Here is a 57,350-nt window from a genome sequence, read left to right on the forward strand (position 1 = left end):
CGGCCTTTCAGCCACCCGACTGCTCAGCTCGTTACAGCCTATTGCAATGACGTTTCCCCCTCAGGATACGAAAGGTTTACCAGAAGAGCTGTACCATAATCTGTCCGGGCATGAGCGTCGCCGCCTGCCGCCCACTCAGCCAGAACCAATCAAAGGCTCTCCGCAGGATCTCTATCTGAATCTTATTCGGGCCAAACGTTCCGCTGAAATGTACGGCGCCGTTGCTAAGGTCTGCTGATCACCCCTCATCTTCATTTCCGTTATTTTTCAGTCAATTAAGAAAATTTCTCGTGGCATATCACAAAGTACTAAATTTCGTGACAAGCGTCATATGCCAAACAATTGAATGCCGCTTTACCGACGCTCTTCACTAAGATTTAACATTATAGGGGTGTGATTCGTTGATTGAATCCTTTGGGTGAAGGTGTACAGCCGTCATTGCTGTTCGACTTCTGAGTATCCACATACAGGAAGATTGCGCTATGAATATTGCAGACTCAGTTATTCTCATTACTGCTGCAGGCTGCCCACTAGGAAAAGCAGCATCGTTCCATTTCGCCTCATTAGGTGCACGGATAGCCTTGGTCGATACAGATAGTGAACGACTACACATGAACCATCAGGAATGCTTGGCCCGCGGCAGTGAATGCTATGCGCTTTGCCTGTCCGACAATAAAGAAGCCACGATTGCCAGCGCCATTGATGCGGTACACGAACAGTACGGAAAAATTGATGTGCTGATCAACTGCTGGCTGGGTGTCGATATTCCCATGCTCCTGACCCAGACCTCAGTGGAAGAATTTTGCCAGCTGATGACAGAAGGCACCTCTGCATTTCTTTCCTTTGGCAAACAAACCGCAAACTATATGCGTGAACATCATCAGTCTGGGGTGATTATCAATTTAGCCGCTTGCCGGCCTGAAAACCCCATCCCTTTAAGCAGCAGCTCCAAAGCCATGCTGGCGGGTTTTACACAAAGTTGGTCGAAAGAACTGGCGCAATACAAAATTCGTGTCGGGGGTGTTTTCCCGCTGATTTTTGATGAGCGGCATGACTTACCCCCCAGCACCCTGCTCAGTCTGCCGATGCAGTATGAAATTGCCCGTAGCGCGGAGTACATCGTCTCAAACGACTATTTCAACGGCAGAATGATTGAAGCGGAAGTGGTCTGAACCCTGACACCTCAGCGAGCTCCCCCCTTGTCCTCGCAATCATTCACGTCATTGGCAGTCATCTGTCGGACGGCATTAAAAAACCCGCCAGCTGGCGGGTTTTTGTTTTACTCAACCGGTAGACTATCAAGCCTTAGCCGCAACCTTCTTGCTTTTTGCTGCCGGCATCACTTTGGTGACTTCAGCAGGCTTTTGATCTGCATTTTTCTTGATTACAGTCGTGCCTTCAAAGGTTTCCCCTTCGACATACGCCTTTCCGTAATAAGAAGCCAGAAGCACCTCTTTCAGCTCGCTAATCAGCGGATAACGCGGGTTCGCGCCGGTGCACTGATCATCAAAGGCTTCAACGGCCAGTTCATCCAGTTTTGCCAGGAAGTCAGATTCTGATACGCCTGCCGCCTGAATGGACTTAGGAATATCCAAATCATCTTTCAGCGCATCCAGCCAGCTCAGCAAGCGCTCAATTTTCTGTGCAGTACGGTCACCGGGCTGAGAAAGGCCCAGGTGATCGGCCACTTCGGCATAACGACGACGCGCTTGCGGGCGGTCGTACTGAGAGAAAGCCGTCTGCTTGGTTGGATTGTCGTTGGCGTTATAACGCACCACATTCGCTATCAGCAAGGCGTTTGCCAGACCATGCGGAATATGGAACTCTGCGCCGATCTTGTGCGCCATAGAGTGACACACGCCCAGGAAGGCATTGGCAAATGCAATACCGGCGATGGTTGCCGCGTTATGAACTTTCTCACGGGCAATCGGGTCTTTCGCACCGTTGGCATAACTGGAAGGCAGGTATTGCTTGAGCAGTTGCAGTGCCTGCAATGCCTGGCCATCTGAATACTCGTTTGCCAACACAGAAACATAGGCTTCCAACGCATGGGTCACCGCGTCATAGCCACCGAAAGCCGTCAGTGATTTGGGCATGTTCATCACCAGATTGGCATCGACGATTGCCATCTGTGGTGTCAGTTCATAATCAGCCAGCGGGTATTTCGCGCCTGTCTCGTCATCAGTAACAACCGCAAACGGCGTCACTTCAGAGCCCGTACCGGATGTGGTAGTAATACACACCAACTCCGCTTTTTTACCCATTTTCGGGAATTTGTAGATACGTTTACGGATATCCATAAAGCGCATCGCCAGCTCTTCAAAGTGGGTTTCCGGATGTTCATACATCACCCACATGATTTTCGCGGCGTCCATCGGTGAACCACCACCCAGCGCAATGATCACATCAGGCTGGAAGCTCTTCATTGCTTCCGCACCTTTTTTGACTATGGTGAGCGTTGGATCGGCTTCCACATCGTAGAAAGCATGGACATCAATGCCCTGTGCTTTGAGCAATGTCATCACTTCATCAGCATAGCCGTTATTAAACAGGAAGCGGTCGGTCACCAGAAAGGCACGTTTCTTATCTTCCAGATCCGTCAGCGCCACAGGCAGGCTGCCACGGCGGAAGTAGATGGACTTAGGCAATTTGTGCCACAGCATGTTTTCAGCTCGCTTCGCCACTGTTTTCTTGTTGATCAAGTGCTTAGGCCCTACGTTTTCAGAGATAGAGTTCCCCCCCCATGAACCGCAGCCTAAAGTCAAAGATGGCGCGATGTTGAAGTTGTACAGATCACCAATCCCGCCATGAGTCGTCGGGATATTCACCAGAATTCGCGCGGTTTTCAGCTTGTCACCAAAATACTTAATGCGATCTTCATTGATATCCTGATTGGTGTATAAGCCCGAGGTGTGACCAATACCGCCAAGATCAACCATCTGGCAAGCCATCTCTACTGCATCTTCGAAGGTTTTGGCACGGAACATCCCCAGGGTTGGCGACAGTTTCTCATGAGCAAACTCTTCATCAATCGTGATGGCCTCACCTTCACCAATCAGCACTTTAGTATCTGCAGGCACTGACACCCCGGCCATTTCAGCAATTTTTGTTGCGGGCTGGCCGACGATGTCGGCATTCAGGTTCCCTTCAATCAAAATCACTTTGCGGACTTTATCGGCTTCTTCTTTGCTCAGGACATAGCCTTTGTGGCTGGCAAAACGCGCCTTCACTTCGTCATAGATTTCATCCATCACGATCACGGCCTGCTCTGAGGCACACACCACGCCATTATCAAATGTCTTCGACATCAGCACAGAGGCCACAGCACGTTTTACATCGGCCGTTTCATCAATCACCACAGGCACGTTACCGGCGCCGACGCCAATGGCCGGTTTGCCTGACGAGTAAGCCGCTTTCACCATGCCCGGACCGCCGGTGGCCAGAATCAGGTTCAGATCCGGGTGCTTCATCAGAGCGTTAGACAGCTCAACCGAAGGCTGATCAATCCAACCGATAATATCTTTCGGCGCGCCAGCCGCGACGGCTGCGTCCAACACCAGCTTCGCCGCTGCATTGGTGGATGCTTTCGCCCGTGGGTGCGGAGAGAAAATAATACCGTTCCGGGTTTTGAGTGAAATCAGGGATTTGAAGATCGCTGTTGAGGTTGGGTTTGTCGTGGGCACAATGCCGCAGATGATACCGACAGGCTCTGCGATGGTGATGGTGCCGAACTCGTCATTCTCTTCCAGAATGCCGCAGGTCTTTTCGTCTTTGTATTTGTTGTAAATAAATTCAGAGGCAAAGTGGTTTTTGATCACCTTGTCTTCAACGATCCCCATGCCGGACTCTTGTACGGCTTGCTGGGCCAGAGGAATACGAGCATTGTTTGCCGCCAGAGAGGCGGCACGGAAAATCTTGTCTACTTGCTCCTGCGAGTAGGTGGCAAATATCTTCTGTGCGGCTTTTACACGGGCAACCATTGCATCGAGTTCTGCCAAATTCGTTACAGGCATAGTCAAACTCCTAACTTTAAGATTGAAAACTTTTTAGTAAGGATACGTCTCTGATTCCTTGCCATGAGAGCGCTTCACGCCAATTGAGCACACTTAGTAAATTGCTTTCAAAACTGATTTTATGACTTCATTGCCAGGTGAGACTTGATCTGGATCATGCTAAACGCACACATCAACACGATGTCACAAGCCAGAAAAAAGCAATCAAGTCAATTATTTAAAAAGCAACTCAATTGAAATCATTCACAAAACAAATGTTTACACACTCGCCACCATGAAAATAAATTTCACACCGGTAATTTTATTTCACAACGAAAGAACAGAGTTAGCTCCCGCAAACGGCTACGGGCAAATACCCCGTTATGGGTAGTATTCACACCACATAAAGCCTAATCCAGTAAGGCTCAGAACGACAATGTCACTGTATGACTTTTTTACTGCCAATAAGCAACATCGAGCATAAATCTAGTAGAGAAAGCAGGAATAACAAAGAAAAACAGTGAAATAGAAGCAGTCAAGCTTGTTTTCTCCTGCTGCTGTCAACTGAGTCAGCGCTTACCGGCAGCAGGCGCACATCGCGCGGAAATGGCTCTGGCAAAGGCCGCGACTCTTAAGTATGCTTTATTTTTCAATCGCTCAGATGTTATTTATGTCCGACTCAACACTCAAAGAAAAACTCTACATCACCATCTTTGGCACCCACACCCCGGCGGGCAAAGCATTTGATATCACACTCATTCTGACCATACTGGCATCGATCATTGTACTGATGCTCGGGTCTGTCAGCCCGATCAGCCAGGAGTGGGGGCAGCTGTTCTACCGGATGGAATGGGGATTTACACTGATCTTTACGCTTGAGTATCTGCTCAGGCTGTACTGCTCTCCCAAGCCGGCCGCGTATGCCCGGAGTTTTTATGGCCTTGTCGATTTGCTGGCTATTTTACCCACCTATCTGGTGTTTTTTTTCCCGGCCGCCCATTACCTGATGGTCATCCGGTTACTGCGAGTCATGCGTATATTTCGGGTACTAAAGCTGGTTCGCTATCTGCAAGATTCTAATTTGCTGCTGAGATCCTTATTACAATCCAGCCGCAAGATTTTTATCTTTTTCACGACGGTCGCGATCCTGGTTACTGTATTTGGTTCACTGATGTTTGTGATTGAAGGACCAGAACATGGCTTTACCAGCATTCCTTACAGCATTTACTGGGCCATCGTGACCTTAACAACTGTAGGCTACGGCGATCTGGTGCCTCAGACAGATCTCGGCAAAACACTCGCCTCTTTCACGATGCTGCTGGGTTACTCCATTATTGCCATCCCCACTGGTATTATCACGGCAGAAATTGGCCACCAGAGTCAGTTACACCGAAGCCTGGTGAAATGCATGAACTGCTCACGCTCAGGGCATGAACCCGACGCCATCTTCTGTAAACACTGCGGCAGCGAACTTGCACATCCGGATGACAGGGTCGTCTCTGCACCTGTCTCAAAATGATCTCAGAATAACGAAGCCGGATCAGCACGCACAAAAAAGCCCTCTTGCGAGGGCTTTCTCATTCAGTTTTACCATGATCCGATAAACGGTTATTTACGGCGCCAGGTCGTACCTTGCGGACCATCTTCAAGAATGATACCCATTGCAGTCAAGGTATCACGGGCGGCATCTGCAGCTGCCCAGTCTTTGGCAGCACGGGCATCCAGGCGTTGTTGGATAAGAGCTTCAATTTCGGCCACATCATCTGCCTTGGCACTGCTTTGCAAGAAGGTTTCTGGATCCTGCGCCAGCAGTCCCAGTACTTCGCCCAGTGCACGCAACTGAGCACCGAGCGCTGAGGCCGCCTGCAGATCTTCACCTTTCAGGCGGTTAATCTCACGCGCCATATCAAACATCACAGAGTAGGCTTCCGGTGTATTAAAATCGTCATCCATGGCCGTGGTAAAGCGTGCGACAAAGGCTTCACCACCCTGTGCGGCAACGTCCGTATCCAAGCCACGCAGTGCCGTATACAGACGCTCCAGCGCGGAACGCGCTTGCTTCAAGTTCTCTTCGCTGTAATTAAGCTGGCTGCGATAATGGCCTGACATCAGGAAATAACGAACCGTTTCAGCATCGTAATGACCTAAAACGTCACGAATGGTGAAGAAATTACCCAGTGATTTGGACATTTTCTCCCGATCAACCATGACCATACCGCTGTGCATCCAGGTATTCACATACTGGGTATCATGGGCACAGCAGGATTGTGCAATTTCATTTTCGTGATGCGGAAACTGAAGATCAGAGCCGCCGCCGTGAATATCAAAATGATCGCCCAGAATGGCAGAGTTCATCGCAGAACATTCTATGTGCCAGCCCGGACGGCCAGGACCCCATGGCGATTCCCAGGTCGGCTCACCCGGCTTGGACATTTTCCACAGTACAAAATCCAGCGGGCTGCGTTTTGCTGTTTCAATGTCGACACGTGCACCGGCTTGCAGCTGCTCCAGATCCTGGCCAGACAGCTTACCGTATTCGTCAAACTTACTGACTTCAAACATCACATCGCCGTTGTCTGCCACGTACGCGAAACCGCGTTCGATCAGACGCTCACACAGTGCAATGATTTCCGGAATAAACTGAGTTGCACGCGGCTCAATATCCGGACGCGCCATGCCTAAAGCATCAAAATCGGCGTACATTTCACCGATCAGGCGCTCAGTCAAAGTCTCGCAACTTTCACCGTTTTCTGCTGCGCGTTTGATAATTTTATCATCAATATCCGTGATATTACGGACAAACGTCAAATCATAACCGCTGTATCGCAAATAGCGTGAGACCACATCGAATGCAACAAAGGTGCGTCCATGGCCGATGTGACATAAATCGTAAATCGTAACCCCGCAGACGTACATGCCTATTTTACCAGGCACTATGGGTTTAAATTCCTCTTTTTGTCTAGTCAGTGAGTTATAGATCTTTAACATGTCTGATAATTACTCATTTCAGGGGTTACGATTCAAAGGGCTGATTATACCCAAGTCGCCTCAAGATGCTAGGTTCAGCGAGATTTGCATGCTTTGCTGGCGCGGTCGCGATTTTACCAATCCCAACCCTCTTCTATAGTTATAGAATTAACCCGGTTCACCTGTATAAACTGTATTGACGCTTTGCCTTAGTTCGTTAGAATTCAGGGTTTAATGCAATACACTCCAGTTAAGGATAAGCTCATGGTAACGCTTCACACCACTTTCGGTGATATTAAAATCCAGCTCAACACAGAAAAAGCCCCAGAAACCAGTGCGAACTTCCTGCAGTACTGTCGTGACGGTTTTTACAATGGCACACTGTTTCACCGTGTGATTGACGGCTTCATGATTCAGGGTGGCGGTATGGCCTCCGGCATGGTTGAGAAAGAAACCCGTGCGCCAATCAAAAATGAAGCGAACAATGGTCTGAGTAACAAAACTGGCAGCATCGCGATGGCCCGTACCATGGAGCCACATTCAGCAAGTTCTCAATTCTTCATCAACGTCAATGATAACAACTTCCTCGATTTCAAATCTGAAACGCCGGATGGTTGGGGATACTGCGTATTTGGTGAAGTGGTTGAAGGAATGGATATCGTCAACAAGATCAAAGCGGTCGCAACAGGTAACTGGGGCTACGTGCACCAGGACGTGCCGGTTGAAGAAGTTGCCATCAATTCTGTGACCATCGAAGAATAATTTCCTGCCAAGGTGGCCGCTCACACCGGCCACCTGTCTCAATACTTATGACCATATGTTTTATAGCTGATTTGCACCTGAGTGCGGATCGCCCTGATATTACCAATTGTTTTCTGCACTTTATGTCAACTGAGGCAACCCAGTGCGACACACTCTATGTGTTGGGTGATCTGTTTGAAATGTGGATTGGTGATGATGATGACAATCCCTTCCATCGCCAGATCAAACGTGCATTTAAAGCACTGACGGATTCTGGTGTGCCCTGTTTTTTCATCCACGGCAACCGTGATTTCCTGATCGGCAAGCAATTCAGCCGCGAAACGGGCGTGAAGTTATTACCAGAACACACAGTGATTGACCTGTTCGGTACGCCAACGTTAATTTTGCATGGTGACACCTTGTGTACCCTGGATGAAAGCTATCAGCGTTACCGAAAAAAAGTCCATAACCCATTTATTCAGTGGCTATTTTTACGCTTACCTCTGGCATGGCGCCAGGCTGTCGGCCGCAAGATGCGCTCTGGCAGCAGTAGCAACAATCAAATGAAGTCCTATGACATCATGGATGTGACGCCGCAAGCTGTGATTGACTTGATGTCAGAACACAAGGTGAGCCATATGATCCACGGCCATACCCATCGTCCGGCTGTTCATGATTTAACCATTGATGGTCAGCATGCCACGCGAACCGTACTGGGAGACTGGTATGATCAGGGCTCCGTTTTGCTCTGCACACCTGCAGGCTGTCAGCTTCAATCGCGCAGCTTCAGAGTGGCAGAACAAAATCAGTGACACATACTCAAACCCACGCATAACCCGGTGATTCATAACCAGAGACTGAATTCGGCTCAGCACCGGGCATTACTTTTACTTATCAACCCTATCTTTTGGGCTTAAGATCACAAGCCGCGCAATTTCTCAGCGAAAGGTCACAGCCAGTGGAAAATTCTACTGCTAATGTTACGCAACAGTGATAATTATTAGTAATATACCGGTTCACACCTGTCATGCGGACTATTCACCAAAGAGAATCACTGGCAATGCAAGCCCTCGCCAACACAACGATAACCATAAACAGTGCTGATATCATGTATTCTTATCTTGCCCGGCAGCCCGTTTTAGATCGCGACAAAACGACTATTGGCTACGAATTGCTCTTTCGCGATGGGCCCAAAAATTGTTTCCCGGATGTGCCACCTGAAGAAGCAACGAACCGCTTATTACTGAACAATTTCTTCTCTAACGGTTCCAACGATGTCTGCAGTGGCAAGCTCGCCTTTGTCAATTTTCCTGAACAAAGCCTGCTGAAAGGCACACCACTTCTTTTTCCGTCCCATAGTTTTGTGATTGAAGTCCTGGAAAGCTGCACCCCCTCTGACACACTTCTGGATACGGTCAGAGATCTTCATCAGCGGGGTTACCAGATAGCACTGGACGATTTTAATCCGAGTGTGGAATGGAACCGATTTCTGCCTTTCGTTCACATCATCAAGTTTGATTTACAGCTGACACCGATTGATAAAGCGCGATTCTTTATCCGCCGTCACAAAGACAAACCCATTCAGTTTCTGGCTGAAAAAGTGGAAACCTACGCCGAATTCACAGAAGCCAAAGCGGCGGGCTTCCATCTGTTTCAGGGATATTTCTTCAGCAAACCGGAAATGATGCAGCAAAAGACGCTCAGCCCTTCCGCGCTGACCACACTGCGGCTCTACCAGCAAATCTGCCAGGATGTCGTGAACTTTGATGAGGCGGAAGAAATTATTGCGACTGATTTGTCCTTGTCGTACAAATTATTACGCCATGTGAATGCCATCACCTCAAACCGTGCTGTGCCCATTTCTTCGTTCAAACAGGCACTCATTTATCTGGGAGAAGAAAGACTTCGCCGCTTTATCAGTTTTGTCGCAACCTCACACGTGACCCGTGACAAGCCGCCATCACTCTACTGCCTGTCTTTACAACGGGCTCACTTGTGTGAACTGCTGGCCGCTGATATTTCCCCGAAATTAAATGGCAACCGTGCATTCCTGACAGGGCTTTTCTCGATGCTGGATTCGCTGCTTGATCAGCCGCTTGATGTGTTAATCCCTATGTTGCCGCTTGATATCAGTATTCAGGACGCCTTGATTCACCGCAGCGGAAAACTGGGATATCTGCTGTCGCTGGTCTGCGCCTACGATCATGCAGACTGGGACCAGGTGGATACCATGTGCATGAAACTGGGTCTGGAGAGTGAACATGTTGCGCACCGCTATCTGGAATCTTTAGAATGGGTTACCAGCATAGAAGAACTGCAATAAATGATGACGAACACACAATTATGTCCTTGTGGCAGCCAGCAAGCTTTATCCGGCTGCTGCCAGCCAGTCCACCAGCATCCGTCGAAGGCCCACCATCCAGAGCAGCTCATGCGCGCCCGATACAGCGCGCATGTTCTGGGACTGGTGGATTTTGTCGTCGCAACTTACCATCCCAGCTGTCAGGCCGAGCAATACAGGGATGCCATCGCTGATTCCGTCAATAGTGACTGGCTCGGACTTGAGGTCGTCAGCAGCCAGGTTACCAGCGAGAATGAAGGCTATGTTGAATTCAAAGCCTTTTACCGTGATGGTGACCAAGAGTACTGCCTGCACGAAAAGTCACGCTTTTTACGTGAAATGGTCGACAACAGTCCGCAATGGTTCTATATCGACGGGGAATATCCGAAAGCGACTGAACCACAGAAAGTCGGCAGGAATGACCCCTGCCCGTGTGGTAGCGGCAAGAAATTTAAAAAGTGCTGTATGTAAGCCGCTCTCCCTGCGGCCTTGAGCAGGAAGAAATTTCTAAAATGTACTAATTAACTATTGCAAAACCGCCTGAGCTTAGTTAGTGTGATTAGCAAGTCCACAGTCAATAATGATTTAGACAGAGTACATAATTATGCGTATCCAACTGGTAAACCTACACCACCATCATCATCCTGATTAGTCTTTCAGGAGGATACGCCTCACTCTGGAAGACGACAAATCGCCTCTTCCAGCGGTCGCTACATATAAGCAGCATTCAGACCCCCGGAAGAGTAATCTTCCGGGGGTTTTTCGTTTTAGCACTGAATTTTAAAGATAAATTAAGCATATAGGGAATGTCATCATGCAAACACAACGACTACGCATTGCTATCCAGAAGAAAGGACGACTGAGCACTGAATGTAAAGATCTCCTAAAACGCTGCGGTGTGAAGTTTAATCTGATCGGTGAGCGCCTTGTCGTTCACTGTGAAAATATGCCTATCGACCTGCTGCTGGTGCGTGATGACGACATTCCCGGTCTGATCATGGATGGTGTCGTCGATTTGGGCTTCATCGGTGAAAATGAACTGGAAGAAGTCGGACTAGAGCGGGCAGCGCGAAATGAACCAAGCAACTACACCATGCTGCGCCGCCTGGACTTTGGTGGCTGCCGCCTGTCGATTGCGATTGACAAAGACGAAGCATATAACGGCCCGCAGGATCTGCAAGGCAAACGCATTGCCACCACCTATCCTCAGCTGGTGAAGCGCTATATGTCAGAACAGGGCGTGACATTCAGTACCTGTATGCTGAATGGCTCTGTTGAAGTTGCCCCTCGTGCCGGCCTGGCCGATGCCATCTGTGACCTGGTTTCCACCGGTGCGACTCTCGAAGCCAACGGTCTGAAAGAAGTCGAAGTGATCCTGCAGTCCAAAGCGGTACTGATTCAGCGTTCTGGTGATTTCAGCGCTGATAAACAAGCATTGATCGAGCGTCTGTTAACCCGTATGCAAGGTGTGATTCAGGCCAAAGAGTCAAAATACATCATGCTGCACGCACCGACTGAATGCCTGGAACAAGTGACAGCTTTACTGCCTGGCGCAGAAGACCCGACCGTTCTGCCGCTGTCTCACGACAAGAGCCGGGTTGCCGTTCACCTGGTCAGCTCAGAAAATCTGTTCTGGGAAACCATGGAACAACTCAAAGCGCTGGGCGCCAGCTCAATTCTCGTTCTGCCCATTGAGAAAATGATGGAGTAAAGACCATGAAAACGGTTGTATGGCAATCTCTGAGTGAACAGCAGCGTGAATCGTTACTGCAACGTCCGGCCATCACAGCAGGCGAGAATGTAACGGCCATTGTGAAAGACATCATTACCGATGTTCGTCAACGTGGCGATGAAGCCTTGCTGGAACTGGCAGAAAAATTCGATAAAGTCCGTCCGGAATCCATCGCAGTCACACAGGAAGAAATTCAGGCCGCCGCTGACAGACTGTCAGAGGACATGAAGCAGGCGCTGCAGCAGGCTTATGCCAACATCGCCAAGTTCCACAAAGCGCAAAAAGCCAAACCGCTGCAGGTTGAAACACAACCCGGGGTGATCTGTGAGCAGGTCACCCGGCCCATTAATGCCGTTGGTCTTTACATTCCGGGCGGCAGTGCACCCTTGCCATCGACTGTATTGATGCTGGGCGTACCGGCACAAATTGCCGGATGCCGGCGTGTGGTGCTTTGTTCGCCCCCGCCGATTGCCGATGAGATTCTGTATGTCGCTCAACTGTGCGGTATTACCGATGTTTACAATATCGGTGGGGCGCAGGCAGTCGCCGCCATGGCGTACGGTACCGAATCTGTGTCCAGAGTCGATAAAATTTTCGGCCCGGGGAATGCATTTGTTACCGAGGCCAAACGTCAGGTAAGCAACGATTTCAACGGCGCTGCCATCGACATGCCTGCCGGTCCGTCTGAAGTCATGGTGATAGCCGACAGCAGCGCCGACCCGGATTTTATTGCAGCAGATTTGCTCAGCCAGGCAGAGCACGGACCTGACTCACAGGTTGTGCTGGTCACCCCAGAGCCAAGTATCGCCGACCGAGTCGCTGACGCCATTGCCAGTCAGCTCAGCAGTCTGTCCCGGGCCGATATCGCCCGTCAGGCGCTCGGCTCAAGTCTGATGATCATTGCTGACAGCATCACTCAGTGTGTCTCTATTTCAAATCACTACGGGCCTGAGCACCTGATTGTTCAAACCCGTAACCCACGTGATTTAGTGCCCCTGCTGGATAATGCTGGCTCCATTTTCCTGGGTCGCTGGTCACCGGAATCCGTTGGCGATTATGCCTCTGGGACCAACCACGTCCTGCCGACTTACGGCTATACCAAAACCTACTCCAGCCTGGGCCTGGCCGACTTTACCAAACGGATGACGGTACAGGAACTCAGTGCCGACGGTCTGCTGGAACTGGCGCCGACCGTGGAAACCATGGCAACCGCCGAAGGTTTGGACGCACACCGCCGTGCTGTCAGCATCCGGGTAGAAAAAATTAAACAATCACGCGCATCGACGTTGAAAGAGGCTTAAGATGAACCCTGAATTACTGGCTCGTAAAACCATTCGCGACCTCACGCCGTACCAGTCAGCACGCCGCCTGGGTGGCAGTGGTGACATCTGGCTGAATGCCAACGAGTCGCCGTTCGTCAATGAATTCAAGATTCAGTGTGACCGCCTGAACCGCTACAGTACCTGCCAGCCAGAAGCGCTGATTCAGGCCTATGCCGATTATGCGCGTGTCGATAAATCTCAGGTACTGACCTCCCGTGGGGCTGACGAAGGGATTGAGCTGCTGGTTCGTACTTTCTGCGAGCCGAAGCAAGACAGCATTCTTTACTGCCCGCCAACTTACGGCATGTACAGCATCAGCGCCGAAACCTTTGATGTAGGTGTGAAGCAGGTGCCACTGACCGCTGACTGGCAGCTGGATTTACCTTCGATTGCTGAAAATCTCGACGGCGTGAAACTGGTGTTTGTCTGCAGCCCGAACAACCCGACCGGCAACCTCATCCGCCGGGAAGACATCATCAGCCTGCTGAACATGACGCAGGACAAAGCCCTGGTGGTGATGGACGAAGCCTATATTGATTTCTGTCCGGAAGCTTCGACCGTTGATTTACTGGCACAATTTCCGAACCTGGTGATCCTGCGCACCCTGTCCAAAGCCTTTGCGCTGGCTGGTCTGCGCTGTGGTTTTACGCTGGCGAACGCTGTGGTGATAGATTTGCTGCTAAAAGTCATTGCGCCTTACCCGGTGCCTGTTCCTGTGGCCGATATTGCCGTTCAGGCCCTGTCGCCCGCCGGTCTGGCCAGAACCAAATTCCAGGTGCTCGACCTGAGCGCCAACCGTGCTTACCTGCAGGCAGGACTGAGTATGTTACCCGGCGTGACGGTCTACGACGGCTATGGGAACTATCTGCTGGTGCGTTTTCCCGACGGGGACGCCTTGTTCAAAGCCCTGTGGGACAACGGCATTATTTTACGCCGCTCGCCGATCGAAAACTGTATCCGTATCAGTATCGGCAGCCGGGATGAGTGCGAGAAGACCCTGGCCTTCATCCGCACTCAGCTGGAAAAGATTTCGTAATTTGGAAGGATTCTATTGTGAGCAAGGAAAAAATTCTCTTTATTGATCGCGACGGCACGCTGATTGCCGAACCGCCGGTAGACTTTCAGGTCGATCGGCTGGACAAACTTGAGCTTGAGCCATTCGTCATCCCTGCCCTGCTAAAACTGCAGGATGCCGGCTACAATCTGGTCATGGTGACCAATCAGGACGGGCTGGGCACAGACAGCTACCCGCAGGCGGACTTTGACGCCCCACACAATATGATGATGGCCATTTTCGAGTCTCAGGGCGTTCGCTTTGATGAGGTGCTAATCTGTCCGCACTTTGAACACGACAACTGCAGTTGCCGCAAGCCAAAGCTTGGCCTGGTTAAAGACTACCTGCAACAGGGCCGGGTCGATTTTGCCACCTCTGCGGTGATCGGCGATCGTCAGACCGATCTGCAGCTGGCCAGTAACATGGCAATCCGGGGGATTCAGTACCAGCGTGAAAACCTGGGCTGGGCGCAAATTGTGGCCGACCTGACCACTCGCCCACGCATTGCTGAAGTAGTCCGCAAAACCAAAGAAACCGATATCAGAGTGAAGGTTAATCTGGATCAGTCCGGTGGAAACGTGATTGAGACCGGTCTGGGCTTTTTCGATCACATGCTGGATCAGATTGCGACCCACGGTGGGTTCCAGCTCATCCTGACCGTCGATGGCGACCTGCACATTGATGATCACCACAGTGTGGAAGATACCGCGCTGGCTCTGGGTCAGGCGCTGAAAGAAGCGCTGGGCGACAAGCGCGGTATTGGCCGCTTTGGTTTCAGCCTGCCCATGGACGAGTGTCTGGCCCAGTGTGCGCTGGACCTGTCCGGCCGCCCCTACCTGAAATTCGATGCCAAGTTCAGCCGTGAGAATGTCGGTGATCTGTCAACGGAAATGGTCCCGCACTTCTTCCGTTCTCTGACCGATACCCTGGCCTGCACGCTGCACCTTTCTTCCGATGGCAACAATGATCACCACATCGTTGAAAGCCTGTTTAAAGCCTTTGGCCGTACTTTACGCCAGGCGATTAAAGTGGAAGGCAACGAGCTGCCAAGCAGTAAAGGGGTGCTGTAATGACTGATTCAACACAAAAAGTCGTCATCATTGATACAGGATGCGCCAACGTTTCGTCCGTACGATTTGCCATTGAACGTTTGGGTTATCAAGTGACTGTCAGCCGGGATCCCGACATTGTGCTGGCGGCGGATAAACTCTTTCTGCCCGGTGTGGGTACCGCCAGCGAGGCCATGAAGAACCTGGCCGAGCGCGATCTCATCTCACTGGTCAGCCAGGTTGACAAGCCACTGCTGGGGATCTGTTTAGGCATGCAACTGCTGGGTGACTACTCAGAAGAGCAAGGCCAGAATGGTACGGAACAAGTGCCGTGCCTGAAACTCTGTCCGGCACCGGTGCAGAAAATGCGCACCGGTGAGCTGCCCTTACCGCACATGGGATGGAATACCATTACTCCGGAAGCCGGCCACCCTTTGTTCAACGACATTCCGGACGGCAGCTATTTTTACTTCGTTCACAGCTACGCCATGCCGGCATTCAATACCGAACAAGGCAGAACCATAGCCAGCTGTGAATACGGCCAGCCCTTTACTGCCGCAGTGCAAAGCGGTAATTACTACGGGGTGCAGTTCCACCCTGAGCGGTCCGGCAAAGCCGGTGCGCAACTGATTCAAAACTTTCTCAATATGTAAGACGACAAGGACTGGTTATGATTATTCCCGCACTCGATTTAATAGATGGTCAGGTCGTCCGCCTGTTTCAGGGCGATTACGGTCAGGTGACCGAGTATAAAGTCAATCCCGCAGAGCAGTTCGCCCTGTATCATCAGGCTGGCGCCGATTGGTTGCACCTGGTGGATCTGACTGGCGCGAAAGACACTTCAGCACGTCAGCTCGATTTAATTCGTACCCTGCTTGCCAGCACACCAGCCAATATCCAGATTGGTGGCGGTGTTCGCAGTGAGCAAGATGTGGCTGATTTGCTGGATGCCGGCGCGCAGCGTGTTGTGATTGGTTCAACCGCAGTAAAACAACCGGAAGTCGTTAAAGCCTGGATGGAAAAGTACGGCCCGGAGCGTATCGTACTGGCGCTGGACGTCAACATTGATGACAACGGCCAGCGCAAGGTGGCCGTCTCCGGCTGGCAGGAAGATTCAGGTATCACCATTGAAGCCCTGATTGAAGACTTCCGCACTGTGGGACTCAAGCATGTGCTGTGCACAGATATCTCTCGCGACGGCACGCTGGCGGGCTCAAACGTCAGTTTGTATCGCGACCTTTGTGCGCAGTACCCGGATGTTCAGTTCCAGTCATCCGGCGGCATCGGCTCACTGGATGACATTGCCGCGCTGAAAGGCACAGGCGTTGCCGGTGTGATTGTCGGCCGTGCCCTGCTGGACGGGAAATTTACCGCAGAACAGGCATTTGCCTGCTGGAACGCGTGATAAGGAGCCTGAGATGTTAGCAAAACGCATTATTCCCTGCCTGGATGTCCGTGACGGCCAGGTCGTTAAGGGCGTTCAGTTCCGTAATCACGAAATCATCGGTGACATCGTGCCGCTGGCAAAGCGCTATGCAGAAGAAGGGGCTGATGAGCTGGTTTTTTACGATATCACAGCGTCCAGCGACGGCCGTGTGGTAGACAAAAGCTGGGTCGAACGCGTCGCTGAAGTCATCGACATTCCGTTCTGTGTCGCCGGCGGGATTAAATCTGCCGACGATGCCCGGCAAATTCTGCAATTTGGCGCCGATAAGATTTCTATCAACTCACCGGCGCTTGCCAACCCTGCGCTGATCACTGAGCTGGCTGATAAATTCGGCGTGCAGTGTATTGTAGTGGGGATCGATTCTTACTTTGATGCCAAAACCGGCCAGTATCAGGTGTACCAGTTTACCGGTGATGAAAGCCGCACTCAGGTCACCCAATGGCAAACCGCGGACTGGATTGAGGAAGTGCAGCACCGCGGTGCCGGTGAAATCGTGCTGAACATGATGAATCAGGATGGTGTTCGCCAGGGCTATGATCTGACTCAGCTCAATCTGGTGCGCGACCTTTGCAAAGTGCCGCTTATTGCCTCCGGCGGTGCCGGTGAAATGGCACATTTTGCCGATGCCTTTAATCTCGCCAGAGTCGACGGCGCGCTGGCCGCTTCTGTTTTCCACAAACAGATCATTCATATTGGCGAACTCAAGCAATACCTTAAACAACAACAGGTGGAGATCCGACTATGAGCCTGAACAATGAAATTAATTGGGACAAGGTCGACGGTCTGGTCCCTGCCGTAGTACAGGACAGCCGCAGTGGCCAGGTGTTGATGCTGGGCTACATGAATGATGAAGCCCTGAGCAAAACGCTGGATACCCGCCAGGTGACCTTCTGGTCACGCAGCAAACAACGGCTTTGGACCAAAGGTGAAACATCCGGCAATGTGCTGCAACTCAAGCAGATTCAGCTCGACTGCGACCAAGACACCCTGCTGGTCAGCGCCGAGCCTGTTGGTCCCACCTGCCATCTTGGCACCACCACCTGCTTTGATAAAGGCACGACCGATAGCGGTGACACTGCCACCGCCCCTGATCTGGTGTTTCTTCACCGACTGGAGCAAGTGCTGGCAGCCCGTAAAGGTGCTGATCCTGAGTCCTCTTACACCGCCAGCCTTTACGCGCGCGGCACCAAGCGGATTTCGCAGAAGGTGGGCGAAGAAGGCGTTGAAGTCGCGCTTGCGGCAACGGCGGGTGACAAAGAAGAGGTAATTTCTGAATCCGCTGACCTGATGTATCACCTGATCGTGCTGCTGCAAGATCAGGGACTGAGCCTGTCTGATGTGATTGCCAAACTGCAGGAAAGGCACAAAGGCTAAAGCCTGAGACAAACTCCATTAAAAAAGGAAGCTTCAACCGCTTCCTTTTTTGTTTTCATTACGCTGGCTTTATCAGGCGCTTTTCGCGGCCTGACGAGCTTGCTCCATCGCTTCTTTATAATGCTTCCGGCAAACCGATACGTATCTGTCGTTACCACCGATTTCAACCTGATCCCCATCAGCAATCGCTTTACCCGAGGCATCATGGCGGATCACCATGTTCGCTTTTCGGCCGCAGTGACAAACGGTTTTCAGTTCGACCAGTTTATCGGCCCAAGCCAGCAGATACTGACTGCCTTCGAACAGCTCGCCACGAAAATCGGTACGTAAACCATAGCAAAGCACAGGAATATCCAGTTTATCGACCACTTCAGTAAGCTGGTGAACCTGCGCCTTTGTCAGAAACTGGCATTCATCCATTAACACGCAATCAACGCGCGACAAGCTGTTCATCTCAGACAGCTTGTCCCACAGATTATCTTCCGGACGATACAGTTCGGCTTCTTCAGACAAGCCAATTCGCGAACTGACCTTGCCCTGACCAAACCGGTTATCAATCGCCGCGGTAAAAATGACCGGCGACATCCCGCGTTCACGATAATTAAATGACGACTGCAACAGCGTCGTCGACTTCCCGGCATTCATCGCCGAGTAATAAAAATACATTTGCGCCATCAGGCTTTCCGCATCACTCTGAATGTCGCAAGATGCTACCGAAGAAGCATGCGAATTGGAAGTCTGGCTCCCCGCTTCATGCGGTAAAGCCTTTTTGCGGTGACTTCCTGTACACCGAGATAAAAAAACCGGCTCAGTGCATACCAAGCCGGCTCAATGCCATTTTACGGCAGGGATCTTATTTAAACTGCGCTCATGCGCCTTTCAGCGGACGTTTAGCAATCCAGCCAAGGCAGACACAAACCAGTAAGAATGCAACCGTTGCGGCCACGAAAGAGACCGCCAGAGAATTGGTCATCCCTAACACGGTAAAACCTACCGCAGCGACGAGTGCCACAGATAATGCGTAAGGCAACTGTGTTGACACATGATCAATGTGATTACAGCGCGCGCCCGTTGAAGAGAGTATGGTGGTGTCTGAAATCGGCGAGCAGTGATCACCAAACACAGAACCCGCCAGTACCGCGCCAAGCATAGGCAGAATCAGGCTGATTTCAGTGGCTGCTGCCAGATCACCCGCAATCGGCAGCATGATCCCAAACGTGCCCCAGGACGTACCGGTTGAGAAAGCCATAATACCGGCCAGCAGGAACAAAATCACAGGCAACCAGACAGGGTTAATATTGCCCTGAACCAGAGTCGACAGGAATTTACCTGTTGCCATATCGCTGATAATGCTGCCGATTGTCCAGGCGAAGAACAAAATCAGAATGGCACCAAACATAGATTTCGCACCAATCCATATAGCATGCAGAATCTGCTTGACCGGAATGGCCTGACGTCCAACAGCAACCAGTGCCGAGAATAACCCCAACAGGCCACCGTAACACAAAGAGGCACCAACATTGGTAGACTCAAATGCGCCGAGAATAGAAAAAGCTTTAACGTCCGCCTGCAAACTCTGATAGCCGGTGAAAATCATGAAGAATAATGTCGCGGCAACCAGCACCAGAATCGGAATAATGAGATCGCCGACTTTGCCATTCTCGCTTTCTTCAATCTCGAGTTCATCATTCAAATCTTTGGCTTCAGCGTGAATTTCTTCTTTGTCGAAACCGCGAGCATGACTTGCCTGAACTTCATGCTTCTTCATCAGACCTACATCTAATTGGAACCAGGCGACAACGAATACCATCAGCAGTGCAAACACAGCGTAAAAATTCATGGGTGCCAATTGTATAAAGGCACTTAACGCAGAATATTCAGTCACACCATGTGAAATCAGAATACCACCCACCACAGTAATGATATATGCGCCCCAGCTTGAAGCCGGCATCAGTACACACATAGGTGCAGCAGTGGAGTCCAGAATATAAGCCAGTTTTGAGCGGGAAACATAAAATCGGTCGGTGACCGGCCGGGAGATCGAGCCAACCGCCAGGCTGTTGAAATAATCATCGACAAAAATAAACACGCCAAGAAAAGCCGCTAAAAGTTTCGCACCGCGTTTGCTTTTAATCTTAGTCTGCGCCCAGAGTGCGAAGGCTCGCGTACCACCAGAGAGCGTCAGTAATGCTGTGGTCATGCCTAATAAAAGCAAGAAAGCAACAATACTCATATTCCAGGTATTGATGCTGCCACCATCGATAAACAGCCCTTCAACTTTCTCTCTTAAATAAGAAACCGTATGAGACAGACTGAAATCCGTCAGCAATAACGCCCCGATCAAAATGCCGATGCCCAGCGAGAGAAGCACTCGTCGCGTGAGAATAGCAAGGCTCAACGCCACCAGGGGCGGTAAAATGGAAATGGAAGACTGGGAAAAATCTACTAGGTTCATGATCTCTACTACAACCGATCGTGGTTGGAGATCTACTGTTAAACACGGTACCGGTGTCAGCCGTGATGGGAAGCGATATAGGAAAGAAGCTGCAGCCTCTCCCGACCCCACAGTAGCGCTCCATAGTTAATTGTAAGTTACTATGGCAGTGTTATCCCTTTCGGTGACAACCCCAGCAAGGTGATTTGACAGATCCGCCTTACTTCGGCATTAGCTCCTTTCACTGACGTTCTTCGGGGTCACCTCCCGCCAGTTACTGATAGATAATGCACCTCTACCCTTAGTCAAGGAATCGCGTATTCTACTTTTTGTTATCTGATTTGCAACCACAGAAAGCCAATATCTGCTACTTTGGATTAATACGACTGCACTAATCTTCTGTATTTACTTACATTTACCCCAAAAACACTCTGTAAATTAATATGAAATTATTAGCATTGCAGCCAGTTAAAATATTCGTACTTTACCATTTTATTAACAAGCAAAAAAACGAATGTGATCGCCATTCATTGCTCCAAGATAAAGCTCAAGTATAAAAAACCGTCTGATTAATAATGTAAGTTGACGATTTTATTTGGCAGTTGGGTTTAAAAAGTATTATTATTGCAGATATAAAGTGACTCATTAATAATTAGTATAACGCCAACAGGAAATTTGAAATGTCTGATGCAATGAAAGCGCTATTAAACCTTCGTAGTCTTCGTGCTCTTGCTCGCGAATATTCACTGGAGCAACTGAAAGAAGCCCTGGAAAAACTTCAGACCGTGGTTGACGAACGTGAAGAATCAGAAGCGGAAGAAATCGCGAAAGAAAAAGAGCGCGAAGAAAAACTGAAGCAATACCGAGATATGCTACTGGCTGATGGTATTGATCCAGAAGAGCTGATGGCTAACATTGGTAAAGCAAAAACTAAGCGTGCAGCACGTCCGCCTAAATACAAGTTCATCGATGAAAACGGTGAAGAGAAAACCTGGACCGGCCAAGGCCGTACGCCAAGTGCACTTAAAAAAGCACTGGAAGAAGGTAAATCTCTGGACGACTTCAAACTTTGATCACCCAAGCTTGATCGTCCATGAACCAAAAAGCCCGGCATTGATGCCGGGCTTTTTATTATTCGCAATAAATCGTCAATGTCGTTTTTTTGTTCAGCTCACTTTGCGGTTAACGAATACTATCTGCCAGCGTACTGACGGCTAATGCAAAATAATGCGATCGGTTCCATTTTAATAATGTTTGATAATTCCCGTACACTAAATATGCTCTGCCATGATTATCATCAGGTTGCACCAGCCATGCGTTGACATCCACCTTAGGGAGCGCAGCTCCGTTCAAACGGCGCACCCCCAGTTGCTGCCACTCTGACAGCGTTTTCATTTTTTGGGATTCAACACCTTTCAGGTTATCACCCAACCCTTCCGGAAGCCGCACCTGGCGTCCCCATGTGTATTGATCATCCCAACCTGATTTTTTCAGGTAATTTGCCGCGGAAGCAAAGACATCATCTTCCGTTTTCCAGATATCGACTTTATCATCGCCATTGCCATCAACCGCGAAGGTCAGATACGAGGTTGGCATAAACTGTGGTTGGCCCATCGCACCAGCCCACGAACCTTTCATATCTGCAGCCGTAATATGGCCTTGCTGTAAAATGGTTAAAGCCGCCATGACCTGCTCACGGAAAAAGGCTTCACGGCGCCCTTCATAAGCAAGTGTTGTCAGCGCCTCAATCACATTATACGAGCCGGTTAAACGGCCAAAGTTACTTTCCACGCCCCACAATGCCACGATGAATCTCGGCTGAACGCCATACTCACGCCCAATGCGATCCAGTGTTTGCTTGTGTTGCTGATAATACTGATTCGCCTGTTCAATTTTCCACTGAGGAACGGCTCTGGGTAAATATTCATCCAGTGTTAATTTCTTTTCTGGCTGATTTTTATCAGCTTTAACAGCACGTTCAATAAATTTGACATCGGCGAAAGCGGATTCAAGAATCGCATCATCTATCCCCTTCTCACGTGCTTCTTGTTTCAACCCGGAAACATAATTATCAAAACTTTCATCAGCCGACACTATCGGCGATGCAAGGCCCAGTCCTAAGGACACAAAGACAGCTACCCATTGCTTACGCATATCCACCCTTTTATCGTCATGTATTATTTTCTGACTTTCTTGCTTTGTATTCGTCTAGAAGGTTAGTCACTGGTGGCGGGATTTGCAGGTAATATCCCTGGGACGAGAGCTGCTCCCGTACCTTATTGATATCCGCCAATGCTAACTTCCTCTCATGACTCAGTTTTAGCACCATTACAAACTGAGGTGTACCAAAAGTGCTCAATAAAGCTTCAGGTACATCTGAAAAATCATCTTTGGTCTTGATATATAAATAGGTGTTTTCTTTTTTAGGACTTTTATAAATTGCACAAAACATGAGCTGACCTGCAGGTTACCAATCACCATTATCTGACCACAAAAAGCAGAAAACATTCCAGCCCAAATCGAGATCCGGGTTCCTCTGCGTTCTGCCATCACCATTGTGGCTATCATTTAAACTTTATACCGAACTCTGACAAGGAGAACTTGCTGAGACCTGCCTGGGAATATAACATGCTATAACCTATGTGATAACGTACCTGAGCGCGAAATTGTCCGCGGAAGATGAATAAGCCATGACAAAAACGGCAGAATTAAAAGGGGGCAGTTATACGCTCTCATCTTTACACTTAGCTGACGGCGGCTTAGAACAGGCAATCAGTTTCCTGAAAGACAAAGTGGAGCAGGCACCGGCATTCTTTGCCCATGCACCTCTGGTGATTGATGTCAGTCAGGCTGGCAGAGCGCTTGATTTTGAACAACTCCGGCAAGGCATTCAGGATGCAGGTATGATCCCGGTCGGGATCAGCGGCTGCAAGCCTTCCCACCTGCAGGCGCAGGCAAAATCAGCTGGTTTTGCCATCATGAATGCGGCCAAGCAGGCCCGCGCCACCAGCCCGGTGATGGAGCCGGCAAAAGTGATTCGTACACCGATAAGATCAGGGCAGCAAATTTATGCCAAAAATTGCGATCTCGTCGTATTGAATCATGTCAGCGCAGGTGCTGAAATTATTGCTGATGGATGTATTCATATATACGGGTGTTTACGTGGCCGGGCCATTGCCGGCGCCAGCGGTGAAACCCAGGCTCAGATTTTCTGCCATAATTTACAGTCAGAGTTAATTTCTATTGCTGGTAATTATTGGCTAAGCGACAAAATTCAAGACGCTTTTTGGGGAAAAAGTGTCGCTATCTCTCTGACTGACAACAATTTAAATATAGAGCATCTGGCTGTATAACTTTGAAAAGGAATAATACAGATGGCACGAATTATCGTAGTGACCTCAGGTAAAGGTGGGGTAGGTAAAACGACCTCCAGTGCGGCCATTGCGTCCGGCCTGGCCTTAAAAGGTAAAAAAACGGCCGTCATTGATTTCGATATCGGTCTGCGAAATCTGGATCTGATCATGGGCTGTGAACGCCGTGTTGTTTATGATTTCGTGAATGTGATCAATGGCGAGGCAAAACTGAATCAAGCACTGATTAAAGACAAACGAGTCGATAACCTGTTCGTATTGCCGGCTTCGCAAACTCGTGACAAAGATGCCCTGAGTAAAGAAGGGGTCGAAAAAGTCTTGTCTGAACTGGATGCGCTGGGTTTCGACTTCATCATCTGTGACTCACCGGCAGGCATCGAAACTGGCGCGCTGATGGCGTTATACTTTGCAGATGAAGCCATCGTCACCACCAACCCGGAAGTGGCTTCTGTACGTGACTCAGACCGTATTCTTGGCATTCTCGACTCTAAATCCCGCCGAGCTGAAAACAGTGAATCACCGGTGAAGCAACATTTGTTGCTGACTCGCTACAATCCTTCTCGTGTCGTTCATGGTGATATGCTCAGCGTTGCTGATGTTGAAGAAATTCTGCATATTCCATTACTCGGTGTTATCCCTGAGAGTCAGTCTGTGCTGAATGCATCCAACAAAGGTGAACCTGTGATTCTGGACGCCGATTCAGATGCAGGCCAGGCATACCAAGACACTGTTGCGCGCTTACTGGGTGAAGATCGCCCGTTCCGATTCTTAGAGGAAGAGAAAAAAGGCTTCCTGAAACGTATATTTGGAGGCTAACCACACTATGGCTTTGCTAGAGTTCTTCCGCCCCAAAAAACAGTCGACCGCGAGTGTGGCGAAAGAAAGGCTGCAGATCATTGTTGCTGAACGTCGCTCCGCGAGTATGGGTAATCCGAGTTACCTTCCCCAGCTCAAACAGGATATTCTGGAGGTTATCCGCCGTTATGTCGATGTCTCACCTGAGCATGTGACGGTACACCTGGACCAGAAAGAAGAAGACCTGTCGGTGCTGGAACTCAATGTCACCCTGCCCGACGAGAAATAAAAAAATCCCCGGTTCGCCGGGGATTTTTTTTTCAGGTGCTCACTTCATCTGCTGACGTGCAGGCGCTAAACCTGAACCAAAGGCAGTACCCGGTGGGCAAACAGTGCTTTTCGCCAGGTCGAGAGCATTTCAGGCAGCTCATCTTCAGGACAGCCCTTCTTCCATGCCCAGCTCAGTAACTGATTAATTTGTTTTTTCGAAGCAAGAAACTCAGTCGCCAGCCCTGTTTCCTTAGCCACAGCATTCACTTCATCTTTGATGCGTTTAACCATTTGTTTATAGCCAGGCATTTCCATCAGGCGAAATAAGGGCTGCGGATAATCCAGCTGGCTCATTTTTTCAACCTCTTTCACAATGGAAATCAAACGGTTGCCATGTCTTTGAATTTCACGCTCATCAAATCCTTCCTGAGCCATCACCGCTTTTGAAGTGATTTCATAACGGGCAACTTTCCAAAGATGTAGCTCTTTAAGCACAAAGTTAAGCGCCAGATCGCGCTTTCTCGCTTCCTGAAGACGCCAGGAAGCCAGCTTCTGTAAAATAGCCAATTGTTTCGGGGACAACTGCCAGGCATTCTTGATGTCGACGTAAACTTGCTCCGGATCAGGAACACGACTGCGTTTCACCAGCATGGTTTCACACTCCTGATGAAGCGCATCCATCCACCCTTTCGCTTCCACTTTTGCCAGTAACTGCTGATACAGAGGCAACAGATAAAAGACATCAGCGGCAGCATAGTCGAGCTGCTTATCACTCAGTGGACGAGCAAGCCAATTGGTTCTGGCTTCGCCTTTTTCCAGCTCAATCCCCAGATATTCCTGTACTAATGCACCAAAACCGGTCGACAAGCCATGACCGATGAAGGCCGCCATAATCTGAGTATCCAACATAGGTGCCGGCATGCAGCCTGCAGCAGACTGGAATACTTCCAAATCTTCACCACAGGCGTGCAGCACTTTTACCACACCAGGATCTTTCATTAACGCCCAGAGCGGCGACATATCTGTCAGCATGAGCGGATCAATCAAAGACAGAAGTTCACCGTCATAAAGCTGGATCAGCCCCAACTGAGCAAACAGAGTTCGCGTACGAACAAATTCGGTATCCAGCATGACTGCCTGCTGCTGACTTGCCTGCTGACAAACCTCAGCCAGTCTGTCATTCGTAGTTATAATCTCAAATTTCAAAACTCACCTTTTTCAGCATTACAAGCAGACACCAGCCTGCTTCCTTTGTGCCTGAACGCCATTCTCTGAGAAATACTGACAACTGGCACAAAACAAAGTGCCGGCTATTGAAGCCGGCACTGAACTTGAAACAAGTTTATCCTAAATTTCAGGATTATGCTTGCGCTGTCTCTTTCTGCGCGACCTGATCTGACTCTTCCCGCAATGCCCGGCGCAGAATTTTCCCGACATTGGTTTTCGGCAGCTCATCTCTGAATTCCACCACTTTCGGCACTTTATAACCGGTCAGGTACTGACGGCAATGCGACAACAGCTCTTCGCGGGTCAGACTAGGATCGCGTTTCACGACACAAATCTTCACCACCTCACCTGAGGCTTCATCCGGCTGACCAATTGCCGCCACTTCCAGCACTTTGCTATGCAGGGCAACGACATCTTCAACTTCATTGGGATAAACGTTGAAGCCGGAGACCAGAATCATGTCTTTCTTACGATCAACGATATGTAAGAAACCGTCATCGTCAAAACGCACAATATCGCCAGTCGATAACCAGCCGTCTTCCGTCAGCACTTCACGTGTTGCTTCAGGACGCTGCCAGTACCCTTTCATGACCTGTGGCCCCTTCACCTGAAGTTCGCCGGTTTGATCCATCGCCAGCACGTGACCTTCTTCATCCACAATCCGGATATCTGTTGAAGACACCGGCAGGCCAATCGAGCCATTATAGTCCGTCAGATCATGCGGATAAGCGGCAACCAGAGGTGAACATTCCGTCAGACCGTAACCTTCCAGCAGATAGTTCTTTGTCGTTGCCAGCCATTTTTCTGCAACAGCACGTTGCACAGCCATCCCGCCGCCGACAGAAAGGTGGAGTCGGCTGAAGTCCAGCTCCAGGAAATCTTCATTATTGAGCAGCGCATTGAACAGTGTGTTGACACCCGTCAGCGCTGTAAACGGATAACGCTTGAGCTCTTTGACAAAAGCAGGAATATCCCTTGGATTGGTGATCAGCAGGTTCTGTCCGCCCATTTCGATGAAAAGCAGGCAGTTCACGGTCAGAGCAAAAACGTGATACAGCGGAAGCGCAGTGACCACCAGCTCTCGGCCGTCATGCAAAATGGGACCGTAGGCAGCTTTCGCCTGCAGCACATTGGCAATCATATTTCTGTGCGTCAGCACTGCGCCTTTCGCGACACCGGTTGTCCCTCCGGTGTATTGCAAAAATGAGATATCCTCTCCTGACATGAAAGGTTTCACGTATTGCATTCTGCGCCCGCGCTTGAGCGCATGGTTCAGTGAGGTGGCATGCGGCAGGTGGTATTTAGGGACCATCTTTTTAATGTGCTTCACCACAAAATTAACCAGTGTGCCTTTAGGCCGGGAAAGCTGATCTCCCAGACTGGTTAAAATGACATGTTCAACACGGGTTTTGTCGACGATTTTCTCCAGCGTGTGGGCGAAATTCGACACAATTACAATGGCTTTCGCACCAGAGTCATTGAGCTGATGCTCCAGTTCACGGGGTGTGTAGAGCGGGTTGACATTCACCACCACACAACCCGCACGGAGTATACCGAACAGTGCGATAGGATACTGAAGCAGGTTTGGCATCATGACGGCGACCCGATCGCCCTTTTCAAGCTTCAGGTCATTTTGCAGATAGGCCGCAAATGCACGACTGCGTTCTTCCAGTTTTCTGAAAGTCATCACCTGGCCCATATTGATAAAGGCCGTTTGATCGGAATATTTCTGGACGGACTGTTCAAACAGTTCAACCAATGACGTGTAAGTATCAGGGTTGATTTCAGCCGGTACATCATCCGGATAGCGGTTAAGCCAAACCTTATCCACCATGCACTCTCCTTATATTTATTAGGGCTTCAAGCGCCAAAAATGGCTGTAGCGGGACATTCAAACACTTGTTCTATACAAGCATTACAGCACAGTTAACATTGAATTAACACAACTGATTAGACCAGCTTGTTGATTTTTGAACTCAACAGCAAAATCTGATCACAAACAAGCCGGGGGCTATCAAGATGGCAGTGATGACCTCCGGGTATCACGATTTGTTCGGCCTGTTTCAGCCATGACAAGCCCGCGTCCGATCCTTTCAGGGATGAAAAACCTTTCTCGCCGATCACTGATAATACCGGACACTCAATATGCCGCATCAGCGCCTGAGCCTGTTCCTCTGTCATCCTGAACAACGAATCACAACGCAACTTATCGTCATGACGCCAGTACCAGTGCTGACCATCGCTCCGGGTGGCTCGCTGAACCAATGGCCTGAGCTGCTCTGGCGTTAACCCGTTGACCCGGCAACGAACAGAGAGTGCGGCCTGAAACGAATCCAGCTTAAGTTCTGCAGGCTGGCGCTGCCTGCGCTTTGTGCGGCTTTCAATCCCCTGCCGCAACCTTTTCGCCGCCAGATCCGCACTTTCATGGAGTGGCGCAAGTCCTTCGATCAGCACCAGTCCAGTGACTGACTCAGGAAAAGCTCCTGCGTAGGCTGCCGCCACCAGCGCCCCCAAAGAGTGACCAACCAGCATCAGGTTTTGAGAGGACAGAGACTGTACGATCTGAGCCAGATCATCGACGTAGTCCATGAAATAATAATAATTATCTGTCTGACGATGCGCAGAAAGCCCATGCCCGGGCCAATCCACGGCAACCAGGTTGAACCTTGCCGCCAGTGGCTCAAACAGCACATCAAAGCTGGCGGCGTTATCGTGCCATCCGTGCAGAAACAAAAGCGTCGGACGGGCTCTGTCGGCATTGCTTACAGGGATAAGTCTGCCGCGCTTTATGCTTTCCTTGCAGGGAGAAAAAGACGTGATGACCGCCAGCTCAGTTTCAGCCAGCGGTAAACGGCTTTCATACATCATAGTCAGATTCGCTGTTCAATCAGGTAGGGAGTCTTACTCGGGGGTCACACGGTACTCGACATCCAGATTATCCGGCCGCAAACCATAGTGGATGTACTGACAACGGATGCCAAGACAACGGTAGTAGGCACTCACATCATCAACACGGATCTGCTCTTTGATTTGCCAGAGTTGCTGACCTTTGGCAAACACCACAGGATAGGTGTAATCAAAATCACCTATCTTACCGACTTCGCTGCCACGCAGCTGGCCGGCAACGGTGACCAGTTTACCCTGAGCATATTCGATGGGATCGGCAAAGCCATCGATATAAGCGATAAATCGCCCCTGGGGCGCCGCGTTCAGCTCAGGCTTACCTGATTTGTCTATCGGCAGGCTGGCGATCTCCAGCCGCGTGCGTGACGCTTCGTTGGCAACCGAGGCTATCACGCCTCCCAGACGAACCTCTTTACCCTGCACGCCCTGTGGGTCTTCAATGACGACGGTTAAGTCGGTGACAGGTGTCTCGGTCGATGTTTGTAAACTGTCTGGCATCTGGCTGCAGCCACCTAAGACGATCAGAGCAAGTGCCAATATAGATTTTTTCACCACAGGATCCTTTTCAAAAACAGAAATTCGCGTCTGATGCTCTGCCAGCATCGAAGTTCAAACGTAGAAATCTACGCCTAACAAATGAGAGTATTCTTCCCGCTTCGCCTGGTGCAGCACATCAAGATAAGCCGACAAGGCCTGCTTATTTTTCCCCTGCGGGCTGTCGTACTGAACTCTGGCCTGAACCTCTTCGATAAAAGCCGGATCCTTGATCGTTTCCGCTACCGCTTTTGCCACCACAGTCGGCTGAGAAACAGGCGCAGCTGCCTGTTCAGCCTTTCGCTGTTTATCGGTTCGCTTCGGCCTTTGCGGCGCCTGCGTGGCTGTCGGTAAACGGGGTATATTGACCATATTGACCTGTGTGTCTTATTCGCTGTGAATACCCATTATTCACGGCCGGGCAATTTTTTCCATGTCACTTCATCACGCAGATAGACAGGACTGGCATGTTCAGCATCGACGGCTTCACCACGCTGCAGAGCAAATTGAGCCAGCCATGCCATATCCTGGGCTTCAGGGTAAAGCACTGTACCGGCTTGCTTTTCGACAGCCAATGCCTGTAATTGTTCCTGATAGGTCTGCCAGCCAGTTCCTGCAGTAAACCAGCGAGCATCCGGTACAGAAATCAAGCGCTCTGATACGTGTTCCGGGTGCAGGACGGCTTCTTCACCCAGCACTTGCCAGTCGCCATCTTGCTGGCGCTGATATTGTCCCCAGTAAATTTCGCCCATGCGCGCATCAATGGCTGCCAGCGTATGACAGGCCTGGTGCAAACGATAGCTTCCCTGAGCCATGGCAGCCAGTGTCGACACACCAACCATAGGCAAGTCGGCACCAAATGCCAGTCCCTGCGCAATGCCAATACCAATCCGCACTCCGGTGAAGCTCCCCGGGCCACGGCCGAACGCCAGCGCATCAAGCTGGGTTAAACGCAAATCCGCTTCGGCGAGGACTTCATCAACCATAGGCAAAATTTTGGTGGTATGTTCACGCGGCGCAAATTCACAACGCGCAATTACTTCACTGCCCACTAAAAGCGCAACAGAACAATTTTCAGTCGCGGTATCAACCGCTAAAATCTTACTGCTCATTCAAGCCTCTGAATGCTGGCTGTCGGCTGCTTGCTGCTCTGCGTGCAGTCCAGACAGAAATTGTCCGACACCATCCACATCCCGCGTACGGGGAATCGGCGGCAGACTTCTTAAAAATACAGCGCCATACGGGCGCGTGACCAAACGATTGTCGCAGATCACCAGCACACCTTTGTCCTGCTGGTCTCGGATGAGCCGGCCGACTCCCTGCTTGAGGGTGATCACCGCATCCGGAATCTGCACCTGCGCGAAGGGGTCCCCGCCACGCAGACGACAATCTTCTATCCGCGCCTTCAATAACGGGTCATCCGGCGCGGTAAAGGGAAGTTTGTCGATAATAACACAGCTCAGCGCCTGCCCTCTAACATCAATCCCTTCCCAGAACGCACCTGTTGCAATAAGCAGCGCATTTCCCAATTCCAGATATTCTGAAAGCAGTTTTTGCTTACTGGTTTCGCCCTGAACCAGGACAGGCAAATCCAGACAGGCGCGAAAACCTTCAGCAAGATCCCGGACCATCTGGTGTGAGGTGCACAGGAAAAAGCACCGCCCCTGATTGGCTTCAATCACAGGGGCCATCAGCGTGACCAATTTAGCCGCCAGCCCATAACTGTTGGGTTCAGGCAAAAAACGCGGCACGCACAGTAACGCCTGCTGCTCATAATCAAACGGGCTGGTCAGCGACATCTGCTCTGCAGGCTGCAGCCCTAAGCGATGGCTGAAATGACTGAAATCTTCATCAACAGCCAGTGTTGCTGAGGTAAAGATCCAGGCACCTTTTTGTTTTTCTATCTGCTCATGAAACTTCTCTGCGACCGACAGCGGCGTAATATGCAACGTAAAATGACGGGGGGTGCATTCATACCAATAGGAATAACCGGTGATCGAGGTATCGCATAAGCGTGTCAGTCTGGCTTTGAGCAAAGTGGTTCGTTCAAACGCAGCGTCCAACAGCTCACTGCGACCCAGCGCCAGTTTGAGCACGTCATGTGCCAGATCCAGCGCATCGTTTAATCGTGTCAGTTCCCGCTGAATAGCCGGACTGTTCACCGCCTCACGCCAGTTGCCGCGAAAGCCGGGTTCGCCCATCACCAATCGCATATCGGATGCAGCCTGACTCAGTCGGTCTGCGGTTTTTTCCAACTGACGCATATCACGGGCTTCAGTGCGATAACCGATAGTAATGTCTTTTGCCAGATCCTGCACTTGCCGGCTCGACAGACTCTGGCCGAAATACTGACTGGCAATATCGGGGATCTGATGGGCTTCATCAAAAATAAACACATCGGCTTCCGGGATCAGCTCGCCAAAGCCTGTCTCTTTAATCGCCAGATCCGCCATGAACAAATGGTGATTCACCACCACCACATCCGCCTCCATGGCTTTTCGCCGCGCTTTCACCACAAAGCAGTCTTCAAAAGACGGGCACTCGCGACCCAGACAGTTATCGTTGGTCGAGGTAATTGTCGGGATCACCGGGCTGTCTTCGGCAATCGAATCACACTCGCTGATATCACCAGTTTTGGTCGCTGAAGACCAACTGCGAATCGTCACCAACTGACTCAGCATGCCCGGGTCGACAAATCCGCCATGGCTTTCGGTGATCTGACGGCTGAGCCGGTCGAGGCACAGATAATTGGAGCGCCCTTTCAGCAGCGCCACTTTGCCTGTATAGCCCAGCGCTTGCGTCATCAGGGGCAGATCCCGGTAGAAAAGTTGTTCCTGCAGGTTTTTCGAACCGGTACTGATAATGGTTTTGTGGCCTTTGATTAACGCTGGCACCAGATACGCAAAAGTTTTGCCTGTCCCGGTTCCCGCCTCAACCACCAGCTGCTGCTGGTGCTGAATTGCCCGCCCGACCGCTTCTGCCATATCAATCTGAGGCTGACGTGCCTGAAAACCAGGGATCGCCTTTTCAAGTGCACCGCCGGGTTGAAAGAATTTTGCAATCATGAGCGCCAATCTATTGGTTATTTATCCAGTATCTTCCATGATTATGCCAAGATTACCCCCGAACAGCCAGCGGCAGTTGTCTGGCATAATTATTGAGTCAGATCACAAAAACTTTTGACGTCGAAATCAAAGCCATGTAAATAATTAACAACATAACGAATACACATATGCACGCAACATAAGGACACCATGGAAAAGAAAACCCTGCTCACCGATTGCCCGGATGCCATGGGATTGATTTCTAAGATCACCAACATCTGTTACAAACATCAACTCAACATTATCCATAACAAAGAGTTTGTCGATCATCGCCATCGTCAGTTCTTTATGCGCACCGAGCTGGAAGGCGTGTTTAATGATGAAACCTTTCTGTTCGATCTGGATCGCGCCCTGCCCGAAGGCAGCCACCGCCGTCTGGTGAGCTCTGCTCGTAAGAAAGTCGTGATTATGGTGACCAAAGAGGCCCACTGTCTGGGGGATATTCTGGTCAAAGCCTATGACGGGACACTGGATATTGAGATTGCCGCTGTCGTTGGCAACTACGACAAACTGGCCGGCCTGGTTGAAAAGTTTGACATCCCTTTTCACCATGTCTGCCATGAAGGTTTAAGCCGTGAAGAGCATGAAGCCAAATTACTGGACTGTGTAAACCAGTATTCTCCCGATTATGTGGTGCTGGCAAAATACATGCGTATTCTGACCCCTGATTTTGTGGCCCAGTTTCCGCACCGGATTATCAATATTCATCACAGTTTCCTGCCGGCATTTATTGGCGCGAAACCTTACTTGCAAGCCTATGAGCGCGGGGTAAAAATCATTGGCGCCACGGCCCACTTCGTCACCAATGATCTGGATGAAGGGCCAATCATCACCCAGAACGTCATTCCGGTTGATCATAACTACAGCGCAGAAGACATGGCCCGTTCCGGCCGTGATGTCGAAAAATCTGTCCTGAGCAAGGCACTCAGCCTGGTCGTCGAAGATAAAGTGTTCGTTTACGGTAATCGTACCGTGGTGCTGTAAGCCTGTGGCGGAAAAGTGTTGATCGCTTCTCCGCCCTCGCTTTATGACTCAGATCAGCCTTCACTCTCGATCACGGCTTTCAGCGAACACGGATGCAGCTTAATGCATACGCCGTCTTTTTTAAACGCAAAGGTCGGGTTTGCCAGCCGCTCTTTCTCCCCGGCGGGGCAGCTCGCTTTCACCTCAATACCGGCCTGCTTCAGCTTGTCCCAGTCCAGTCCGGGAAAACGCGTCTCCAGTACCGCTTTGAATGCCGCTGTGGTTGATGCCTGACAAGGCACGACAAACTCAACATGCTCCCAGCCCTCAACCGGATATTGTTTGTCGCCCGGATAAGGCAGCTCCAGCGCTTCAATCTGCCATTGCCCCGCCTGCAAAGGCTGATCAAAACCAATCACCACAATCGGACGACCATTGATCACATTGGTTGACCACGCTTCACCGTAGGCCAGCCACGCCTGATGCAGTGCCGTCGCTAACGCCGTACTATTGACCCGCAGGGCAATGTGGTCGGCCTGGCAGGCAGAAAGATCCAGCCCCAGCTGTTCAGCAAGCCTTTCAATTTTTCCTATAAATTCAGGCAATTGTGCCAGCATTTGCTCCGGTTGAAGATTTGCCTGCTGTAAATCTTGCATGTAATTTATCCTCATTGTTCTCAGGCCGCCCATTATCCACAGAATCTTTGTCAGTAAAAGCCTTGAGCAACAAGCCTTCAGCCTGCCATCACCATGAGAAAAAATTCAGCTTCTATCGCCTTTTCACCTTGCCAACTGCCCTGTATTTATGGGTATTATTACAGCTAACTATTTTTAGTATCCATGCAGCCGCCTGTGCAGCCAGCAAGCTCCCGTCAGCACTACCCGGATGACCTTTTTCATAAAACATCAGACAGGGTTGTTTTCACCTTTTCTGGTGTATTGCTGACCACGCTTCCGACCGGTTCAGGTGTAAAAGCAAACTGCATAGTTTATTGAATACCCAAGACTTTTGCCTGCCTGTCAGGCTACAGACCGATTTAAAGGATAGACGTGTGAACATTCAAGCACTCATTAACGATAAAGTTTCCCAGGCGCTCGAAGCGGCCGGTGCTCCGGCAGGCAGCCCGGCAGCTGTTCGTCAGTCAGCCAAAGCACAGTTCGGTGATTATCAGGCCAACGGTGTCATGGGTGTGGCGAAAAAACTGGGAACGAACCCGCGCGAGTTTGCACAAAAAGTCATCGACCAACTCGATCTGGGCGATATCGCTGAGAAAGTCGAAATCGCAGGTCCTGGTTTCATTAATATCTTTCTGAATAAAACCTGGCTTGCCAAGCAAGCCGAAGAAGCACTGACTGATGCCCGCCTGGGTGTGGCGACGCAGGAAAAACAAAATATTGTGGTCGACTATTCGGCACCGAATGTCGCCAAAGAAATGCACGTGGGCCACCTGCGCTCCACCATCATCGGTGATGCAGTGGTTCGTACCCTGGAATTTCTCGGTCATAACGTGATTCGTGCCAACCACATCGGTGACTGGGGCACTCAGTTCGGTATGCTGATTGCCAATCTGGAACGTGTGCAGCAAGAGTCCGGCGAGATCTCAATGGAACTGGCCGATCTGGAAGCTTTCTACCGCGAGTCGAAAAAACTGTATGACGAAGATGAAGCTTTTGCAGAACGCGCCCGTAACTATGTGGTGAAACTGCAAAGTGGCGATCAGTACTGTGCAGATATGTGGAAGAAACTGGTCGATGTGACCATGGAGCAAAACCAGCACAACTACGATCGTCTGAATGTGTCCCTGACCCGTGACAACGTGATGGGTGAGTCCATGTACAACGACATGCTGGCAGGGATTGTCGCCGATCTGAAAGCGAAAGGGCTGGCTGTCGAAGATGATGGTGCTCAGGTTGTTTTCCTGGATGAGTTCAAAAACAAAGATGGTGAACCTATGGGGGTTATCATCCAGAAACGTGACGGCGGTTTCCTGTACACAACCACAGATATTGCCTGTGCGAAATACCGCTACGAGCATTTTAACGCCAACCGTGTACTTTATTTTATCGATTCACGCCAGCACCAGCATCTGATGCAGGCATGGACAATTGTCCGCAAAGCCGGTTACATCCCAGACGATGTGTCGCTGGAGCACCACGCTTTTGGCATGATGCTGGGTAAAGACGGCCGCCCGTTCAAAACACGGTCTGGCGGTACCGTTCGCCTGGCTGATCTGCTGGATGAAGCGGAATCACGCGCGAAGGTACTGATCGAAGAGAAGAACCCTGAGCTGGATACGGCTGAGAAAACCAAGATTGCATCGACCGTCGCCATGGCCGCGGTGAAGTATGCTGATCTGTCCAAACACCGCACCACAGATTACGTGTTCGACTGGGATAACATGCTGGCCTTCGAAGGCAATACAGCACCTTACATGCAATACGCGTATACCCGTGTTAGTTCTGTGTTTAAACGTGCAGGTCTGAGTGAAAGCGAGCTGACACACCCTGTTGTGATCACTGATGAAAAAGAGCAGGTCCTGCTGTCAAAACTGCTGCAATTTGAAGAAGCAGTTGAAACCGTGGCCCGTGAAGGTCATCCGCACGTCATGTGTAGCTACCTGTTTGAATTAGCAGGGAATTTCTCCAGCTTCTATGAAGCCTGCCCGATTCTCAATGCTGATGAGCCAGTCAAGCAAAGCCGCCTGAAGCTGGCGCTGCTGACAGCAAAAACCATCAAACAAGGCTTGGATCTCTTGGGTATTGAAACGCTGGAACGTATGTAATCTGGCAGAACATCACATTTATCTAATTAAGCAAAGCTAAACTTATATAGCCTTCTGGGGTATCCTTAGAAGGCTTTTTTGACACAAATTTTTGGGTACTGGCCTTTTTCTGTTACATGGAATGTTGCAATGAGCCTCAATGACTCACACGAAACTGACGACGGGATGACTGACGAATTTCTCACGTCAACTCAAACCTTGCGTAAAGCCATTCCACTGATGATCAAACATAAAGTCCCCACAACGCCGGTCAATTACGCCCTGTGGTACAGCTATACTTCGGATCAGAACCCTATTCTCACTCAGGCCATAGACCAGAGTTTAGCGCAGTACGGGCATTGCCCGCCCAGCCTGAGTGATTCACTTTACCGCACCCATCTGGCCCAGCATCCTGCCAGTGAGCAGGGACAGATAAGTCATAGCCTGCAAGCCATCATGGATGAGCTGTGTCACACGATGAGCGGATCTCAGAAAGAAACCCAGGCATTCCATCACGCGTTATCACGCACCTGTCAGCGGCTGAGCCAGAAGGCTGAGCAGGGTGTCAACGTGCACGAAGCCAATGACTTGGTACAAGAATTGCTGGATGAGTCCCGCCACATGCATCAATCCAGTACGCTGCTGAACCAGCAACTGGAAAACGCCAATCAAGAAATTGAAAATCTGAGAAAAGCTCTGAAAGACAGCCTCAAATGTGCCAACGAAGATCCCTTAACCGGGCTGCTCAACCGACGCGCCTTTCAGCAGGATCTCAGCAGTTGTATCCAGCACCACACACCTTTCAGTCTGGTCTTACTGGATATTGATAACTTTAAAACCTTCAATGATGACTTTGGCCATTTAATGGGCGATAAAGTCCTCTGCTCGGTTGCCCGTCATCTTCAGGTCTGGTGTGAACAAGGAATGCAGGCCTATCGATACGGTGGCGAAGAATTCGTGATTATCTTACCTGGCACCAACCTGCATCAAAGCAGAGACAAAGCTGAAAAACTACGCAAAACTCTCTCTGGCATTGCCGTGCAGGACAAGCAATCAGGAAACACAGTCAGCTCAATCACTGCATCATTTGGGATTGCAGAACACACAGGAAAAGAAAACGGTCTGGCTGTGCTGGCCAGAGCCGATAAGTATCTGCTTCAGGCAAAAAGCCTGGGGCGGAACCGGGTACTGCCTGTTTTATGATGCCTTTACTGTCCGTATCTTGGGGCATGATGAAGGTAGTTAATCTCATCCTGAGTCGATAATCTGCCGCAAACAGCATTACGATGCGGGAACCGGCCGAAGTCTTTAATCACCTGAAAATGACTGACAGCGTACTGATAAAACTCATCAAACTCTGCTTTATGCGCTTTCATGACCTCCTGACGTAACTGGTCGAAGCGAAAGACACTTTCTTCCTGATCTTCCAGTGCTTCTGAATGCTCTAACGGCAGATAAAAGAACACTCGCTCAATAGGTGTTAACGCACGATCAAAATTCTTCGCCAACCCACGCTTACAGATTGCCTGTGCCAAGGAATCATAACGAAAGGCCGCCGCCAAACCCCGATAGATATTACGACTGAACTGATCAAGCAGAATAATCAGCGCCAAGGTGCCTTTAGGGGTTTCTGTCCACGCATTCAGCTCCCCCTGACCAGCACGGCTGACCAGCCCCCGAAAACGTTCGGTGATCTCACGATCCACGGCGTCTCCGCCTTTAAACCACAAAGCCTGTTTATCCTGTTCGGTAACTTCCCCTTTCAGATTGCCAAACCAATAGGTAAGCACTTCCTCACACTCCGCCATGGTTTCCTCCTGACTGTGCCATAACTATGCCTCTGAGATAGTTAAGTCGCTTTCGTGCGTATACGTTCTAGTTTATCCTAGGGCGAGCCAGCAGAGTGCGATGGCTTTTTGTTGACGCCTGATAGCTGACTTGTGAAGCAGTTAATAGAAAGAAGGAATATTTCCATGAGTTTCACCCTTCATCCGAGACTAAGCGCGGATACTCAGTGGATTGGCGATTTACCACTTTGCCGTGTGTTGCTGTCTAAAGAAGCGATTGGTCCCTGGTTGATCCTGGTCCCCAGATATGACGCACTGCGTGAAATTCACCATTTGTCTGTCGCGGATCAACAGCAGTTGATGATGGAATCCTGCTCAACAGCGCAACTGCTTGAGACCTATTTCAGCCCAGATAAAATCAATATTGGCGCCTTAGGCAATTTAGTACCGCAGCTTCATGTCCATCATATCGCCCGATATACAACAGACATTGCCTGGCCAGGTCCCGTTTGGGGAAATACCGACGGCAGCCAGCGCGGTGAAGAAGAGCGACAAGCGCTGGTTGAAAGGCTGAAATTACTCTTTGGTCAGATAGACGGCTTTACGCCCGCATAGATAGCTCAGCTGACAAGTGAATACATCCACGTGAATGACACCGAGTGAAGCCCTCTCACTGCAGAACACTGTCGATTCAAAACAAAAAAACGCATCCATCGATGCGTTTTTTTTCGTTGTTATCCCGGCATCACCGCCAGCAGATTCTGCCGTTCCCGATTCGCCAGTTTTCGGTAATCGGTCCGGGTTTTATTCGGCACAGGTTCAGCCTGAGGCAGCGGCACCTTCATGGCATTGACGGCACGTCCGTATTTCAGTAACTCATAATGAAGATGCGGACCAGTGGAGCGCCCAGTGTTCCCGCTCAATGCGATTTTGTCCCCCATGCGGACTTTCTGACCCACTTTAACCAGTATCTTGCTCAAATGAAGATAGCGGGTTGAGTATTCCCGACCATGCTTGATCATCACGAAATTACCCGCCAAAGCATGTTTTTGCGCTTTGACGACCACGCCATCGCCCGTCGCTAGCACGGGTGTCCCGACAGGTGTGGCAAAATCAGTCCCGTTATGTGGCGAGACTCTGTGCGTAATGGGGTGCTTGCGATGGGGATCAAACGATGAACTGATTCGAAAACGTTTCTGGGTCGGATAGCGGTTCAGAGCCCGGTTCAGGCTGCGACCATCCTCATCATAGAACTCCCCGTCATCATAGCGCATGGCAAACAGTTCCTGATTCCGGTTCATATAGTACAGGGCTTTCACTTCACCCTGACCCACCGCTTTTCCATCAATGAACTCACGCTCAAGGGTAATTGCAAAACGATCACCCTTGCGGGCTTCTTTTCCTAAATCAAAACGCCACTGCAGCGCTTTAACCAGCGTCTGAATTTGCGTTGGTGACAGGCCGGCAGAGCGGGCCGACTGATAGAAACTGCCAGACACACGCCCGGTTAACCGTACCGGTTTAAATTCGCCGGTACGCTCCACTTCTTGATGCTTATAGCCTTTCGAAGTCAGTGTATAAGTATCCGTCAGTTTCGCACTGCGTTCGATCGACAGCTCGCCGATCCGCCCTTCTTCATCCAGTGACCAGCCAATATTTTGTCCGACACGTAAAAACTGAATCGATTTATCTGCCTCAATCAGTTTGTACATATCTGAAATCGGCAACGCATACTGAGTAAAGATTTCGCCTAAGGTTTCACCGGAAGACACTTTGTGGGAATGCGCAACATCAGTGGCCTGATCCAACTGTTGTTCCAGTTCATCTTTGGGAACCTGGAAGTCCGGGTCTTCCGGGTCAAGCACGACACCCAGCGGTTCACTGTTCTGCTCGGACAACGACAAGATCTCTTCTGAGATCAGCGGAACTTCGCGTCGTTGTTCGGCTTCGCTGCGCGAACCGTAGGAAGGAGAATGAACCACAGCAGGCTGCCACATCAGGGCAGCCGCGACGATAAGTGATGTTGAAGCAAGCGCAATTCGGTGTTGACGGGGAAGCTGATAAAACCGTCGGGCTGCAACCGTAAATATTTTCATTGTTATTTATTTAAGACATTCGGCAAAACTTCGTCCGAGTTCTTGCAGGAATCGAACATAACCTCCCTGGCCAGAAGCAATATCCGTTGCCATCGGATCCAGGGTTCCAATTTTGATGTCACTGCCATTTGTGACACTGTTAATGACCGCAGGTGAGAACTGCGGTTCCCTGAAAATGCACTGAACCTGTGATTTTTTTAGCGTATTGCGGATAGCGATCAAGGTTTTTGCGCCTGGGCGGCGATCCGGTGAAACCGTAAAGTGTCCCAGATTGTTTAAACCGAACGTTTCCTCAAAATAGCCATAGGCATCGTGAAAAACGTAGTATCCATTGTGACGCACCGGCTGGAGCTGCTCTTTCAGGTTTTGTACAGTTTCATGCACACTGGCAGTGAACCGGGACAGGTTAGCCTCATATTGCGCACGATTCAACGGATCCAATTCAATCAATGCAGCGCTGATCACTTTTGCAGCCTGAATTGCCTGATCCGGGCCCAGCCAAAGGTGCGGGTCAATGCCATCATGATGATGTTCGTGTCCTTCATGACTATCGTGGCTTTCATGACTTTCATGATCGTCATGGTCTTCATGACCTTCATAATCCCGGAACGAAATGGTCTCTTGTGACGTCAGTGAAAGCGCATTTTCCTGACCCGTTAGTATTTTAGTCAGAAAGGATTCCAGCTCCGGGCCGACCCAGACCACCAGATCCGCCGCTTTCAGCTTTTCCACATCAGATGGGCGTAATGCGTAATCATGAGGTGAGCTGCCTGCAGGCAACAGGGTTTCGCTCTGGCCTGCACCCTCGACCAGTTCCTGCACAATCAGATTCACCGGATGTACGGTGGCAACAACATGCAGATCCTTCGCTGAAACCGTCAAGGGTACCAGCACCATTGCCGCCAAATACCAAGCTTTAAAACGCAACATCTATCGACCCTAAAAATATTCAATGAAAAGAAGATTGATAATGTTATAATATAACACCAACCGATAGCAACGAGATTCACACCCATTTATGGCCAGTACAATGTCCACCAAGCCTTTGGTCGAGCTTCAAAATGTGACAGTTCATGCCTCAGGCCGTCACATCCTTGATCAGGTTTCACTCCAGCTTGAGCGGGGCCAAATCACAACCCTGATAGGTCCGAACGGCGCAGGCAAGTCCACACTGGTGAAAGTCATTACCGGTTTGCGCAAGCCCACATCTGGCCGAGTCGTTCGCGCGCCGGGGCTACGTATTGGTTACGTGCCGCAAAAACTGCAACTCAACGACACGCTGCCGCTGACCGTTGATCGTTTTATGGCTCTGGCCGGACGCTACAGTGCTCAGCAACGTCTGGATGCGCTGGCGCTGGCGAGCAGCGCGCATCTGATCCACAGTAATATGCACAGTCTGTCGGGTGGGGAAACGCAAAGAGTGCTTCTGTCTCGCGCACTTTTGCAAAACCCAGACTTGCTGGTACTTGATGAGCCGGTACAAGGCGTCGATGTCAATGGTCAGCTTGAACTCTACAGTTTAATTCAGTCACTCAGAGATAAACTGAACTGCGCGATAATGATGGTTTCTCATGATCTTCATCTGGTTATGGCTAAAACCGATCATGTCATCTGCCTGCAGCACCATGTCTGCTGTTCAGGTGAACCGGAGTCGATTACCTGCCACCCTTCTTATGTGGCGCTGTTTGGCACACAGCAAAGTGAGCAGCTTGCGCTGTATCACCATCATCACAATCACGAACACGATCTGGGCGGTAGCCTGGTTGGTCCATGCCAGCACGGAAAACACAATGCTTGAATTTATGCTCCCCGCCTTTGCCGCAGGCATTGGTATTGCTCTGTTAGCCGGGCCTCTGGGGTCCTTTGTGGTCTGGCGTAAAATGGCCTATTTCGGTGATACGCTGTCGCATGCCTCTTTGCTGGGCATCGCATTGGGCTTCTTATTGAATATCAACCTCAATCTGGCTTTAGTGATCTGCTGCCTGACCCTCGCGGTCATTCTGGTCAGTTTGCAAAAACAACGCTATATCGCGACGGACACATTATTGGGTATCCTCGCCCACAGTGCGCTGTCGTTAGGTTTAGTGGCCATCAGTTTTATGGATCATGTCCGTATCGATTTGATGGCCTATCTGTTTGGTGACTTACTGGCGGTGACAGCCAATGATCTCATCTGGATTTACGCAGGCGGCGCACTGGTCATGGCGGCTTTAATGACATTATGGCGTCCGCTGCTATCGATGACAGTCAACGAAGATCTGGCTCAGGTTGAAGGGGTGAATGTCGATTTGATGCGCTTATTGCTGATGTTAATGGTTGGCATGGTCATCGCGGTGGCCATGAAGTTTGTCGGCGCTCTGATTATCACCTCTTTGCTGATCATTCCGGCAGCCACTGCCCGTCGTTTTGCACAAAGCCCGGAAAGCATGGCAGTGATTGCGGCCATATTGGGCTGCATTGCTGTGGTACTCGGCCTGTTATTGTCATGGCACTATGACACGCCGGCAGGCCCGTCTGTGGTCGTCTCCGCCGCTTTGCTGTTTTTACTCAGCCAGACAAAGCGTTCAGAGGCCTGATCATCGTAAGAAAGAACGGTATCTGTCCTGGCAGGCCTGCTTGATACTTAATGTCGCTTCAAGCCTGCTTGATTTCGACATGAACTCGAGCAGGCACTGGTAATATTGTTTGTCTTTCTCCGTCAGCAAAATATTATCCAGGTAAAGTTCACGGCAGGCGTTGGTTAACCAGGTGATTGCCGCTGCTTCCTCAGCGGCAGAAACATACGTCAATATACAGTCGTTATACTGTTCGCGCTGTTCAGCAAAACCGGCAGCCCACACAGAACTGCAGCTTAGCCAGCAGGCCATGTATCCGGTCATGATCAGATCATTCATGTCTCACATCTTCACGGCAGTATCCGGTGCACCGGATTCTCTCTATTAAAGATAGATGATGCAGACAAGAATAAAGGCTCCGGCTGAACCAAAGCAGCATTGAATAAAATAAATCCGGGTGTGTGTAAATCACCCGGATTTATCTCTTGCGAAAGCCTGCCCCTTAGTCAGTGATGGCTAAGGTAGTAGCCAGCGCTTTTCTATGATTACCTGTCAGAGAAGATCACACGGATGCGTCTCCCCCCCGCGAGGCGGCTTGTAATGTTGCTTTTTCTGTTCAAGCTGCTGTAATAAAACATCTTTATGAGATTCATTCAGCAATGTCCAATGGCAACCCTGGATCGCACCTGCAAACATCCACAGCAATTTCTGATCCACATTCTTCCCCTGAGCCTGTTTTACCTGCAGATAGGCATCTACGGCGCCCATCTGCTGAAAAGCCTCAACATCATCAATACCGGCTTTCTTCATCATCCTTTCCAGGGTCAAACGCAAGTTCGGTAAATCCCGCAACCGTTTGTGACGCGATGCTCCTTTCACTATTTTTTCCTGCAATGCAATCGCGATTGAGTTTTCAATCAGCTCATTACATAAGGACAACCGGGATGAATACACGGGTGTTATGTCGTAATAATTCACGACGGCCACCGTACTGCGTTTCACATGCTTGAACTTGTGGCAGCCCAATTCGAGTAGTTGCTGATCCAGCAGCTCTCCTCCACGAATATAAAGCTTTTCATTCGACAGCAGAGCATACATGGCTCCCTGAACGAAGATACCTGTCCCGCCAAACATAGAACGCTGTTCATTCGGTACAAAGGTATCCAGGTAATTTATGAATGTTTCTTTTATAAGCGACACAACATAATTCCTAAATTTATTCTTCTTTGTCGATCTAAAACCAACGCCAACTATCATATGCAACGATGTCACACTGAAATTGCAAATTCCACATATGAAACAAAGTACAGATGAAAGTGAGATTCAGAGCAAATTATTAAGAAAAAATAAATGCAATTTCAGGTAATTAGAGTGCTATATCAATAAGGATGAACGGCGAATTCTGTGTCATTTTCCGCTGCTACAGATCGTTTTACACCGTGATAGCGACTAAGGTTAAGAGAGTAAAAGGAGAAAGGACTGAAGAAATATGCCTGATATTGCCCTGTTTCCTTCTGCAAGCCATGTGCTCCCTGAAGGCAAACTGGAAATTACCATTACAGAACATCGTTACCAGCGAATGCTGAAAGAGTCGATTGAAGGACAACGGGATTTTGCATTATGCATGCGAAGTGAGGAAGAGGAGAACGACGAAACCATTACCCGTATTCCCGCGATTGCAACCAAGGTTCGCGTGGTGGACTTTAACGCATTAGATAATGGTTTACTGAGCATTGTCGTTGAAGGTAAAACCAAAATACGAATTTTATCCGTCAGGCATGAGCGTGATCGCCTGCTGATTGCTGACTACCTGCCATTCAGAGCATGGCCGCCAACACCGTTGACAGCAAAACATCAGTGTCTGGTGGAGAAACTGAAGCTCTTTTTCGCCACGATGCCGGAGATCGGCGCCTTATACCCAATTAGTGAATTCGACGACTTAAGTTGGGTGTGTCAACGCTGGATTGAATCACTCCCGCTCGAAGTTCACTATAAACAGCTATTAATTGCTCAGGACTCGCCTGCCCTCACTGCACGTTTTTTACTCAAGCTACTCGATAATCACCAGTTATTTGATGATGATATCAACTAACTCTTACATTGTTCTCAAAAATCACCCGGCGTGGTGTACTCAACTCATCTGACCAAGATAAAATAAGCAAAATCTCATAGGTTAACGTTCCCTCATGCCGCATGTATCTTTTTTCTGGTTAAAACCTGAAAACGACAAAATTTTGACAGGCCTGCAATCAGAGTTTCACGCATTAGTGAAGGACGCGATCAAAGAAAATCGCCTGAAGCTGCCCCCTATTCCTGACGTCCTGACAGAACTGCAGACCTTATGTAACAGAGACGACTCTACCGTTCGGGATGCAGCCACCCTACTGCTGAACGATCCGGGTATGACTGCCACAGTGATCAAAACGTCCAATACCATGATGTTTAATCGCCGCAATATCGTCTGCCACGATATTCAAACCGCGGTCAGCCGGCTCGGCATTTTCCGTGTCAGAGACATCATCACCGCAAAAACAGTGTTAGATATCAAACTGAACAGCAGCTTTGATATTGAATGCAAATCTCTGTTATTAAATAGCGCCACCCGTTCCAGACAACTGGCGGGGTCGATGGCCTTAATTACTCAGAACCTGCTGCAATACCGTCCGGAGCTGAAAATTGAGCCGGAGAAAGCACTACTGGCCGGATTATTTGCCGACATCGGTTTATTCAGCCTGATACATGAATACCAGAACTACCTTGATAGCGGCAATTTTCTGGATATCAATTTTGCTAAATATGTCTTTGAACACTGCTGTAACCGCTCCAGCCTGGATATTCTGAAGCACTGGGGTTTCGACGAAGATTACCTTGAAGTTGCCTGTAATAAGCGTTTTTTTCCTGCTCACAAGAAAGAAGATGACATCACTTATCTCGATGTTGCCCGCATGGCAAACCATTTATTGCTGTTCAAAGACAATGATGATGCCATTGACGAACATGAGGTCGAACTGGATCTGGCGGGAGCAGAAGTTATGTTTACTCTGACCAATCTGCCTGATGAAGAATTGAACAGCCAAATCAACCACGTGCTGCTCAGCAGTGGTTTTTAATCTGTCCGTAAGTGATTTCCAGCCTGATCTCCTCCACTGAAGCGCTGTGGACACACAGCGCTCTATTGACCCTGTGTTCAGCAGCCTGATAAGCTTCTGATTTCATTCACAGCCCATTGACTAAAAGGCTCATCGTCAGGACTGCAGATACCATGCAGAATCCGAGCGTTTCTTTTCGCCAGCACAGGCACTGTATTGTAAGGATACTCATGTTTTCAGGGATGCTTTTTATTTTCCTGCCACTTATTGTTGGCTACCTCATACCGGTCAGAAAAGACTCAGTACTGCAGTTTATTCACACCCAGACATCACGCCTGGTCCTGGTGATTTTGTCACTGATGGGGCTGAGCTTAGCCGGCCTGGATAATCTGGGCGAAAATCTCAGTCAGATCCTGCTATACACAGTCACCTTCTTCGTTTGTATCAGCGCATGTAATCTGCTGGTGCTGCCATGGCTGGATAAACGCTATCCGCTAAAAACCGAGCATGGCCACCAACAACTCCCCAAGGCCAAAATGCTGCTGGAATCAGCCAAACTGATACTGGTCGTTGCCGCCGGACTCGTTGTGGGTCTGTTGCTGAATATGGATTTGAGCTGGGTTGACCAGGCAAGTGAAATCATTCTTTTATTGCTGCTGTTTTTAATCGGCATTCAACTGCGCAACAGTGGCATGACGCTGCGCCAGATCCTGCTCAACAAGCAAGGCATGTTGATCGCTTTAGTGATTATTGCGACCTCTTTGCCTGGCGGGCTACTCGCCGCTTGGCTCCTGGGTATTCCGCTCAATCACGGACTGGCAATGGCCTCCGGATTCGGCTGGTATTCGCTGGCAGGTATTTTGATGGGTGATGGTCTTGGACCGGTCTATGGTGGCGCCTCATTCTTGAATGAACTGCTGCGGGAGCTGGTTGCTTTAACCATGATACCCGCCGTGATTTCTCGCTTCCCCAACACAGCCATCGGCTATGCCGGTGCAACAGCCATGGACTTCACTTTACCGATTATCCAAAACTGCGGCGGGATTCGCTGTGTGCCGATTGCGATCGTCAGCGGTTTCATCCTCAGCCTGTTGGTGCCGGTACTGATGCTGTTTTTTCTGTCGCTTTAAACCAGCATCATCATCCAGCGCCATAGGCGTTGATTGAAGCGCGACAACAAAAAGCCTGGCACAGGCCAGGCTTTGATTCACATGAAAGGAAAAGCGTCACCGCAGATTATGCGTGATTGCGAATCCACTCATCCATTTCTGTACGCAAGTTGTCAGACTTCGTTCCGAAGATTGCCTGAACACCGCCAGAGACCACCACCACACCGGCGGCGCCAAGGCGCTTCAGTTTGTCCTGATCAACGATAGCGGTATCAGCCACGCTAACACGCAGACGTGTGATACAGGCATCCAGGTTCGTGATATTCGCTTTACCACCGAAGGCTTCAACCAGTTCGCCGGCCAGATCAGAGCCCGTTGCTGTGTCAACATCTGCCGTTTCATCTTCACGGCCCGGTGTTTTCAGGTTCAGGGCACGGATAACAAAAGTGAATACCACGTAGTAGAGTACGGCATAGCACAGACCCAGAATCACCAGAGTCCACACATTGTCCGCACGTGGCATCTGAACGATGAAGTCGATGAAACCGTTTGAGAAGGTATGGCCGTGGACAACGCCCAGTGCATTGGTCAGCACATAAGCCAGACCAGCCAGCAAAGCATGAATACCGTACAGGACTGGCGCGATGAACAGGAATGAGAACTCAATTGGTTCTGTAATACCGGTCAGGAAAGATGTCAGAGCAGCAGATGCCATGATACCCATCACCTTGGCGCGGTTTTCAGGTTTCGCACAGTGAGCAATCGCAAACGCTGCCGCTGGCAAACCGAACATCTTAAACAGATAACCACCTGCAAGCTGACCAAAGCCGTTACCTGCAGCACGGGAAGCATCATCCGCTGTCAGGAAGCAAGTCATGATACCACGGGCTGCTTCGCCGGAATTGGTCACACAAGAACCCGCTTCATAGAAGAATGGAACGTTCCAGATGTGGTGCAGACCAAATGGGATCAGAGAACGCTCAACGACGCCATAGATACCGAACGCCAGTACAGGGTTCTGGTTGGCTGCCCAGTCTGAGAATGTTGCAATCGCCGAACCAATTGGCGGCCAGATAAATGACAGCACAACACCCAGGGCAATTGACAGAAAACCTGTGATGATAGGCACTGCACGTTTGCCCGCGAAGAAACCCAGGTACTCTGGCAACTGGATCTTGAAGAAACGGTTGAACGCCCAGGCCGCAACACCACCAGCCAGGATACCACCCAGCACACCGGTCTCGATTTTATCGACACCCATGACATCGGCCATCACCTTCAGGGTGGCAACCATGATGCCATAACCGACAATCGCAGACAGACCGGCTACACCGTCGTTTTTCGTAAAGCCCAGTGCCACACCAACGGCAAACAGCAATGCCATCTGACCGAATACTGAGCCACCCGCCTGTTCCATCAGGTGAGATACCACTTCAGGCAACCAACTGAAGTTAGCCGCCCCCACACCTAACAGAATACCCGCTACCGGCAGAACCGATACAGGCAGCATCAGCGCCTTACCGACCTTCTGCAGGTTAGCAAAAAAGTTCTTAAACATATTGTGCTCCTGAGTGAGATGTTTGTTTTGTTTCAGCGGTTTCCAGCGACCTACCCCCGTAGTCATAATGCTAGCACCGCTCATTTTTATTGTTCGGCATAAGTATAAAATGCGGCGCTAAATATAACGTGACATCAATCAATATTGCCAACCGAACATGAAAGTAAGTTTCAGTTTGACGCATAGATCACAATTAACAATCAACTCAGAAAACACAAAAACATTCAAATAAAACCATTAAATACAACAAATTAGTATGGGAATTCAATGAATCACTGGGATGTAATTATATTTCACTTTTGTATCCCATGTTTCTTCATGTAACGAAACAAGACTTCATGAAATGATCGATAGAAGTTGAGAAAGATATGGATCAACAGAGAGGAATTAAAATAATCAGATAAAAAATAATATAATTATATAAAAAAAGGAGCCTTAGCTCCTTTTTTACCCGATTTAGCGTTTTGCCTGCGAAAAAAGTCGGAAAAAGTTTTCACTCGATACTCTGGCGACTTTGTCGGCAGACACTCCTTTCAGCAGACCGATATACTCTGCAACTTCTTTGACATAAGCCGGCTGATTTTCTTTGCCGCGATAAGGAACGGGCGCTAAGTAGGGCGAATCGGTTTCCACCAACAGTCGCTCCAAAGGCAAACGGCTCACCACATCTTTCAACTCAGCGGCTTTATTAAAGGTCACAATCCCAGAGATGGAAATATAAAAGCCCAGCTCAATCGCCGCTTCTGCCATTTCCAGACTTTCAGTAAAGCAATGGAGTACGCCACCACAACGCTCAGCGCCTTCTTCACGCAAAATACGAATGGTATCTTCACGCGCCATCCGGGTGTGAATGATCAGCGGCTTGTTCAGCTCAACCGCCAACCGGATATGCTGACGGAAAATATCCTGTTGCTGTTCGGCCAATTCAGGTTGGTAATGATAATCCAACCCGGTTTCACCAATCGCGACAACTTTGTCATCGCTGGCATATTGCCTCAGTTGGTCATAATCAAAACCAGCTTCAATATCAAGCGGATGCACCCCACAAGATGCGAACACATGATCAAAAGGAGCGATCATTTCCATCATGGCAGGAAAACTGTTCAGCGTGACACCAACAGAGAGAAAATACTCAACCCCCCGGGCCTGTGCTTTCGCCAATACGTCTGCAACATCAGTATGCAGACCGTCATAATTTAATTTATCAAGGTGACAATGAGAATCGACTAACACCTGGATATCCTCTCGCGTTTCAGTGTATTTATGCTGCGCTGATGAAGCCTGACAACCAGTCAGAGATCAACAGCTCATTATTCAGGCCGGGGTGGGTTTCCAGTTCCCGAATCAGGGCATTAAGCCCTTTGATCTGCGCCAGCAAAGTGGCCGAGCTCAGCTGCTCCGCCACCTGCCGAACCAAAGGTGCAGACTCACAATGCATCAAGTGCTGTTCGGCACCTTGCTGCATTTTGAGGCAATCAACCAGAAAATAACTCAGCCATTTCAGGCTCAAGTGACCATCCTTCATGCAGTTTTCAGCCACGCTGAACAGGCCATGATAGGGTGGAGACAGAAACTGATGAAAGCCTGCCAGCAAATTCTGATGACGGATATCCTGCCCCTGCTCAATAAACGCAAGAGCAGCCAGCGGCGCATTGCCATTCAGCCGTACCGCCTCGAGTTTGATTGACTGCATCAGTTTATTTTCCACCCAGCGCTTTACATCCTGCTCAGGTGGCAGGGGCAGACGCCACTTGTTACACCGGCTGTTCATTGTTGGAAGTAAGCGATCCAGCTCAGTGGCGGTTAAGATGAACTGGCAATTTTCCGGCGGCTCTTCCAGTGTTTTCAGCAGCGCATTCGCCGCGGCCTCGCCCATGTGCTCTGCTTGCTCAATCAGCACCACGCGCTTCCCCCCGAGCTGAGAGGTTTCCCATGCCCAGTGATGACACTGGCGAACCATATCAACACCGATAGCTTTACCATCCTGCGGGCTGATACTGTGACAATCCGGATGCGTCCCGGCATCAAACAGCTGGCAGCTGTGGCAGATCCCACAGGGTTCTTCAACGCCGTTCTGACAAAGCACAGTTTTTGCCAGCTGACGTATCAGTACATCCCCGGCGCACCCGGCAGGTGAAATCAACAGCATGGCGTGGTGCAAACGATCCTGGCTCAGAAGCTGCTGCCATTGCTGCCAGACCGTTGTCAGCCAGGGATAACTCATGCTGACTCCTGCTGTGTCAGCCAGGTATTCAACTGCTGGCGGATATCCGAGGTCACGGCTTCCAGCGATTGTGAGGCATCAATCATCACCACTTTGGGATTATTACGAGACAGTGCTAAAAAGCGCTCCCGGGTTCGCTCAAAGAAAGACAAGTCCATTTTTTCAATACGGTCCAGTGCCCCGCGTCCCCGAGCCCGCGACAGACCCAGTTCAGGGTCAATGTCCATGTAAATGGTCAGATCCGGTTCAAAATCGCCAAGCACCATGGTTTTAAGCTGAGACATCAGCTTTGCATCGAAACCTCTGCCGCCGCCCTGATAAGCCTGTGATGACATATCATGACGATCCCCGACGACCCACTGCCCGGCCTGCAGTGCAGGCTTAATGACATTTTCAACCAGCTGGCTGCGCGCCGCATAGAGTAACAGCAGCTCTGCCATATCAGTCAGCGGCTCTTCCGGGTGCCCTTCTTTCACCAGCGAGCGCATTTGCTCGGCCAGCGGCGTCCCGCCCGGCTCACGGGTCGACTGAATGTCGGTAATCCCCCGTGCCGCGAGTGTGTCGAGTACAGTGGCAATCGCAGTACTTTTACCCGCCCCTTCCAGGCCTTCGATGACGATAAATTTTCCGTTCATTTATTGTTTTAATATCTTTAGATAATGGCGAACAGCACGATTATGCTCGCTCAACGTTGTTGAAAAAGTATGACCCCCTTTTCCGTCCGCCACAAAATAGTAGTAGCCGGTCTGGGCTGGTTTCACGGCTGCATTCACCGAGGCCGCACTGGGCATAGCAATCGGCGTGGGCGGCAAGCCGTCAATGGTATAGGTGTTATAGGGGGTTGGGGTGCGCAAATCTTTTCTGCGAATATTGCCGTCAAATTGCTCCCCTAAACCGTAAATCACTGTCGGATCCGTCTGAAGACGCATCCCTTTATGCAGACGGTTCATAAAGACAGATGACACCTTAGCCCGCTCCTCATCGACCGCCGTTTCTTTCTCAATAATGGAGGCCATAATTAAGACTTCATAAGGGTTATTGAGCGGAATCGAATTGTCGCGGCTTTGCCATGCCGTATCCAGCAGCTCTGTCATATGCCGGTAAGCACGTTTCAGTAAGGCCAGATCGGAAGTACCCGCCGTATAGTGATAGGTTTCAGGTAATAAATACCCTTCCAGCTTGTCGACATCGGCACCAATTGCTTTGGCGATATCCTTCTCGGTCATCTGGAACGTGTCGTTCTTCAGCATCGGCGCATTTTTCAGCTCAGCCAGCCAATCTGAAAAACGGCCACCTTCCAGTAAAGTGATCGAAAACTGATGCTCTTTGCCCGAGGCCACTGTCTTTAAGATATCGCGCAGGGTCTGCGCCTGTTCTATTGAATACGTCCCTGCTTTGATTTGAGCCAATTGCGGTTCGATTCGTCCGATCCAGCGTGTCCAGGGCGAATCGGCAATCAGCCCCATTTGTGTTAACTGATACAGTAGTCCACGAAAGGTGGCGCCCTGTCTGACGGTCAGATATGGCTCAGTATTTTTTATCAGTGGCTGGTCAATACTTGCTCTTACCTGCAGATACGTCCAACCTGCACCGCCTGCCGCAATGGCCCCCAGCAGTACAAACACCAATGCCAGCTTCTTTAGCACGTGTACAACCTCTTCGTTATCGCTTTCAACGCACTGCGTTCAGTGTACGTTTTCGTTTGGATTCGCGTGACCGGCACCAGGGCCATCAACGCATTAGTAATAAAGACTTCATCCGCGCAAAGCAAGGTGTCGAGCGGGCTTTTGACAAACTCAAGACAATAGCCCAATGCGCTTGCCTGTTCACAGACATGTGCTCGCATTAAGCCATGCACGCCAGCCAGATCCAAAGCCGGCGTGTACAATGTGTTGCCACAACGCCAGAAAATATTGGAAGCACTGGTTTCCGCTACATGACCATTCGCATCCAGCACCACAGCATCCAACCAGCCATTCTCTTCAATTTCCTGCTTCAGTAACACCTGCTCCAGGCGGTTCAGGTGCTTTAAACCGGCTAACATGGGGGAAAGGCCGAGTCGCTGCTGGCAGACACCAAGCTCAACCCCTTCCTGTTGCCACCGCTTATAAAAGGATGGCCAGGCAAAGCCGGAAATCATGACCTGAGTCTGATGGCAACCGGCCGGGCTGTAACCTCTGCCTCCGACACCACGGCTGATAATTATTTTTACAACACCTTTCTCAGGATACCCCCAGGCAAGAGACATCACCTTCTCTGTTAAGGGCGACCAGTCCGGCGCGTCAATGCCCAGCCTTTTTAAAGTCGTTTGCAGGCGTTCAAGGTGCTGTGGCCAAAGTCTGGGTTTCCTGTGTTCAATGAGCACAGTGGTAAAACAACCATCACCGTACAAAAAAGCACGGTCATCCGCGGCAATCCTGTCTTGTTCCACATAGCCCTTTTCAGCGCTGCTGATCCACACCATTACGCCCACCATAAAAAAACGGCCCGGTTAGATGACCGGGCCGTCTAGCATAACAGAATCGACTTAGATTTTCTTGAACAGCAAAGAGCCATTCGTGCCGCCAAATCCGAAAGAGTTACACAAAGCGTACTCCATCGAAACCTGACGGGCTTCCCCTGGAACATAATCCAGATCACAACCTTCGTCCGGATTCTCCAGGTTGATAGTCGGCGGTACCGCCTGATCAACCAAAGACATCACAGTAATAATGGATTCAACTGAACCCGCTGCGCCCAGCAAATGACCTGTCATTGATTTCGTTGAAGAAACCAGCACCTTGTCCGCTGCGGCACCCAGGGCACGTTTAATGCCCAGCGTCTCAGCAACGTCACCAGCCGGTGTCGAGGTACCGTGTGCATTCACATAACCAATCTGATCTTGTGAGATCGCAGCATCACGAATCGCCGCTTCCATGGCCAGCGCACCGCCAGAGCCGTCAGCACTTGGCGAAGTCATGTGATAAGCGTCGCCACTCATGCCAAAGCCAACCAGCTCCGCATAAATTTTGGCGCCACGCGCTTTCGCGTGCTCATACTCTTCCAACACCATCATGCCGGCCCCGTCGCCCAGGACGAAACCATCACGATCTTTGTCCCAAGGACGAGACGCGCCCTGAGGATCATCATTACGGGTAGACAAGGCTTTCGCTGCAGCAAAACCGCCCATACCCAGCGGTGTTGATGCTTTCTCTGCACCACCAGCCAGCATCATGTCCGCATCACCGTATGCAATCATACGGGCGGCGTGACCTATGTTGTGCAAGCCAGTCGTACAGGCAGTAGAAATTGCAATATTTGGACCGCGCAGGCCGTACATGATAGACAGGTGGCCTGCAATCATGTTAACAATAGTGGAAGGTACAAAAAACGGGCTGATCTTACGCGGACCTTTTTCAAGCATTGCCTGGTGGTTGACTTCAATCAGACCAATACCGCCAATACCTGAACCGATAGCAACACCAAAACGATTGGCGTTTTCTTCGCTGACTTCAATACCAGAGTCTTTCAGCGCCTGAATGCCAGCGGCCACGCCGTACTGGATAAACAAATCCATTTTGCGGGCATCTTTCTTTGACATGTAATCTTCGCAATTGAAGTCTTTGACCATGCCAGCAAAACGGGTTGCAAAATCACTCGTATCGAAGTGCTCAATATTGCTGATACCACTCTGGCCTGCCAACAAGGCTTTCCATGAAGATTCGACAGTATTGCCAACCGGCGACAGCATACCCATGCCAGTTACAACTACGCGACGCTTAGACACGATTTATTCTCCGGGAACTGAAGTATTAAATAAGGATTTACAAATGAAAATCAGGCGGTCATGGAGACCGCCTGGAAGTGTTCTTGAGATTACTCAGCAGAAGCGCTTACAACGTAGTCGATAGCTGCCTGAACTGTAGTAATTTTCTCAGCTTCTTCATCTGGAATTTCTGTGTCGAATTCTTCTTCCAGAGCCATGACCAGCTCAACAGTATCCAGAGAGTCAGCACCCAGATCGTCAACAAATGAAGCTTCGTTCTTTACTTCAGACTCATCTACGCCCAGCTGCTCAACGATGATTTTTTTTACGCGTTCTTCGATGTTGCTCATACTAATCTATTTCCTTAACAAGAGTTCGCTATTGCGATTTGCTGTAGTTTATTCATTACTGTAAAAGTTGCAACACTCAGGGTGCTGGTCAAACCACGATTCTGCGTCAAATCTACGTGAGTTTGACCTGCATCCAAAAAGATTTCAACTTTTTTGCTTAAATCATGTACATGCCGCCGTTAACGTGCAGGGTTTCGCCTGTCACGTAACCAGCATCGTCAGAAGCCAGAAATGCAACTGCTGCTGCAATTTCACGCGGCTCGCCTAAACGTCCCGCAGGCACGGCAGACAAAGTAGAAGCACGCTGCTCATCATTCAGAGCTTTGGTCATGTCCGTTTCAATAAAACCTGGCGCAACTGCATTCACAGTAATACCCCGTGAAGCCACTTCGCGAGCCATGGATTTAGTGAAACCAATGACACCGGCTTTTGCCGCTGAATAATTCGCCTGGCCCGCATTACCCATAGTACCGACCACTGAACCAATGCTGATAATACGTCCGTAGCGCTTTTTCATCATTGAACGTAGCACAGCTTTAGACAGACGGAAAATCGAGGTCAGATTCGTGTTGATGATATCCTGCCATTCGTCATCTTTCATACGCATCAGCAAGTTATCGCGCGTAATACCGGCGTTGTTCACCAGAATATCAACATCACCAAATTCTTCTTTGATCTGCTTCAGTACCGCATCGATAGACTCTTGCGAGGTGACATTCAGTGCCAGGCCTTTGCCTTTATCACCCAGGTAAGCACTGATCGCTTCCGCGCCGCTTTCAGAAGTGGCCGTACCAACGACGGTTGCACCACGCTCAACCAGAATTTCTGCGATCGCACGGCCAATACCACGACTTGCGCCGGTAACCAGAGCAACTTTACCTTCCAGGCTCATGTTATTTCCTCTTTATATAGCCTGTTGTTGTTCACAGGCTGATGATTCGTTTCGCCGCGAACTGACCAACAGCCATCGCGGCAACTTAAAATTATTTCGCGGCTGCCAGGCTGGCAGGATCATTCACCGCTGCGCCATTCAATGACTTATCAATACGCTTAGTCAGGCCTGTCAGCACTTTGCCCGGCCCGACTTCCAGCAGCAGTTCGACACCTTCAGCAGCCATACGTTCGACAGATTCAGTCCAGCGAACCGGGCCATAAAGCTGTTTCACCAGCGCCAGCTTAATCGCTGCCGGATCGGTTTCTGTCGCAACGTCTGCATTGTTAATCACAGGAATAGCCGGTGCATTGAAAGTCACAGACTCCAGCGCCACAGCCAGTTTATCGGCAGCGGGTTTCATCAGCTCACAGTGAGACGGGACAGAGACTGGCAGCGGCAATGCACGTTTTGCGCCTGCGGCTTTACACAGTTCATTCGCACGTTCCACGGCGGCTTTGTGTCCGGCAATCACAACCTGACCCGGTGAATTGAAGTTAACCGGTGCAACCACTTCGCCCTGAGCCGCTTCTTCACACGCTTTGGCGATCGCATCATTGTCCAGACCAATGATTGCCGACATCGCGCCCACGCCAGCCGGAACCGCTTCCTGCATTAACTGGCCACGAAGTTCAACCAGCTTAATGGCATCGCTAAAGTCCAGCACACCGGCACAAACCAGCGCAGAGTACTCACCCAGGCTGTGACCCGCCAGAACTGCAGGTTGTGCACCGCCTTCTTGCTGCCAGACACGCCAGATAGCCACAGATGCCGCCAGAAGCGCAGGCTGTGTGCGGTGGGTCTGATTCAGATCTTCGGCCGGGCCATTCTGAACCAGTGCCCACAGATCATAACCCAGCGCTTCAGATGCTTGTGCAAAAGTTTGCTGTACGCTTTCATACTGCTCAGCCAGTTCAGCCAGCATGCCAACAGCCTGAGAGCCCTGTCCCGGGAAAACAATCGCGAACTTAGACATTCGAGAATCCTTATACAAAGAGAAATGGCATCCAAGATGCCATCAGTGATGCGGTATTCAGGCGAGATTTGATTAATTCCGCCTGTGCCTCATAGTAAAAAACGTGCGGTGCTATCAGAATTTCACCAGTGCCGAACCCCAGGTGAATCCACCACCAAAGGCTTCCAGCAACAGTGTCTGTCCCCGCTTGATGCGACCATCGCGTACGGCTTCATCCAACGCGGCCGGCACCGTTGCAGCTGACGTGTTCCCTTGCTTATCCAAAGTCACGACAACTTGATCCATCGACATTGACAGCTTTTTCGCCGTCGCCGTAATAATGCGTAAATTGGCCTGATGTGGCACCAGCCAATCCAAATCGGATTTTTCCATATTGTTGGCTGCCAGCGTATCCGTCACCAGATTCGACAACTGTGTGACAGCCACTTTGAACACTTCGTTGCCAGCCATGTAGAGCCATTTGTTACAGTCAAAGGTCTCACCATGTTCAGGCACAGCCAAACTCAGCAAACCGCCAAAATGGCCATCTGCGTGTAAGTGGGTAGAAA

General features: G+C 50.0%; 59 protein-coding genes, 1 riboswitch and 1 other annotated feature (2 of these 61 cut by a window edge). Of the genes, 29 read left to right on the plus strand and 30 right to left on the minus strand.

The annotated features are described in order from the left end of the window. Both LN341_RS10130 and LN341_RS10135 read left to right on the plus strand, forming a co-directional pair. Positions 1-238, plus strand: the 3' portion of a protein-coding gene (locus LN341_RS10130; protein ID WP_046222318.1) for a VC2046/SO_2500 family protein. 284 nt of this gene lie to the left of the window's left edge; 238 of the gene's 522 nt are visible here — the last part of the coding sequence; its start codon lies beyond the left edge, outside the window; its stop codon occupies positions 236-238. A 244-nt stretch (positions 239-482) separates the two neighbouring features. Further along, positions 483-1,172, plus strand: a complete 690-nt coding sequence (locus LN341_RS10135; protein WP_046222317.1) for an SDR family oxidoreductase — start codon at positions 483-485, stop codon at positions 1,170-1,172. 126 nt (positions 1,173-1,298) lie between these two features. Here the strand turns inward: LN341_RS10135 and adhE are convergent, their stop codons facing one another. After that, positions 1,299-4,013 (minus strand): bifunctional acetaldehyde-CoA/alcohol dehydrogenase, encoded by a 2,715-nt coding sequence (adhE, locus tag LN341_RS10140; protein WP_046222316.1) that lies wholly within the window; start codon positions 4,011-4,013, stop codon positions 1,299-1,301. 649 nt (positions 4,014-4,662) lie between these two features. On the opposite strand from adhE, the gene LN341_RS10145 reads away from it, so the two are divergent. Beyond that, the gene (locus LN341_RS10145) at positions 4,663-5,511 is read left to right on the plus strand and encodes an ion transporter (RefSeq protein ID WP_046222349.1); all 849 of its coding nucleotides are present in this window, start codon (positions 4,663-4,665) and stop codon (positions 5,509-5,511) included. An 89-nt stretch (positions 5,512-5,600) separates the two neighbouring features. On the opposite strand, the gene cysS is transcribed toward LN341_RS10145, so the two are convergent. Continuing rightward, positions 5,601-6,980: a cysteine--tRNA ligase gene (gene cysS, locus LN341_RS10150; protein WP_234203214.1), complete on the minus strand. Its 1,380-nt coding sequence runs from the start codon at positions 6,978-6,980 to the stop codon at positions 5,601-5,603. Between the two features lie 243 nt (positions 6,981-7,223). Between cysS and LN341_RS10155 the strand changes: the two genes are divergently transcribed. The 13 genes from LN341_RS10155 (at position 7,224) to hisIE (ending at position 18,019) form a co-directional block, all read left to right on the plus strand. Further along, complete coding sequence (locus LN341_RS10155; protein ID WP_046222314.1) at positions 7,224-7,721, plus strand: peptidylprolyl isomerase; 498 nt, start codon at positions 7,224-7,226, stop codon at positions 7,719-7,721. Positions 7,722-7,768: 47 nt separating this feature from the next. Then, complete coding sequence (gene lpxH, locus LN341_RS10160) at positions 7,769-8,512, plus strand: UDP-2,3-diacylglucosamine diphosphatase (RefSeq protein WP_046222313.1); 744 nt, start codon at positions 7,769-7,771, stop codon at positions 8,510-8,512. A gap of 296 nt (positions 8,513-8,808) precedes the next feature. Then, the gene (locus tag LN341_RS10165; protein ID WP_234203215.1) at positions 8,809-10,023 is read left to right on the plus strand and encodes an EAL and HDOD domain-containing protein; all 1,215 of its coding nucleotides are present in this window, start codon (positions 8,809-8,811) and stop codon (positions 10,021-10,023) included. Further along, complete coding sequence (locus LN341_RS10170) at positions 10,024-10,512, plus strand: YchJ family protein (protein ID WP_234203216.1); 489 nt, start codon at positions 10,024-10,026, stop codon at positions 10,510-10,512. A 133-nt stretch (positions 10,513-10,645) separates the two neighbouring features. Beyond that, on the plus strand, positions 10,646-10,693 hold the full coding sequence (gene hisL / locus LN341_RS21880) for a his operon leader peptide (RefSeq protein ID WP_144409115.1): 48 nt from the start codon (positions 10,646-10,648) through the stop codon (positions 10,691-10,693). Further along, positions 10,669-10,808 (plus strand) — a sequence feature (His leader region). (Overlaps the previous gene by 25 nt.) 47 nt (positions 10,809-10,855) lie before the next feature. Continuing rightward, positions 10,856-11,752: an ATP phosphoribosyltransferase gene (gene hisG, locus LN341_RS10175; RefSeq protein ID WP_046222312.1), complete on the plus strand. Its 897-nt coding sequence runs from the start codon at positions 10,856-10,858 to the stop codon at positions 11,750-11,752. 5 nt (positions 11,753-11,757) lie between these two features. Continuing rightward, the gene (gene hisD, locus LN341_RS10180) at positions 11,758-13,074 is read left to right on the plus strand and encodes a histidinol dehydrogenase (RefSeq protein WP_234203217.1); all 1,317 of its coding nucleotides are present in this window, start codon (positions 11,758-11,760) and stop codon (positions 13,072-13,074) included. Position 13,075: 1 nt separating this feature from the next. Next, positions 13,076-14,131, plus strand: a complete 1,056-nt coding sequence (gene hisC / locus LN341_RS10185) for a histidinol-phosphate transaminase (RefSeq protein ID WP_234203218.1) — start codon at positions 13,076-13,078, stop codon at positions 14,129-14,131. Between the two features lie 17 nt (positions 14,132-14,148). Then, positions 14,149-15,219 (plus strand): bifunctional histidinol-phosphatase/imidazoleglycerol-phosphate dehydratase HisB, encoded by a 1,071-nt coding sequence (gene hisB, locus LN341_RS10190; protein ID WP_370643633.1) that lies wholly within the window; start codon positions 14,149-14,151, stop codon positions 15,217-15,219. Continuing rightward, positions 15,219-15,851 carry an imidazole glycerol phosphate synthase subunit HisH gene (hisH, locus tag LN341_RS10195; RefSeq protein WP_234203219.1) on the plus strand — a complete coding sequence of 211 codons (633 nt, stop codon included), beginning with the start codon at positions 15,219-15,221 and terminating at the stop codon, positions 15,849-15,851. The genes hisB and hisH overlap by 1 nt, the downstream gene beginning before the upstream one ends. Positions 15,852-15,868: 17 nt before the next feature. Further along, entirely contained in the window at positions 15,869-16,603 is a 735-nt protein-coding gene (gene hisA, locus LN341_RS10200; RefSeq protein ID WP_234203220.1) for a 1-(5-phosphoribosyl)-5-[(5-phosphoribosylamino)methylideneamino]imidazole-4-carboxamide isomerase, read from the plus strand. Between the two features lie 13 nt (positions 16,604-16,616). After that, the gene (gene hisF, locus LN341_RS10205) at positions 16,617-17,390 is read left to right on the plus strand and encodes an imidazole glycerol phosphate synthase subunit HisF (RefSeq protein WP_234203221.1); all 774 of its coding nucleotides are present in this window, start codon (positions 16,617-16,619) and stop codon (positions 17,388-17,390) included. Continuing rightward, positions 17,387-18,019: a bifunctional phosphoribosyl-AMP cyclohydrolase/phosphoribosyl-ATP diphosphatase HisIE gene (gene hisIE, locus LN341_RS10210; protein ID WP_234203222.1), complete on the plus strand. Its 633-nt coding sequence runs from the start codon at positions 17,387-17,389 to the stop codon at positions 18,017-18,019. The genes hisF and hisIE overlap by 4 nt, the downstream gene beginning before the upstream one ends. Positions 18,020-18,091: 72 nt before the next feature. On the opposite strand, the gene LN341_RS10215 is transcribed toward hisIE, so the two are convergent. Together LN341_RS10215 and LN341_RS10220 are read right to left on the minus strand one after the other, a co-directional pair. Then, positions 18,092-18,694 carry a thymidine kinase gene (locus LN341_RS10215; protein ID WP_234203223.1) on the minus strand — a complete coding sequence of 201 codons (603 nt, stop codon included), beginning with the start codon at positions 18,692-18,694 and terminating at the stop codon, positions 18,092-18,094. A 193-nt stretch (positions 18,695-18,887) separates the two neighbouring features. Continuing rightward, positions 18,888-20,474 (minus strand): Na+/H+ antiporter NhaC family protein, encoded by a 1,587-nt coding sequence (locus tag LN341_RS10220; RefSeq protein ID WP_234203224.1) that lies wholly within the window; start codon positions 20,472-20,474, stop codon positions 18,888-18,890. A gap of 105 nt (positions 20,475-20,579) precedes the next feature. Further along, positions 20,580-20,759, minus strand: a riboswitch (Lysine riboswitch). A 374-nt stretch (positions 20,760-21,133) separates the two neighbouring features. Between LN341_RS10220 and LN341_RS10225 the strand changes: the two genes are divergently transcribed. After that, entirely contained in the window at positions 21,134-21,526 is a 393-nt protein-coding gene (locus LN341_RS10225) for an H-NS family nucleoid-associated regulatory protein (protein ID WP_046222303.1), read from the plus strand. Between the two features lie 109 nt (positions 21,527-21,635). Here LN341_RS10225 and LN341_RS10230 read toward each other — a convergent pair whose 3' ends face one another. Together LN341_RS10230 and LN341_RS10235 are read right to left on the minus strand one after the other, a co-directional pair. Next, positions 21,636-22,607, minus strand: a complete 972-nt coding sequence (locus tag LN341_RS10230; protein ID WP_234203225.1) for a lytic transglycosylase domain-containing protein — start codon at positions 22,605-22,607, stop codon at positions 21,636-21,638. 16 nt (positions 22,608-22,623) lie between these two features. After that, positions 22,624-22,905: a YcgL domain-containing protein gene (locus LN341_RS10235; protein ID WP_046222511.1), complete on the minus strand. Its 282-nt coding sequence runs from the start codon at positions 22,903-22,905 to the stop codon at positions 22,624-22,626. A 238-nt stretch (positions 22,906-23,143) separates the two neighbouring features. Here LN341_RS10235 and minC point away from each other — a divergent pair, with 238 nt between their 5' ends. From minC to minE, 3 genes are read left to right on the plus strand one after another with little or no spacing between them, the layout of a single operon-like run. Beyond that, positions 23,144-23,806, plus strand: a complete 663-nt coding sequence (minC, locus tag LN341_RS10240) for a septum site-determining protein MinC (protein ID WP_046222510.1) — start codon at positions 23,144-23,146, stop codon at positions 23,804-23,806. A gap of 21 nt (positions 23,807-23,827) precedes the next feature. Then, complete coding sequence (gene minD / locus LN341_RS10245; RefSeq protein WP_046222509.1) at positions 23,828-24,640, plus strand: septum site-determining protein MinD; 813 nt, start codon at positions 23,828-23,830, stop codon at positions 24,638-24,640. A gap of 7 nt (positions 24,641-24,647) precedes the next feature. After that, on the plus strand, positions 24,648-24,908 hold the full coding sequence (gene minE / locus LN341_RS10250; RefSeq protein WP_027253478.1) for a cell division topological specificity factor MinE: 261 nt from the start codon (positions 24,648-24,650) through the stop codon (positions 24,906-24,908). 65 nt (positions 24,909-24,973) lie between these two features. Here the strand turns inward: minE and rnd are convergent, their stop codons facing one another. From rnd to LN341_RS10285, 7 genes are all read right to left on the minus strand, one after another. Further along, entirely contained in the window at positions 24,974-26,095 is a 1,122-nt protein-coding gene (gene rnd / locus LN341_RS10255) for a ribonuclease D (RefSeq protein ID WP_046222508.1), read from the minus strand. Between the two features lie 154 nt (positions 26,096-26,249). Continuing rightward, entirely contained in the window at positions 26,250-27,947 is a 1,698-nt protein-coding gene (fadD, locus tag LN341_RS10260; RefSeq protein ID WP_046222518.1) for a long-chain-fatty-acid--CoA ligase FadD, read from the minus strand. Between the two features lie 119 nt (positions 27,948-28,066). Continuing rightward, positions 28,067-28,984 (minus strand): alpha/beta fold hydrolase, encoded by a 918-nt coding sequence (locus tag LN341_RS10265; RefSeq protein WP_234203227.1) that lies wholly within the window; start codon positions 28,982-28,984, stop codon positions 28,067-28,069. A 33-nt stretch (positions 28,985-29,017) separates the two neighbouring features. Continuing rightward, on the minus strand, positions 29,018-29,572 hold the full coding sequence (locus LN341_RS10270) for a Slp family lipoprotein (RefSeq protein ID WP_234203228.1): 555 nt from the start codon (positions 29,570-29,572) through the stop codon (positions 29,018-29,020). A 57-nt stretch (positions 29,573-29,629) separates the two neighbouring features. Further along, positions 29,630-29,926 carry a hypothetical protein gene (locus LN341_RS10275; RefSeq protein ID WP_046222507.1) on the minus strand — a complete coding sequence of 99 codons (297 nt, stop codon included), beginning with the start codon at positions 29,924-29,926 and terminating at the stop codon, positions 29,630-29,632. 35 nt (positions 29,927-29,961) lie between these two features. Further along, positions 29,962-30,666 (minus strand): tRNA (adenosine(37)-N6)-threonylcarbamoyltransferase complex dimerization subunit type 1 TsaB, encoded by a 705-nt coding sequence (gene tsaB / locus LN341_RS10280; RefSeq protein WP_234203229.1) that lies wholly within the window; start codon positions 30,664-30,666, stop codon positions 29,962-29,964. Further along, the gene (locus tag LN341_RS10285) at positions 30,667-32,619 is read right to left on the minus strand and encodes an ATP-dependent DNA helicase (protein ID WP_234203230.1); all 1,953 of its coding nucleotides are present in this window, start codon (positions 32,617-32,619) and stop codon (positions 30,667-30,669) included. Between the two features lie 189 nt (positions 32,620-32,808). Between LN341_RS10285 and purU the strand changes: the two genes are divergently transcribed. Next, positions 32,809-33,642: a formyltetrahydrofolate deformylase gene (gene purU, locus LN341_RS10290; RefSeq protein ID WP_046222504.1), complete on the plus strand. Its 834-nt coding sequence runs from the start codon at positions 32,809-32,811 to the stop codon at positions 33,640-33,642. 53 nt (positions 33,643-33,695) lie between these two features. Here purU and LN341_RS10295 read toward each other — a convergent pair whose 3' ends face one another. Next, positions 33,696-34,277 carry a VOC family protein gene (locus LN341_RS10295; RefSeq protein ID WP_234203231.1) on the minus strand — a complete coding sequence of 194 codons (582 nt, stop codon included), beginning with the start codon at positions 34,275-34,277 and terminating at the stop codon, positions 33,696-33,698. Between the two features lie 395 nt (positions 34,278-34,672). On the opposite strand from LN341_RS10295, the gene argS reads away from it, so the two are divergent. After that, complete coding sequence (gene argS / locus LN341_RS10300; RefSeq protein ID WP_046222502.1) at positions 34,673-36,403, plus strand: arginine--tRNA ligase; 1,731 nt, start codon at positions 34,673-34,675, stop codon at positions 36,401-36,403. Between the two features lie 129 nt (positions 36,404-36,532). Beyond that, entirely contained in the window at positions 36,533-37,585 is a 1,053-nt protein-coding gene (locus LN341_RS10305) for a GGDEF domain-containing protein (protein ID WP_234203232.1), read from the plus strand. 5 nt (positions 37,586-37,590) lie between these two features. Here the strand turns inward: LN341_RS10305 and LN341_RS10310 are convergent, their stop codons facing one another. Further along, the gene (locus tag LN341_RS10310) at positions 37,591-38,190 is read right to left on the minus strand and encodes a DUF924 family protein (RefSeq protein ID WP_046222501.1); all 600 of its coding nucleotides are present in this window, start codon (positions 38,188-38,190) and stop codon (positions 37,591-37,593) included. 165 nt (positions 38,191-38,355) lie between these two features. On the opposite strand from LN341_RS10310, the gene LN341_RS10315 reads away from it, so the two are divergent. Then, positions 38,356-38,784, plus strand: a complete 429-nt coding sequence (locus tag LN341_RS10315) for an HIT domain-containing protein (RefSeq protein ID WP_234203233.1) — start codon at positions 38,356-38,358, stop codon at positions 38,782-38,784. 119 nt (positions 38,785-38,903) lie between these two features. Here the strand turns inward: LN341_RS10315 and mepM are convergent, their stop codons facing one another. Together mepM and znuA are read right to left on the minus strand one after the other, a co-directional pair. Beyond that, on the minus strand, positions 38,904-40,265 hold the full coding sequence (gene mepM, locus LN341_RS10320) for a murein DD-endopeptidase MepM (RefSeq protein WP_046222499.1): 1,362 nt from the start codon (positions 40,263-40,265) through the stop codon (positions 38,904-38,906). Between the two features lie 6 nt (positions 40,266-40,271). After that, positions 40,272-41,195 carry a zinc ABC transporter substrate-binding protein ZnuA gene (gene znuA, locus LN341_RS10325; RefSeq protein ID WP_234203234.1) on the minus strand — a complete coding sequence of 308 codons (924 nt, stop codon included), beginning with the start codon at positions 41,193-41,195 and terminating at the stop codon, positions 40,272-40,274. Positions 41,196-41,295: 100 nt separating this feature from the next. On the opposite strand from znuA, the gene znuC reads away from it, so the two are divergent. After that, a complete protein-coding gene (znuC, locus tag LN341_RS10330; protein ID WP_234205011.1) occupies positions 41,296-42,063 on the plus strand; it encodes a zinc ABC transporter ATP-binding protein ZnuC in 768 nt (255 codons plus the stop codon). Continuing rightward, the gene (znuB, locus tag LN341_RS10335) at positions 42,056-42,841 is read left to right on the plus strand and encodes a zinc ABC transporter permease subunit ZnuB (protein WP_234203235.1); all 786 of its coding nucleotides are present in this window, start codon (positions 42,056-42,058) and stop codon (positions 42,839-42,841) included. The genes znuC and znuB overlap by 8 nt, the downstream gene beginning before the upstream one ends. Here znuB and LN341_RS10340 read toward each other — a convergent pair whose 3' ends face one another. Together LN341_RS10340 and LN341_RS10345 are read right to left on the minus strand one after the other, a co-directional pair. Beyond that, entirely contained in the window at positions 42,842-43,159 is a 318-nt protein-coding gene (locus tag LN341_RS10340) for a VF_A0006 family four-cysteine protein (RefSeq protein ID WP_234203236.1), read from the minus strand. A gap of 213 nt (positions 43,160-43,372) precedes the next feature. Then, on the minus strand, positions 43,373-44,077 hold the full coding sequence (locus LN341_RS10345) for a TfoX/Sxy family DNA transformation protein (RefSeq protein WP_327078761.1): 705 nt from the start codon (positions 44,075-44,077) through the stop codon (positions 43,373-43,375). A gap of 232 nt (positions 44,078-44,309) precedes the next feature. Between LN341_RS10345 and LN341_RS10350 the strand changes: the two genes are divergently transcribed. From LN341_RS10350 to LN341_RS10360, 3 genes are all read left to right on the plus strand, one after another. Next, entirely contained in the window at positions 44,310-44,912 is a 603-nt protein-coding gene (locus LN341_RS10350) for an LON peptidase substrate-binding domain-containing protein (RefSeq protein WP_046222495.1), read from the plus strand. A 142-nt stretch (positions 44,913-45,054) separates the two neighbouring features. Next, entirely contained in the window at positions 45,055-45,930 is an 876-nt protein-coding gene (locus tag LN341_RS10355) for an HDOD domain-containing protein (protein WP_234203237.1), read from the plus strand. Between the two features lie 209 nt (positions 45,931-46,139). Then, complete coding sequence (locus LN341_RS10360) at positions 46,140-47,039, plus strand: lysine exporter LysO family protein (protein WP_046222493.1); 900 nt, start codon at positions 46,140-46,142, stop codon at positions 47,037-47,039. A 106-nt stretch (positions 47,040-47,145) separates the two neighbouring features. Here LN341_RS10360 and ptsG read toward each other — a convergent pair whose 3' ends face one another. The 11 genes from ptsG to LN341_RS10415 form a co-directional block, all read right to left on the minus strand. Continuing rightward, positions 47,146-48,576 (minus strand): PTS glucose transporter subunit IIBC, encoded by a 1,431-nt coding sequence (ptsG, locus tag LN341_RS10365; protein ID WP_046218604.1) that lies wholly within the window; start codon positions 48,574-48,576, stop codon positions 47,146-47,148. A gap of 456 nt (positions 48,577-49,032) precedes the next feature. Further along, entirely contained in the window at positions 49,033-49,809 is a 777-nt protein-coding gene (locus LN341_RS10370) for a TatD family hydrolase (RefSeq protein WP_234203238.1), read from the minus strand. Between the two features lie 28 nt (positions 49,810-49,837). Next, a complete protein-coding gene (holB, locus tag LN341_RS10375; RefSeq protein WP_234203239.1) occupies positions 49,838-50,800 on the minus strand; it encodes a DNA polymerase III subunit delta' in 963 nt (320 codons plus the stop codon). After that, positions 50,797-51,435 carry a dTMP kinase gene (gene tmk / locus LN341_RS10380; protein WP_234203240.1) on the minus strand — a complete coding sequence of 213 codons (639 nt, stop codon included), beginning with the start codon at positions 51,433-51,435 and terminating at the stop codon, positions 50,797-50,799. Before tmk ends, holB begins: the two co-directional genes overlap by 4 nt. After that, positions 51,436-52,446, minus strand: a complete 1,011-nt coding sequence (mltG, locus tag LN341_RS10385) for an endolytic transglycosylase MltG (RefSeq protein WP_234203241.1) — start codon at positions 52,444-52,446, stop codon at positions 51,436-51,438. It abuts the gene before it with no gap. Beyond that, entirely contained in the window at positions 52,440-53,264 is an 825-nt protein-coding gene (gene pabC, locus LN341_RS10390; RefSeq protein ID WP_046218609.1) for an aminodeoxychorismate lyase, read from the minus strand. The genes mltG and pabC overlap by 7 nt, the downstream gene beginning before the upstream one ends. A 63-nt stretch (positions 53,265-53,327) precedes the next feature. Next, positions 53,328-54,566 carry a beta-ketoacyl-ACP synthase II gene (gene fabF / locus LN341_RS10395; RefSeq protein WP_046218610.1) on the minus strand — a complete coding sequence of 413 codons (1,239 nt, stop codon included), beginning with the start codon at positions 54,564-54,566 and terminating at the stop codon, positions 53,328-53,330. 89 nt (positions 54,567-54,655) lie between these two features. Beyond that, positions 54,656-54,895, minus strand: coding sequence for an acyl carrier protein (gene acpP / locus LN341_RS10400; protein ID WP_027253507.1), 240 nt, complete (start codon positions 54,893-54,895; stop codon positions 54,656-54,658). A gap of 157 nt (positions 54,896-55,052) precedes the next feature. Then, positions 55,053-55,787 (minus strand): 3-oxoacyl-ACP reductase FabG, encoded by a 735-nt coding sequence (gene fabG / locus LN341_RS10405; RefSeq protein WP_027253508.1) that lies wholly within the window; start codon positions 55,785-55,787, stop codon positions 55,053-55,055. A 91-nt stretch (positions 55,788-55,878) separates the two neighbouring features. Beyond that, positions 55,879-56,802 (minus strand): ACP S-malonyltransferase, encoded by a 924-nt coding sequence (gene fabD / locus LN341_RS10410; RefSeq protein ID WP_046218611.1) that lies wholly within the window; start codon positions 56,800-56,802, stop codon positions 55,879-55,881. 114 nt (positions 56,803-56,916) lie between these two features. Next, positions 56,917-57,350, minus strand: partial view of a beta-ketoacyl-ACP synthase III gene (locus LN341_RS10415; RefSeq protein WP_046218612.1) — the end only. 523 nt of this gene lie beyond the right edge of the window; only the last 434 of its 957 coding nucleotides appear in the window; its start codon lies off the right edge, out of view — the gene reads right to left on this strand; its stop codon occupies positions 56,917-56,919.

Source organism: Photobacterium sp. TLY01 (assembly GCF_021432065.1).
In the GTDB taxonomy this organism is placed as follows: domain Bacteria; phylum Pseudomonadota; class Gammaproteobacteria; order Enterobacterales; family Vibrionaceae; genus Photobacterium; species Photobacterium halotolerans_A.

Excerpts from the sequence above, each read along its gene's own strand:
- znuC (WP_234205011.1), top strand. The coding sequence starts at position 41,296 with ATGTCCACCAAGCCTTTGGTCGAGCTTCAAAATGTGACAGTTCATGCC.
- lpxH (WP_046222313.1), top strand. The coding sequence starts at position 7,769 with ATGACCATATGTTTTATAGCTGATTTGCACCTGAGTGCGGATCGCCCT.
- fabD (WP_046218611.1), bottom strand. The coding sequence starts at position 56,802 with ATGTCTAAGTTCGCGATTGTTTTCCCGGGACAGGGCTCTCAGGCTGTT.
- LN341_RS10315 (WP_234203233.1), top strand. The coding sequence starts at position 38,356 with ATGAGTTTCACCCTTCATCCGAGACTAAGCGCGGATACTCAGTGGATT.
- LN341_RS10155 (WP_046222314.1), top strand. The coding sequence starts at position 7,224 with ATGGTAACGCTTCACACCACTTTCGGTGATATTAAAATCCAGCTCAAC.
- LN341_RS10295 (WP_234203231.1), bottom strand. The coding sequence starts at position 34,277 with ATGCAAGATTTACAGCAGGCAAATCTTCAACCGGAGCAAATGCTGGCA.
- LN341_RS10145 (WP_046222349.1), top strand. The coding sequence starts at position 4,663 with ATGTCCGACTCAACACTCAAAGAAAAACTCTACATCACCATCTTTGGC.
- adhE (WP_046222316.1), bottom strand. The coding sequence starts at position 4,013 with ATGCCTGTAACGAATTTGGCAGAACTCGATGCAATGGTTGCCCGTGTA.
- holB (WP_234203239.1), bottom strand. The coding sequence starts at position 50,800 with ATGAGTTATCCCTGGCTGACAACGGTCTGGCAGCAATGGCAGCAGCTT.
- minE (WP_027253478.1), top strand. The coding sequence starts at position 24,648 with ATGGCTTTGCTAGAGTTCTTCCGCCCCAAAAAACAGTCGACCGCGAGT.
- mepM (WP_046222499.1), bottom strand. The coding sequence starts at position 40,265 with ATGAAAATATTTACGGTTGCAGCCCGACGGTTTTATCAGCTTCCCCGT.
- LN341_RS10230 (WP_234203225.1), bottom strand. The coding sequence starts at position 22,607 with ATGCGTAAGCAATGGGTAGCTGTCTTTGTGTCCTTAGGACTGGGCCTT.
- znuA (WP_234203234.1), bottom strand. The coding sequence starts at position 41,195 with ATGTTGCGTTTTAAAGCTTGGTATTTGGCGGCAATGGTGCTGGTACCC.
- LN341_RS10350 (WP_046222495.1), top strand. The coding sequence starts at position 44,310 with ATGCCTGATATTGCCCTGTTTCCTTCTGCAAGCCATGTGCTCCCTGAA.
- LN341_RS10340 (WP_234203236.1), bottom strand. The coding sequence starts at position 43,159 with ATGAATGATCTGATCATGACCGGATACATGGCCTGCTGGCTAAGCTGC.
- hisD (WP_234203217.1), top strand. The coding sequence starts at position 11,758 with ATGAAAACGGTTGTATGGCAATCTCTGAGTGAACAGCAGCGTGAATCG.
- LN341_RS10165 (WP_234203215.1), top strand. The coding sequence starts at position 8,809 with ATGTATTCTTATCTTGCCCGGCAGCCCGTTTTAGATCGCGACAAAACG.
- LN341_RS10345 (WP_327078761.1), bottom strand. The coding sequence starts at position 44,077 with ATGATAGTTGGCGTTGGTTTTAGATCGACAAAGAAGAATAAATTTAGG.
- LN341_RS10215 (WP_234203223.1), bottom strand. The coding sequence starts at position 18,694 with ATGGCGCAAATGTATTTTTATTACTCGGCGATGAATGCCGGGAAGTCG.
- LN341_RS10135 (WP_046222317.1), top strand. The coding sequence starts at position 483 with ATGAATATTGCAGACTCAGTTATTCTCATTACTGCTGCAGGCTGCCCA.
- LN341_RS10265 (WP_234203227.1), bottom strand. The coding sequence starts at position 28,984 with ATGATGTATGAAAGCCGTTTACCGCTGGCTGAAACTGAGCTGGCGGTC.
- minC (WP_046222510.1), top strand. The coding sequence starts at position 23,144 with ATGACAAAAACGGCAGAATTAAAAGGGGGCAGTTATACGCTCTCATCT.
- LN341_RS10225 (WP_046222303.1), top strand. The coding sequence starts at position 21,134 with ATGTCTGATGCAATGAAAGCGCTATTAAACCTTCGTAGTCTTCGTGCT.
- acpP (WP_027253507.1), bottom strand. The coding sequence starts at position 54,895 with ATGAGCAACATCGAAGAACGCGTAAAAAAAATCATCGTTGAGCAGCTG.
- hisIE (WP_234203222.1), top strand. The coding sequence starts at position 17,387 with ATGAGCCTGAACAATGAAATTAATTGGGACAAGGTCGACGGTCTGGTC.
- LN341_RS10235 (WP_046222511.1), bottom strand. The coding sequence starts at position 22,905 with ATGTTTTGTGCAATTTATAAAAGTCCTAAAAAAGAAAACACCTATTTA.
- LN341_RS10220 (WP_234203224.1), bottom strand. The coding sequence starts at position 20,474 with ATGAACCTAGTAGATTTTTCCCAGTCTTCCATTTCCATTTTACCGCCC.
- tsaB (WP_234203229.1), bottom strand. The coding sequence starts at position 30,666 with ATGAGCAGTAAGATTTTAGCGGTTGATACCGCGACTGAAAATTGTTCT.
- hisC (WP_234203218.1), top strand. The coding sequence starts at position 13,076 with ATGAACCCTGAATTACTGGCTCGTAAAACCATTCGCGACCTCACGCCG.
- znuB (WP_234203235.1), top strand. The coding sequence starts at position 42,056 with ATGCTTGAATTTATGCTCCCCGCCTTTGCCGCAGGCATTGGTATTGCT.
- hisA (WP_234203220.1), top strand. The coding sequence starts at position 15,869 with ATGATTATTCCCGCACTCGATTTAATAGATGGTCAGGTCGTCCGCCTG.
- hisH (WP_234203219.1), top strand. The coding sequence starts at position 15,219 with ATGACTGATTCAACACAAAAAGTCGTCATCATTGATACAGGATGCGCC.
- purU (WP_046222504.1), top strand. The coding sequence starts at position 32,809 with ATGGAAAAGAAAACCCTGCTCACCGATTGCCCGGATGCCATGGGATTG.
- LN341_RS10310 (WP_046222501.1), bottom strand. The coding sequence starts at position 38,190 with ATGGCGGAGTGTGAGGAAGTGCTTACCTATTGGTTTGGCAATCTGAAA.
- fabG (WP_027253508.1), bottom strand. The coding sequence starts at position 55,787 with ATGAGCCTGGAAGGTAAAGTTGCTCTGGTTACCGGCGCAAGTCGTGGT.
- cysS (WP_234203214.1), bottom strand. The coding sequence starts at position 6,980 with ATGTTAAAGATCTATAACTCACTGACTAGACAAAAAGAGGAATTTAAA.
- LN341_RS10360 (WP_046222493.1), top strand. The coding sequence starts at position 46,140 with ATGTTTTCAGGGATGCTTTTTATTTTCCTGCCACTTATTGTTGGCTAC.
- LN341_RS10285 (WP_234203230.1), bottom strand. The coding sequence starts at position 32,619 with ATGATTGCAAAATTCTTTCAACCCGGCGGTGCACTTGAAAAGGCGATC.
- tmk (WP_234203240.1), bottom strand. The coding sequence starts at position 51,435 with ATGAACGGAAAATTTATCGTCATCGAAGGCCTGGAAGGGGCGGGTAAA.
- LN341_RS10275 (WP_046222507.1), bottom strand. The coding sequence starts at position 29,926 with ATGGTCAATATACCCCGTTTACCGACAGCCACGCAGGCGCCGCAAAGG.
- LN341_RS10170 (WP_234203216.1), top strand. The coding sequence starts at position 10,024 with ATGATGACGAACACACAATTATGTCCTTGTGGCAGCCAGCAAGCTTTA.
- hisG (WP_046222312.1), top strand. The coding sequence starts at position 10,856 with ATGCAAACACAACGACTACGCATTGCTATCCAGAAGAAAGGACGACTG.
- LN341_RS10305 (WP_234203232.1), top strand. The coding sequence starts at position 36,533 with ATGAGCCTCAATGACTCACACGAAACTGACGACGGGATGACTGACGAA.
- pabC (WP_046218609.1), bottom strand. The coding sequence starts at position 53,264 with ATGGTGTGGATCAGCAGCGCTGAAAAGGGCTATGTGGAACAAGACAGG.
- minD (WP_046222509.1), top strand. The coding sequence starts at position 23,828 with ATGGCACGAATTATCGTAGTGACCTCAGGTAAAGGTGGGGTAGGTAAA.
- hisF (WP_234203221.1), top strand. The coding sequence starts at position 16,617 with ATGTTAGCAAAACGCATTATTCCCTGCCTGGATGTCCGTGACGGCCAG.
- ptsG (WP_046218604.1), bottom strand. The coding sequence starts at position 48,576 with ATGTTTAAGAACTTTTTTGCTAACCTGCAGAAGGTCGGTAAGGCGCTG.